Origin of the sequence: Tahibacter sp. (assembly GCF_032229445.1) — a bacterium.
Lineage (GTDB): Bacteria > Pseudomonadota > Gammaproteobacteria > Xanthomonadales > Rhodanobacteraceae > Tahibacter.
On the sequence record NZ_JAVTWC010000046.1, the window covers coordinates 1 to 57,671 of the forward strand.

The window sequence follows — 57,671 nt, forward strand, 5'->3', positions numbered from 1 at the left end:
GGACCGATCAGCAGACGCCTACGGTGGAGCTTCCTGGCGACGATCGCGACGGCAGCGTCGGCCGTGACGAGGAAGAATGATCGTCACCGCGTCGCTGTGAGCCGTCGGCGCTGGTTTGTCCTGGTTGTGGCTGTGGCTGCAGTCGCGGCGCTCGCGGTGAGCGGCGATGCGATGGCGATAGAGCGCTGCGTTGGCGAGCATGGCGAGGTGATGTTCACGCAGAGCTGTCCCGGTGCGGCAGCACAACCGCGCCAGCGTGCGTCGAACCAGGCCCATGCCATCACCGCGCCGGCACCCGGTGGCGGTTCTTGCGCGCGCTCGCCGGAGCAGCTCGAACAGCTAGTGCGCTCTGCGCTGGCAACGCGCAACGGTATACGGCTTTCGGGTCTGACCCTGTGGCGCGGCGTTCCGGCGCGCGCGGCGCGTGGCGAGGCGCGCGCAATGCTGAGGTTGCTCAAGGCCGGTTCGGCATCGGTTGCGCTGGAAGCGGCATCCACGTATCCGGCGCACGACCCGTACGACGTGGATGCGCCGACGTCAGCCCGCACGCCGGGCCCTGCACTCGTCGTGATGCCCGTGACCGAGCGTCAAGGGGTCACATACTCCGAACAGCTGCGCTTCGACATCGTGCGTGACCATGGCTGCTACTGGCTCGGTCCGCGGCCGCAGCGGGTCTTCGACGAGCCAATGCAGACCCTGCAAGTACGCGGATCCGACGATATCGAACCCGTTGCACTGCGCGGACGTTAGTTTCCATCGGTGTCACCCACCACAGATTCGTCATCAACCGTAGGGGAGTAGTGCTATGCGAACTCGTGCAACGACGGCGGCTCTGGCCGTTCTGGGTCTTCTGGTCACCGCGGGCCTCTTGCCTGCGCAGGCGGCGTCCAATCTCGTCACCGCACCGCAGGGCGGGGTGGCACGCTGGGCAGGGCTCGACGCTGCCGAATGCGGCATCTACGGCAAGCGTTATGCCGCCGTCGGTGAGGTCTGCTACTTCCCGGTGGATATCCGTGCGCGCCTCGGGCGGCACGAGATCGCCGTGTGGGACAAGGCTGGCAAGCAGCACCTCGGCGCGCTGGTCGTGGAAGATGCGAAATTTGCCGATGTGGACATGGAGCTGCCGCCGGCGCTCGACCGCTACATGGAGCTCTCGGCCGAGGACCAGGCGCGCGCCGTGCGCGAAACCGCCGAGGTCCGGAAAATCCTCGGAGGCACGCCGGACGCCCCGCGCTTCACGCTGCCGCTGAAAGATCCGGCCGCCAAGCTGCCGCGCAGCGAAGACGATTTCGGCAGCCTGCGCACCTTCAACCACAAGCGCAAAAGCCTGCACAGCGGCCGCGACTACCCGGTCGGCAACGGCAACAAGGTGGTGGCGGTGGCGGACGGAACGGTGGTCCTCGCCGCCGATCACTTCTTCACCGGCAACGCCGTCTACATCGATCACGGCGGCGGCCTCGTCAGCATGAACTTCCACCTGGGTTCGATCGCGGTCAAGGCCGGCGACGAGGTCAAGCGTGGCCAGGCGATCGGCAAGATCGGCGCCACCGGCCGCGCAACGGGTCCGCATCTGCACCTGGGCCTGCGCTGGCTTGGCAAGCGCATCGATCCGGCACTGCTGCTGGCCGCGCCGACCAAGCTTCCGAGCGTCAGCGACAGCAAGCAGGCGGCCGAAGCGAAGATCCGTGAGGCCGAGAGCAAGGAGCCCAACGAGACCGACGCGCCGCTGGACGAGGAAGGCTGACCTCAACAGCACCCGGATCACGGGGCCGCGCTTCCAGGCTTTCGGCGCGGCGTCGCGGCCTGCCGGATCGGACCGGTAGCCTGCAGCTCGAATCGGCCGTGACTGGCTGCTGGCCAGTCAGGTGCCGAATCTTCGGCTACGGGCCAGGGGCGCTGGCGCCGCTGGCGGATCGCTACGGGCGCTCACAGGGTACGACGGCGCTTTCCGATCCAGTGTCGATCTTGCCGCGCGTTGCGGAGTGCGCCGGCACGGATGGAGAGGCGCGTCAGACGGCGCTCTCCAGTTCGGCCGTGACCGAGCGGGCCTGCGCCCGCGGCGTGACGAGGCGGTCTCCGAACAACGCGCGCATGTCGTCGATCTCATAGGTGCAGTGCACCGTGTAGTCGTCGTCGCCGCGCGCATCGTGCAGCCATTGCATGGCGTCGCGCGCGGGATTGGGGAATCGCCCGCGGTCGCCGGAAACCACGTAGTGGTCGGCCGTGACGCGCTCGAAGAATTCCTTTTTTACATTGTTCTTGCTGCCGTGATGCGGCAGTTTCAGGAGGTCGACGTGAATGCGTCCGTCGTCGTCGAGCAGGCCGTTCGCCTCGAGGCCCGCCAGCACGTGGTCGCCACGCGCGTCGCCGGTGAGCAGCATGCGGCGTCCGTCAAAACTCGCCAGCACGACGATGCTCGACAGGTTGTACGGCGAGCGGTCGCTGTACGCGGCCAGCGTGCCGTCGTCGCGGCGCTTGGCTTTCCAGGCAATGCGCAGTGCCTCGACCTCGGCCGCGGCCGGAGCGACGACATCCATCGTCAGGCCTTCGATCCTGACGGGTTTGTCGCGGACCCCGCGCATCACCAGCGCCGGTTCGTCGAACGGCGCGTTCAGGCGCCAGCCCAGCTGCACCGCATAGCGGTGCAGCTCCTGCCCCTGCGGCACCGAGGCGAGCACCTTGCCGTGAAAGTGCGCGTCGGTGTCCGCTTCGGAGCCGCCGACAGGCAACTGCAGCGCCGCGCCGATGGAGGCGGTAACCGACGCCGTGGCGCGCTCGACGAGCGGATCGTCCAGCAGGCCTTCGAGGCTGTTGTGCCAGAGCCGGCGGACCTTGATCCGCAGCGGGTCGCGTCCGTGCAGGTCGTTGGTCCGGTTGTCGTCGAGTTCCTTGGCGAAATCGAGCAGGCCGTTGATATGGTCGTCGTCGATGTGGCTGAGCATCAGCAGGTCGATGACGAGTGGTTCGCCGTGCTCGTCGATGAGTTCGACCAGGCGCGGCCGCAGGCTATCGCGGTAGACGGTGGTGGGTCCGCCGTCGATCAGCATGAGGTGCGGCGCGTCGTCGGTTCCCCACTGCAGCAGCAGGCAGTCGCCGTGCAGGGCTTGCAGCGCTTCGAGCTTGAACATGGCCTGTTCCTCCATTCGCCGGATTGCGTTTTGGCTGACGACGTTCACACGGACTGCAGCGCGCGCAGCGCGTCGACGAGCCCGTGCCCCTGGAAATAGCGTTCGCGACCCAGATCCGTTGCGGTATCGCAGAGAATCTTCTTGATCCGCTCGGGCTGTCCGATCAGCTCGGCGTTGCGCGCCAGCAGCAGGGCCGCCGCGCCGCTGACGTGCGGTGCGGCCATGCTGGTGCCGTCGAGCGTGACCGCGTCGCCGTGCGGCGCCGGTGCGTAGATCTTCTCGCCCGGCGCGACCAGGTCGGGCTTGATGCGGCCGTCGCCGGTCGGGCCGCGGCTGGAAAAATAACTGACGCCGAAATTGTGCGGCTCGCGCCGATGCGTGGAGCCGACGGTGATGACGCCTTCGGCATTGCCCGGGTCGGTGATGCTGACGGCGCAGAACTGATAGAACGTGGACTCGTCGGCGGCCTTGATGTGCCGGTAGCCGCGATTGCCGGCGGCCGCCACGACGACGATGCCCGAATGCACCGTGCGCTCGGCTTCCAGGCAGACCGGCGTGCGTCCACAGGCATAGCTGGCGACATCGTGCTCGAAGGAAAGGCTCATGTTGACGCCGTGCACGACCATCATGTCCGCATGCGCATTGAGGTAGCGAAGAAACTGCAGTGCGGCGGTGACGATGAATTCGTCGCTGTCGCCGTTGTCCTTGCAGATGCGCACGTCGATGAGGTCGATGTCGGGACACACGCCGCTCATGGGGCCGCGTGGGCCGTCGGGCCAGTCCGCGCCGAGGATGCCGGCGACATGGGTGCCGTGACGGTTCTTCGGTACGTAGTAGGCGGCCGGCTCCACTTCGAGCAGTTCGCGCAGAAGGCCCCAGTCGTTCGGCTTGAACGCGTCGGCGCGCTCGCGCACCTGCTGCAGCGGTGTTGCGTAGCGTTCTGTCTGCAGGTGTGGCGGCAGTCTTTCCGTATTGCCGAGCAGCAGATCGCGCAGGTAGCTGAAGTCGAACGTGTGCCTGACGCGGGACGCCTTGACGTTTTCCGCGGCGGTCCGCGTGCCGGAGGGCTCGACTCGCCGGGCGAACGCCGGATGGGTCGCGTCGATGCCTGAGTCGACCACCGCCCAGGTAATGCCGCTGCACGACAGGTCGAACAGTCGCCGCGCCGCATCGGCCTTGACCGTCTTGCGCGACTCGGCGACGGCGAGGTTCGCCTTGCGGTCACAGGTGATCGAGTAGATCGCATCGTCAGCGGTGTTGCAGTACCACTCCGGACCGGGCGCGTGCTCGAGCAGTTCGATCCAGCCTTCGCGCGCCATCTGCGCGATTCGCGCCCGCACCGTCTCCGGCGGCAGCGCGACGAGGACCTTCACTTCCTTCGCGGCGCGCTCGATGCCGCTGCTTGGCGTCTTCGTCGTGCGCGCACCGCGTCGAAGGATCAGGTAAGCAGCGACCCCCGCGATGCGGACAAACGAAAGCAGCTCTTTGGCGGGATCCGCTGCCGCAACGTCTTCACGCGCATCGTCGTGCAGCGGCACATCGGCCCAGAGCGTGGCATCGGGCAGCGTGGCGACGAGTTCCGGATCCAGTCCCACGGTGCCTGAGCGCCGGCTGGCGGCGCTGTAGGCGCGGCGGAACCAGCCGGTCAGCGGCACCAGGCCGAAGACGACCGTGGCGAGGTCGGCGGACAACGACACGAGGGTGTTGTTGTAGACGGCCTCGTGCGGCGCGGCTCGCCCGATCCCGCGTCGATGCAGCGCTGCAGCCAGTTCCGATGGCGGCAGCTGCAGATAGGGCTGCAGCAACAGCGGCACCCGCTGGCTGGCCGCTTCGATCAGCTCGATCCAGACCTCGAGAAATACCGCGCCATCCTGCACGTAGCGGCGCTGATCGCCGGTTCCGTACAAGGTCATCTCAACCAGCCGCCGCGTCGTATGCATGCAGGATTTTCTCCCGACCGTCGGTGCGCCGTGCCGATGATGCGGCACACATTCCCGCGGGGTTTCGTGCGCTGGCCAGGCGTCGACCAGGGACGCCAATGGCGCGGTGCACCATCACCGCGGATCGAAAAGTGCCAGGGTCACTTAATGCAAATTGTCCCGCAGGATACCGCGGAGTGGTGCAGGCGGGTGATACCTCTCAGGCCGCAGCGAGGCGGGTTGCGCATCTCGAGCGGCAAGGGCGCGCGATCGCGCCCTTGCCGGGGTTGCATCGCGATAATCCTGTCGGCCGCCTTGCTTCTGGCATTGGCGGTCGCTGGGGCAGCGCATCGCGACTCGCGCTTCCGACCCGAGGTCGTGCCGAAGATGCCGAGTTGCGCGGAGCCGGCAACCGCGCGAATGGCGTTGCGCGCGCCGTGCAGATCCCGCGGAACCGTTGTGCGCTCAGCGCAACGCTTCGAGGCTCGCGACGATCTGTGCGAAGCCGGTGCTGTCCTGCGACATCTGTTCCACATGGCGCCGCAGGTCCTGCAGGGTCGATTCCAGTTGCCACGCGATGGCACCTTCGCGTTCGACGCGCGGCGCCAGTTCGCGCGCGGCGTCGAGATTGCGTTCGGCGAAGGCCATGCCGAGCAGGGTCGATCGCGTCCATTCGTTGTCGGTCTTGCGCACGATCGCACGCTCGCAGCCCAGGCGCGCCACCGTCGCGGCAACCACGGCACGCGCCTCGTCGCCGGCGTCGCCGCGCTCGCGGTACAGCGCGGGCAGGTTGCAGATCGGGTAGTAGTCGTTGAGATCCAGATGCATGCCGTGCTCGTAGTGCCGGATCGAATCCTGCAGATGCCGGCGATTCGGTTGCGCGGAACCGCTGGCGTCGTTGCGCGCGACCTTGACCGATTCGTTGTAGAGACGCTTGTAGCGACCGCCGAGCAGGCCCTGGCGCTCGGCGCTGTCGCCGCGCAGGCGGATCAGCGTCTTCAGCGCGCGTATCGCGGCGAAATGATCGCCGTGTTTCGACTGTGCGAGCGCGAATTGCTCCTGCAGGTAGGGCACGTCCTGCAGGGCCTGCGGCAAGGCCTGGATATAGGTCACGACCTCGTCGTGCCGTTCGAGCACATCGCGCAGCAGGCGGACGATTTCGGTCGCGACGGAAAGGCTGGTGGTGGTGTTGGCCGCGTGCGCGTCGAGAATGTCGCGTGCCGCAGCGGCTCGCGCCGGCCTGGGCATCTCGCCGACGACATCGATGTCGGCGCGCAGCGCCTCGAACGCTTCGAGCTGTCCGGCGAGTTCGCGTGCGCGCACACCGTCGTGTTGCGCGTTCGGATAGCCGAGGACCGCGTCCATCATCGGTGCCCGGCCGCGCGCCCGCGGCGGAATGCTCTCGACGAGCACATCGATGATCTGTTGTGCGCGGTCCGCGTCGAGCTTCGTGACTTGATTCTGATACGGCACATGCCTCACCTGCGCCAGGTCGAATACCGGACGCGCCCAGTCCGCCGCGATCAGCACGCAGCCGTCCGGGCGTGCCGCGTGGCGGATGCCGACTTCGTAGTACGCATTCGCGTTGGCGATGCTGATGTCGGCGACGACCAGATCCGAGTAGTACAGCCGCTCCAGCATCTCCTGGATGATCAGGGGCCCCAGATCCTGGTCGGCGCGTACCACCCGATAGCCGAGGCGTTCCAGCGCGGGCTTGATCGCCTGTTGCCACAGTGCGTCGAAATCGACGCGCGCCGGCGCGGGTTCCGTGGCGCCCGTTTCGCGCAGGCCGAACGGCATGACCACGAAGCAGATCGGAAGAAAGGGCATTTCATTTCTCCGGGTGGAGCGGCAGTCGTACGCGTGTCAGAGCCGGTGCTGCAGGTTGGCCTGAGGAGGGTCGGACAGACGGCCGGCGAAGCTCCCGGATGCCGGGTCACGCGTCCTTCACCGGGGCGGCAGACGCGCGGGCGGAACGGCGTGACCTCGTCCACGCCTGCGCGATACGGAGCATCTGTACCGACAGGGCGGTTTCTCTCAGCAGCGCGATGCTGGCGTCGCACGCAGCCGACGCGGCTGGCGCCGCGGGCGCGAGGAGTTCTCTTGGGCGACGCGTGGGCGGCGGCGAAATTCAGGCGGCGCGACGCTGCGATGCGTGCGCGCGGCGTGGCGACTAGGCGTTCACGGCACTGCCTGCCCGCACCGGCGCCGCGCCGGTGCGGGCACTGCGATCACGGCGCGCAATCACCCATGCGCGTGAGCGCGAGCTGGCCCGACCGGTCCGCGAACGGGCCAGAGACCAGCGGATCGGTGAAACGATAGTCGAGCGTCGCGCGATCGCAGCCGAGCACGGTCAGCGTGGCGATGCCCACGACGTTCGCGTTGTAGGTCGGCAGCGAATCGAAGCCGCCGCCGGTGGTCTGGATGATGCGCAGGTCGACGCGGCCGTCGCGCGCCTGCGCGAGATCGCCCTGCAGCGTGAACCAGTGCTGGCGGCTCTGGCTGTACGCACCTTCCGGGTCGTAGGTGAACCACGGCGCGAAGAACACCCCGTCGGGCTGGATGTTGAGCTGCAGTCCCTGGCCCAGCGCGGCCGGGTCGTACCAGGCGCCCGACAGGCGCGCATCGAACCCCTTGGCCGGTGGTCGCGCGCCGGCGCCAGGCTGGCTGCTGCCGTCGGCAAGGCGGCAGTCGCGCGTCGCCGGCGTCAGCCGGGACAGCGTCAGCGTGCCTTCGCGCTTCGCGCCGGAGCCCGCTTCGGTCTGGTCGAACAACTGATAGCGCAAGGTCGCGTTGCTGCAGTCGCTGAAGCTCAGCCAAGCCTTGCCGACCGGCCGCGGATACGGCGACACGGCCGGACCCGCGGCGAAGTTGCCGCCGATCGTGCGCAGTACTGGCAGCTCGAGTTCGGTCGTGCCGGCGGGGACGCCGTTGACCTGCAGCGTGTACCAGCGCAACGACCGGCGCGAGGTGAACACTCCGCCCCAGTCGTGGGTGAACCAGGCCGCGAACAGCGTGTTCGAGCCTGGCAGCCAGTCGATCGCCAGGCCTTCGCCGTTGGCGTAGGGCGCGTGCCACAGGCCGGCGACGCCGGGCTGGCCGACGTCGATGCGCGGTGTGTCGGTGACCGCACGGTCGAGCCGCAAGATCGCCGCGGTGCTGCCGCCGACGCGATCGGTGATCTCGCCGACGACGCGGGCCGCGCCGGCCGCATCGTCGCGCAGCGCCAACGGCGCGTCGCAGGTGTCGCCGCAATACACATCGCGCCGATGCGTGCGAATGCCGACGTCGGCACGTAGGCGCTCCAGACGCAGGCGATTGCTGTGGGCCGAGGCGATCAGCAGCTGCGTGCCGTCGGCGCTCAGCGCGAGGCGGCCGGGTCCGGTCGCGCTGAATTCGAGATCGTAGGTCCACGCGGTGTGCCCGTCGGCGCGTTCGATGCGCGATACGCGCGCCGCGCCGGGCGTGCCGGTGCCCGCGCGCCGATATTCCAGCGCGAACACGGCCTGCGCACCGCCCACGAGCTGGATCTCGCTGTCCTTGAGCGACAGCGGTGCCAGCCAGCGCGTGGTACCACCGGGGCTGATCGACCAGAGCGTCGCCACGTCCCGCAACGCGACGCGGGGGCGGCCGGCGATGAACAGGCCGCCGTCCTCGTCCAGGGCGAAGTCGGACTGGTAGGAAACGAGTTCGCTCGGGCTCAGCAGAAAGTCGGGGCTCAGGTCGGCGTTGGCGCGGCCGACGGCCAGGCTGTTCGCCGTCGTGACGCGACCGATAGGGTCGATCGCGACGCGATCCGCGGTGGACGCGGTACGGCGCGAGTTCACCAGCTGGTCGTCGATGAACACCTGCGTTTCGACGAACTCAGGTGCGCGCCGCACCACGATCACGCGCCCGCCGGACAAGGGCCAGACCTGCATCTGGATGCCCTGGTCGGCCGGTGCGTCGTGCAGGCGGCCGACGAGGGCGCCGGTCGAGGCATCCAGGCATTGCGCCATCGGCTTCCTCGCGCTGCCGGGGATCAACGCGGCGTCGCTGACCACGGACACGCAGGCGAGGCCGTGTCCGGTTTCGATCTGCGCCGAATGCAGCGCGAGGCCTGGCAGTTCGCGGCGCCACAGCACGGTCGCGTCAGCGCCGATCTTGCTGACGGTATAGCGTTGCGGCGGTACCGCGACGTACGCGTTCTGGGTCACGAGGTAGCTGGACCCGTCGGCATTGATCTGCGCGGCCAGCAGCTGCAGCGGGTGGCTATCGGTCAGCTCGCCGATCACAGTCGGCCGGATCTGGTTCGCGGCATCGACTGCGATCAGGCGCGTCTGGAACGGCGCATCGACCCGTTCGCGACCGAGCACCAGCAGCGTGCCGTCCGGCGCGGACTGCAGTTCCAGCGTGCGAGCGAACGGCAGCACCGTTTCCGATGTCACGGCGCCGGCCGGATTGCGGCGCACGAGGCGCTGCTGTCCCGACGACTCACACACGTTCGCGACCGAACCGTCCGCGCCGACGATGATGTCGGGCAGCACCGGCGCGCCGGGCGCGGCACCCGGGCACAGCGTCTTCAGCCAGGCGACCTGCCCGTCGGCGCCGATGCGTACGAGCGTGCGCGCGCGGCCGAACTGCATGTTTTCGCCGGTGACGGAATACAGCGCGTTGTCCGGCGCAGCGGCCAGCGTGTACACGGCGATGTCTGCGTTCGCCTGGGCACGGCTGTATTGCAGCTGCCCTTGCGCATTGAGGCGTGTCGTCCACAGCGAGCCGGCGTGCAGGCCGACGCCCCAGACGCCGCCGTCGGCGGCGAGCTCGAACTTCTGCGCGATATCCGGTTCGCCTCGCCACTGCCACACGCGGTCGCCACCGCGGTAGCGCGCAAAGACGGTCTCCATTACGTTTGAACGCGACAGCACGACGAGATCGTCATCGGCCAGCGCCTTGAAGGCGACCAGCTGCTCTAACGCGATCAGCGCGCCGATGCCGCCGATGCGCACGCGCCAGCGCAGGCCGCCGTCGGGAGCGAGTTCATGGAAGTTGTCGCCGTCGCCCGGTGCCGGACCACCAATCCAGCTGATGCCCTGGGCGTTGGCATCCACGGCCTTGCAGGACAGGAACGGCACGGCTTTTGTCCAGGTTGCGCGCAGATCGCCAGTGACGCGCAGCAGGTTGCAGTGGCCGTCATAGGCGATCAGGCCACCGTCGTCGGTGGCGACGCCGGCAATGAACACCGGGTCGTCAGGGTCCGGCAGTGCCGGCCCGCGGTAGAGCGTGATCGTGCGGCCATTGGCGTCGGTATGCCGCACGCCGTCGAGGCTGAAGGTCCAGAAGCTGCCGTCGTGGCCCTGCACGAAACCTATGGGATCGATCGCGACGGAAGCCTGTGGCTCCACATAGCGCGCATCGGCGTGAGCGGTGCCCGCGCTGGCGAGCGCGACCAGCGCGAGCGACAGCGGGCGAAGCAGCGCGGAAAAAAGCGAACACGTCCGTTGCATCGGAAACCTCCTGGGGTTGTTCCGTCGTAGACGAAGAAGTTCGTGGTTCTCCCCCAACGGTGGTGCGGATGCCGTGGGAAGGTGCGCGCGCGCGTCCCGCGAGGCGCTGCGCGCAAGCGGTGTGCAGCGGCCGCGCGCGGTATCGGGTATGCGCTTCCCGGCGCTGCGCGAACCGGCTGGCGCGCACCAAAGCGGCACCAGGCCGACCCGGTGACGGAACCGCGGTTGAAGAAGAAGCAGGAATCGACAGTGAGTTTACCGATTGCCTGTCGGCGCAGGCCGACGCTCACGCATCGTCGGGTTCGGCCCGCACCGCCGCCATCAGCGACAAGCCCGCCAGCAGCAGCGCGAGCACGCCGTAGGCGGCAACGAACTGCAGGCTGATGATCTGCGCAAGTCCATCCAGCTGCCACGGCCCGTGCAGCCCGCCGCGCGGGTCGACCGAGTGGACGACACCGAACGCGGCGAGGCCGGCGGCGACGAGCAGCAGCGCCGCGGCGCGGCGCAGGTGGCCGTCGACCATCGCGGCGACGGTCGCGATCCAGATCATCGCCGTGATGATGAAACCGTTGCCGAGCGTCGTGATCACGGCCAGTTCGGGCAGGCCGTGGCCGTCGAGTGTGGTGGCGAGCCGATGGAATTTTTCCGGCGCGATCCAGGCCGGATTGCCGAGCTTGATGGCTAGCAGGTAGGCGACCGAAGGCAGGAAACCCAGCACCATCGCCGCGGTATGCCGCCGCGGCGTGGCATCGAAGGCTTGCGTGGTGATGTCGATCGCGACGTAGACCATGATCGGCGCGAGTACGGCGAGCGGCAGCCATTGCACGAGGCTGGACACCACGCCGAGCATGCCGCCGATGCCGATGAACAGGCCCGTCAGCAGCGTATAGCCGTGTCGCGCGCCCATGTGCTTGTACGCCGGCTGGCCGATGTACGGCGTGGTCTGCGCCACACCGCCGCAGAATCCCGCGACCAGGGTCGAGAACGCCTCGGCCAGCAGTATGTCGCGCGTGGAATAGTCGTCGCCAGCCGCGCGCGCACTTTCGCTGACGTTGATGCCACCGACGACCATCAGCAGTCCGAACGGCAGCAGCAGCGGCAGGTACGGCAGCGTCGCCGGTAATCCTTCCACAAATCCCCAATTCGGCAGCGGCAGCGCCAGATGCCATTGCCACGCGGCCGGCGGCGTGAAACCCGGCGCGCCGAGTCCGGCAAAACCCAGGCCGTAATACAGCAGCGTGCCGAACGCGAACACCAGCGGTACGCCGGGCAGATCCAGCGGCAGCCGGCCCTTGGCCACGAGCACGTACAGCAGCAGCCCCAGCGTGACGAAGCCGACGACCGGGACGCGCAGCGCCTCGATCAGCGGAAAAAATCCCATCAGCACGAGCGCGATGCCGGCGATCGAACCGAGCAGCGCCGCGCGCGGCAGCACGCGCGTGACCCAGGCGCCAGCGAACGACAGCACGAACTTGAGCACACCCATGACGACGAGCGAGGCCATGCCGAGTTTCCAGGTCGCGATCGCCGCGGCCTGCGCATCGAGTCCGCCGGCCTTGTACGCGACGAAGGCCGGCCCGAGCACCAGCAGCGCCATGCCGATGCTGGTCGGCGCATCCAGACCCAGCGGCATTGCCGTCACGTCCTCGCGTCCGCTGCGCGCGGCAAGACGCCGCGCCATCGCCGTGTAGATCAGATTGCCAACGAGCACGCCGAACGCCGTGCCCGGGAACATGCGCTGGAACACGACGTCCGCCGGAAACCCGAAGAGGCCGATCAGCGCGCCGGCGATGAAGGCCAGTATCGTCAGGTTGTCGACGACGAGGCCGAAGAAGCCATTCAGGTCGCCTGGTACGAACCAGCGCAGACGCGGCGAAGCGGTTGACGTCATGAGGGTCTCGATAACAGCGTCTGACAGAATGCCAGGTCAATCGGCAAAGGCCTCGAAAAGCCCTCCCCTTGAAGAGGAGGGCTAATGCTCTCGGCCTGAAGGCGAAGGCTAGCGCTCCTGGCTTGCGCTTGCGCCATTGCATTCTTGCGGGGCTCCAAGGACGGACGGCGCGGCAGCCCGTCGCCGGCCGCGCTACAGCAGATCACGCACCGCCGGCAGGTATTTCTCGACCGACCCGGTGTTGACGACCACGACGCGCTCGCCCGCGCGCAGCAGGCCACGCTGCAGCAGCTGGGGCAGGGCGGCGAAGCAGGCGGCGCCTTCGGTGCCGATCCAGTCGTGGCGCGCGCGCCAGAGGCGCTGCGTCTGCGCGGCGATGTCGGCTTCGCTGACCGCGACTGCCGCGCCGCCGCTCGCGCGCACGATCTCGAGCACGCGCGCATGGCCGACGCCGCCGGGTACGTTCAGTCCGGTCGCCAGCGTGTCGCCGCCGCTGGCCGGTGTTGTGTCCGCGGCGCCCTGCTCGAACGCGCTGACGAGCGGACACGTCGCCTCGCTCTGCACGCAGTACAGGCGCGGCCGGCGTGCGTCGAGCAGGCCGAGTTGCAGCAACTCGTCCCAGGCCTTCCACATGCCGAGCACGCCGGTGCCGCCGCCGGTGGGATAGATCACCGCGTCGGGCACCGACCAGCGCGTCTCGCCGGCGGCCGGTTCGGCGAGCTCCAGACCCAGCGTCTTCTTGCCCTCGATGCGCCAGCCGGGTTCCTGGAAGGTCGCGACAGAAAAGTATCCTTGTGCAAGATAGTGCTGCCTGAGAAACGCGCCGGCTTCGCGGATCGTCGGCCCGGCCAGCTCGAGCACGACGCGTTGCGGATACTGCAGCGCCGCGGCGGCGACGCTGCCGAGTATCGGCAACGGCGTGCTCGCCGGCATCGCCACCGCGACCGACAGGTCCGACGCCAGCGCGTAGCGCACCAGCGAATCGCCGGCGTTGCCCTGCGTAGGCACCGAGAGGCGGCGCAGACCGAGCCGCCGCGCCTGCGACGCGACCATGGACATGCCGCGATCCTTGAAGCTGCCGGTCGGATTCGCACCGTAGCCGGCGTGAGCGCGGCCTTCGTCCTTGAGCTGCAGGCGCAGCCCGCTGCCGCGCACGGATTCGTCGTCGGAATACTCGAGCAGCGCCGTGGCGCCCTCGCCGAGCGTGACGATGTGCGCCGCATCGGCCGGATCGTCGATATCGAGCGCGAGTAACGCGCCGAAGCGCCACATGTCGCGGCGCTGCGGCCGGTACCACGAGGCGCTGGGCCGTTCGCGCGCGAGTCGCGCCAGGTCCAGGACCATCTCCACCGGACGGCCATCGACCGGATCGAGATTCATCGGCACGTCGGCCGGATACTCGCGGCCCGAAGCGATGCCCCGCAGACACTGCACAAACGACATGAGGATTTCCTGGGGGACGCGGTGCCGCGCACACTAGCGAGTCCGGCCGCGGCGCGGCAAGGTGTGCGTACCTGCCGGTGAGGCATATCGGTATTCGTCGATGCCGGGTGTATCTGATTGCCGCGGTCGGCGTGCCGGTGCCGATCTCGGCCATCGTGCTGGTTGACCGTGCTGGCGTCGCCCTGCATTCCGACGCGCCGCCCGGGCGCAGCGGAAACCCATCGCCGCGTTGCGCCACCAATCGTCTGCACGGCTTCAATGACGCTACAGTCGATCAATGTGGGACATCGCCTGGCTGCACGGCAGGGACGGCGCCGCGGACCATCGAGGCCCGCGGCACCGTGCGCGCGGCAGCGCCGTGCCCGCCCTGGAACGAACCACTCCGAGAGTCCATGAAAACTTACAAAAACTTCCTCAAGCTCAACGCCGCGCTCGCGCCGCGCAAAATCGTGGTGTTCCCCTATGCCGGCGGTTCACCGTATGCGTTCCGCGACTGCCCGCGCTGGTCGCCGGCGCGGACTTCAGCTTCTTCGGCCACAGCAACGGCGCGCTCGTCGCCTACGCCTGCACGCAGCGACTGGAACGCCTGGGCGCGCGACTGCCGCGGCATGTGTTCCTGTCCGGCAAGAAACCGCCGAACGGCCCGCCGCGCCGCGACAGCGAGCTGTCCGACCCGGAATTCGTGCGCTTCCTGACTGATCTGGGCGGAATGCCACAGAAAGTCGTCGCGAACGACGAACTCATCGAACTGTGCCTGCCGATCATCCGCGCCGACATGAAAGTCGGCGAGAGCTTCCGCCCGCACGGCCGCCTGGGCCTTGCCACGCCGGTCAGCGTGCTCGGTGGTGCGCAGGACAACGACACCACGCGCGAAACCCTGGATGGCTGGCGCGAGTTCTGCCACAGCGTGCAGCGCGTGGAGCTGCTGCCCGGCGACCACTTCTTCCTGACCCAGCACCGCGACTACATCGCCGACCTGATGAAGGCGTCGCTGGCGGCGTGAGGGTGGCCGTGTGCGACCGGTGTGGATACCTCACCGGGTCGGCGTCGCGATGCCAAAACCTGAGCGCTGCAACAACGGTTCGCTCAGCTCGAGCAAGGCGCCGGAATCGGCTCGAAAGGCGGTCAGGAAACAACGATCGAAACCGGCTCCACTCGACATTGGGCAATCTCAGCCTGGAAGAGTTCGAGCTGTCAGATGAGAGATGCGTAGCGCTGCCGACACTGATCACATCGCACTAGCGGTGACAGGGAAGCCCGGGCAACCGCGTCGATGGGCGCCGCGCGGGTCACGGGGCGCTACGGAGACGACGATGATCTTCATCAGCTATTCGAGTGCGGACAAGAACCTCGGCGTCTTGCTGCAAACCTGGCTGGGACGACGCCGGTTTCCACAGGTGTTCTTCGACCGCGACGTGGTCGACGGCATCGCGCTCGGCGCCGAGTTTCCGCGCGCCCTGCGTGACGCGCACCAGCGCTCGTCCACATTCCTGCTGCTCGTGACCCGCTCGTGGCTGCAGTCGAGCTATTGCCAGGCCGAATGGAAAACCGCATTGCTCGCCGGCAAGCGGCTCGTGCCGCTGCTCTGCGAGCCCGGCCTGCAGTCGATGCTGCCGCCTGAGATTGCAGTGCTGCAAGGCTGCGACTTCACCGCGGCACTGCGCCCGACGGTCCGTCGGCTCGCCGGGTTCCTCGCGCACGACACGCTCGACCGGCTCGCTTCGCTCGACGCCTACCGGCGCGCGCTTGCCCGTCATGTCGATGCGCCGACTTACGACGTCGTGGGCAGCGACCAGCTGGGACTGCTCGACTGGTATGTCCCGCTCGGTGCACGCCTGCGGATTCCCGGCAGCAGCGACGGCCTGGCGATCGGCGAGCGGCTGTTCGAGGCCGTGGCCACGGAGCAGCGTGTGATCGTCGTCGAAGGGCCGGCCGGCAGCGGCAAATCGACGCTGCTCAAATTCCTCGCGCGTTGCGCGCTCGACGAACCGGGGCGTGTCGGCTTATCGGGTTCCACCTTGCCGCTGCTGCTGCGTCTGCGCGATCTCGCCGCGGTCGCCGAGGGTCGCCCGGAGACTCGCCTGCGCCGGGCGCTGGAGAACATGCCGCGATTCCATCTGATTGGCAGCGCCGTACCGGAAGATTTCCTCGCCAGCTGGGCCGCGGCGGCCGACAGTGAGTGGCTGTTCCTGTTCGACGCGTTCGACGAAGTACCCGATGCGCTGCGCAAGGACGTCGGTCTGCTCATCGATGCGCTGATCGAGGAATTGCCGCGTGCGCGCGTCGTCGTGGCGACGCGCCGCCGCGATCTCGTGCTGGCCGCGCTCGGCGGCCATGCTGCTGCCGACGTGCTACTCGATGCGCCGGATACGGCCGCGACGATGCGCATCGCGCGGCGCTGGATCGGCGAGTCCGCCGACAGCTTTCGCGTGCAGCTCGAGCACGGTGCCCTCGAGCAGCTCTGCGACACGGCGCTCGGTGTCACGATGCTGGCGGCGGTGTTTCCCCACGTCCGCAGCCTGCCGACGTCGCGCAGCCGGCTGTATCAGCACTACTTCGATCTGCTGTTGTCGACGGCGGCGAAGAGTGGCGGCAGCGGCCAGCCGCCGCTCGGCAACGCTGGCGTCATGACGGCGCTACTCGAGGCGATCGCGCTGCGCAGCATGAACGCCGGCGCGTCGCTCGACGAGCGCGGCTGCATCAGCTGCCTCGCCGAGACCTTGCGCCGTATCGATCCGGCCAAATCGGAAACGGGTGCCATGATCGAGGCAAAGGCGTGTCTGCATCCGCTGATGGAACGCAGCGGCGTGTTTGCGGGGCCATTCGAGTGGCGCCATCAGACCTTCTGCGACTTCCTCGCTGCCGGCGCGTTGAGTCGCGGCACGGAAGGGCCGGACACCGCCTTCGTCGAACGCGCGAAACGCGCGCCGGGGACGCGCTGGGAAGGCGTGATCGGCTTCGCGCTCGCGTCCTGGACGCAGGGCTTCGATGCGGACGACGACGCGCCCTGGGAGCGACTGCGGCCGGTATTCGAAGCCTTCATCGGCGCGCGCCCGCAGTATCGCTGGTGGCAGCGGCTGCGCTTCTGGAAGGCGCTGCCGCGCGACCGTGCTTCGCACTTGCTGCCGGTCGAACAGATCGTCGCCCTCGGCGATTGGCTGGTGGAAGCGGGTGGCGCGCCGCATGACGTCCAGGACCACTGCCTGGCGGGCCTGATGCGCGCGAAAGACGCGATGGGCGAGCAGACACTCATGCTCTGCGCTACGTTGTTCGACGACGATCCGCATGCCGGCGTCGCGCAACTGCGCAGCCTTTCGAAATGGCGCTGGCAGCCACGCCTGCGCCGGTCGCTGGCCAGTTGCATCGACACGCTGCTGGCCGAACTCGAGTCGACCGATGGCCTCGCCGCCGCGGCCGTTGCCGGACTGTTGCTGCGACTCGGTGCCGCCGAGCGCATCGCGACACTGGTCGGCTCGCCTACGCGCATGCTCGCCTGGGACTCGATCGCCCAGGCACTCGCGGAAAGCGGCAACCCGTCGCTCATCGATACGCTCGGTAGCGCGCTCGTCGCTGCCGCCGTGGCCGCGAAAGCCCGGCTGTTGAATGGCCTGTATCTGATGTCGGAAACGCTCACGCTGATCCGGGAAACCGGACAGCAAGGCTTCGCCAAATCATCGCTCGGCGCCTGGATCAGCGCGAATCGCCACGATCCTGTCGCGCTGTTCGCGCGGTACTGCGATGCATCGAGGAATGGTGACGTGGCCGCGGGGATCGCGGTGTTGCGCGACGCCAAGACCGACTACCGCGCGCGCATGCAGCGCGCCGTAGCGCGGGCACAGCGCCTCGGTGGCTCCGTGCATCAGATCGATCTGCTGTTCACGTTCTTCGATCGGTCGGAGCTGCAGCGCCGCGCCGCCGACGAATCGCTGCCGACGCCACTCAGAATACTCATCGCTCATCACCTCGGCGACGAAGCCGCCGACGCTGCGGAATCGACGACACAGCGTTTCATGACGGCGCTCCTCGCCATGGCGAGCGTCGCCAACGCGGCCGACGCAGCGCCGCATCGCGTGCTGTCGAACCTCTTGCGCCGCGAAGAACTGCCGCCGCGCTGGTTCCTCGAGCAACTGGCGCGCTGCGATCTCAAGACCGCGCGCGCCTTCATCGAAGAGCAGTCCGCGCAGTTCGACGCTTACGATGCCGCGGCAGCGGCCATGACGCTGCCGGCCCATGTCGAGATCGTGATTCTCGAAGCGCGCTATGCCCGTGCGCCCCTGCGCAGTGACGAGGACATCGAACGTCGCGGCAAGCTACGCGAACGGCTCATCGGAGTCTATGCGACCCATATTGCCGGGCAGGGTGGCCTGGCCGAACGCGTGCGCCGTGCCGAACTGCTGTTTTACGCCGACCACCTCGCCGAAGCCGAGGGCGAGTGCGATACGGTTCTCGTCGCCGAACCGGATCACGCCGACGCGCGCCTGGTCCGTGCGCGCATCCGCGAGGTTCGCGACTCGCCAAGTCACGCGCTCGTCGACATCGACCACGTGCTGCGCAAGGAGCCCGGCAACGGCTACGCATGGTACTTGCGCAGCTTTCCGCTGTTCGCGCTGCAACGCTATCGCGAGGCGGCGCTGGGTTGCGAGCGCGGTATCGCCGCGGGCAGCGGCGACCTGCGGCTGCGAGAACAATGCGCACGCAACCGCCACGCGCTCGGTGAGCTCGACGCGGCGATCGAACAGCTCACGCTGCGGCTCGACGAGGAGCCGTGGGATCTCGACCTGCGTTTCCTGCGTGCGCGTTACTGGTCGGACGCCGGCAAGGTCGCGGAGAGCCGCGACGATCTGCAGCTTTCCCGCGGTGCGCGTCACAGTCGCGATGACCGTCAGCTCATCGGCGTACAGAATCGGCTCGCTGCCGGTCAAGTCGCTGCCGCGGCGCGTTATCTGCGCCGCGCTCCGCCGTCGTGGGAACGTGGTTGGCTCAGCTGCGTCGCGCTGTTCGTGCTGCGCGCGGGCCGCACGGCGATAACCGATCGTCTCGCCGAGATCGAGAGGAAAGGCGCCGAACCAGAGCCGGCCGACTTCGGCGACGACGGCACGGTCGCGTTCTGGCTCGATGTGCTTCGCGACCAGGAATCCGCGGCGCGCGGCCACGTCGAACGGTGGAAGAACCGCGGTTTCGAGGGCAACCTGCGCTGGCTGTCGATTGATCTGGCGGGCCTGCCGGGCCCGTTTCCGGACTGGGTGTGGCCGCTGGTCCTCGAAGCGGCGGCAGCGGCCGAGTCGATACGCGAGCACTTCGACGCGCAACTGCCGGAGCCATCCCCTCCGGAACCAGAACCGATCGCGGCGCCCACTGACAGGACGCCGGTGTTGCGGCGCAAGGCGCTCTATGTCAACGGCATGCTCTGCCAACTGGCCGGAATTGCCGGCTACGACGAGGAACGCGAGCTCGCCGCCGGCATCCTCGTGTCGACGCCGCGGCGCGCACTCGTGATCATGCCGCTGCACGACACGGGCTTCGTATACATCCAGGCGAACGTGCGCTACGCACCCGAAGCCGACCACGATTTCAAGATCACCATGGATTTCCGTGACGCGCGCGCGCACGGCGTACTCCGCGACACCGTGCTGCGGACCGGCATCGAGAAAGTGTTCGTGACGTGCGCCATCCTCCAACGCGCGCTGGAGAAGTCGGCACACCTCAAGTCGCTGCGCGCGATGCTGGAACTCGTGCCGCGCTCGCTACCCTACTCGCCGTCCGAGGTGATTTTCGAGCGCGTTAGCTGAGGTCCCGCGGCAGCACCGAACCGCCGTCGACCATTGGCGTTCGCCGCATACGAGTGGGACGGATTGGTTGCGGCGCGCCGGATTTACGCCAACGGTCGCATCCGCGTGCGTGTGCAATGGGTGTCCTGTGATGACCTGCGAACCAGGCGCGAAAACCCGGCACGTAGCGCATCGGGCAGCGCCAGCAGCTCGTGGATGCCCGGCTTGAGTTCCTGGCCGCGCAGCTAGCGGAAAAGGCGGATCAGCATGGCACCGCGGCGCTGCGCTGTCCCGGTACCGCCGCGTCACCGGGCCGTTGACACCGCAGCGGTGGCAACGACAGAGGTTGGCGGGCACCGCCACCCGTCAAGGTGCGCCGCGGCTGACTGCACCAGCAAACGGCCACGCATTCGCTGGGCTTTTTGATCGACTGACTGCGCAAGGGCAGAGCTGGACCGTCCGTCAATCGGAGATCGCCCCGCGACATAGTCGGAGTTTTCCGCCACACGAGAGATCGATGGGCGTCCTGATGTGGGCCGGATCGCCGCGGTCGGCCTGCCGGTGCTGATTTTGCCGATCGTGTTGGCGGCGAACTACATTCCGGCGCAACCCTGGTCGCCGAGGCAACCGAGTACCGCGCTGCGCTACGAATCGCCTGCAAGGCTTCAATCAACGCTACATTCAATCAACGCGGGACACCGCTTGCCTGCACGGCAGGGACGGCGCTGAGGCCATGAGGCCAACGAGGCCCGCGACGCCGTGCCCACGGTGGCGCTGTGCCTGCCCGCAACGAATCACGCAGAGAGTCCATGAAACCTTGTAAGAATTTCGTCAAGCTCAACGCCGCGCTGGCGCCGCGCAAGATCGTGGTGTTCCCCTATGCCGGCGGTTCACCGTATGCGTTCCGCGACTGGGGCCCGCTGCTCGAACCGCAGCACGAACTGTGGTCGCTGCAGCTGCCGGGTCGTGCGGGCCGCTTCGGCGAACCCTGCCTCGACGACATGGACGCCGTGGTCGACGCCGTAATGACAGAACTGCCTGCGCTGGTCGCCGGCGCGCAATTCAGTTTCTTCGGCCACAGCAACGGCGCACTCGTCGCCTATGCCTGCACGCAGCGGCTCGAGCGCGTGGGCGCGCAACTGCCGCGGCACGTCTTCCTGTCTGGCCAGAAGGCACCGAACGGCCCGCCACGACGCGACAGCGAGCTGTCCGACCCGGAACTCGTGCGTTTCCTGACCGTCCTCGGCGGCATGCCGCAGGAAGTCGCCGCGAACGAAGAACTCCTCGGGCTGTACCTGCCGATCATCCGCGCCGACATGAAGATCGGCGAGAGCTTCCGCCCACACGACCGCCTGCGCCTCGCCACGCCGGTCAGCGTGCTCGGTGGCACGCAAGACAACGAAACCACGCGCGAAACCCTCGACGGCTGGCGCGAGTTCTGCTACAGCGTGCAGCGCGTGGAACTGCTACCCGGCGATCACTTCTTCTTGACCCCGCATCGCGACTACATCGTCGATCTGGTGAAGGGTTCGCTGGTGGGGTGAGGGGGGGCGTGTCCAGCCGGCGTGGATACCTCGCCCCTCGGCGTCGCGATGCTAAAACCTGAGCGCTGCAACAGCCTTTCGCTTGGTGGAAGAAGGCGCCGGTATCGGCTTGATGAGAGATAGGCATCGGGTGATGACTGCCTTGATGCGCCGGGCTGAGTGCAATCGCTTCGTGGTCTTTTGGAGATGCGGCCAGCCCAATTGTGCCGACAGCGTCGTCACAATCTCCACGCTGTCAGGCCATCGGTAGAGACTAGCTATGCATAGGTGTTCTTGCCCAGATTGTCGGCGAAGTTGCACAGCTGCTTTTCGCGGGGTCTTTCTCACTAAGTATTTTTTTCTTTGTTTGTCCATGGAATTGAGGTTGTTTTTTATACAAAGCCGAGGCGGCGGGCGTTGAGTCGTGGCTCACGTGGCAATGCGGACGACAGCGCCAATCGACGCGGGCCACTGCGCACGGGTCCGCGCTGTGTGACTGCGCTGCTGATCATCGTGACCTGCCTTGGAACACAGCGATTCTGAGGCGCAAGGAAAGTCACCCTTTCGGCCGGAGCTACGGACCGCTCCGTGGCTGCATGCGCGCTTGTGGTCTTTACCGCCTTCGGCATACTCGCCCGACGCACAGGGGAAGCGGCATGGCCAAGCGACTGCGGATTCTGCATCTGTCGGACCTGCACGTGGGTAAAGAAGCGGCGGCCGACCACTGGCGCGTCGAGCGGGTGATGGGAGATGCCTGGGCCGCGAACCTGCGTGAGATCGCTGCGGAGGGGGCGATTGATCTGGTCTGCTTCACCGGCGATCTTGCCCAGCGGGGCAAACCGGAGGAGTACCACCGCGTGCGCTACGTCATCGACGCGGTGCTGCAGTCAGTGAACTGCCCTCGTGAGCGTTTCTTCTGCGTGCCCGGCAACCACGACATCGACCGCGACATCGCGCCGGACGCATGGAGCGCGCTGCGCGCGCTGCAGTGGCAGGACCCGCAGGGTCTGAGTCGCTGGATGGTTGGCGGCCCACCGCCGTTCCGTTGCAACGCGGGATGGCGCGACGACATCGTTCGTCGCCAGCAGGCGTATCGCGATTTCCTGGTCGCGGCGGATCTGGCGCATCTGCTGCCGCAGCAAAGCCCGCATGGCCTATTGGGCTACCGCCGCACGCTGGACGTTGGCGCGGGCGCGCCGCTGCATATCGTCGGTTTCGACAGTGCCTGGCTGGCCGGCGACGACAACGACGCCCGCAAGTTGCGGCTCGGCGACGACCAGATCGGCCGCCTGCTGACGGGTGCCGACAGCAAGGCGCTCGCGGGCTGGCGCATCGGCCTGATTCACCATCCCCTGACCGACCTTGCCGATGAGCGCGATGCACAGCGCCTGCTGGGCGAGTGCGGACTGGACCTGCTGCTGCACGGCCACCAGCACGATCCGGTGATCGAACGCCGGAGCGATCCGCAGGCGGGCCTGTCTATCCTTGCTGCCGGCTGCCTCTACGAGCACCAGCGCTATCCCAATGGCCTGCTGGTCGTGGATGTGGACCTGCCGGTGGCACAGCCGCTGCGCCTGCACCAGGTATGGGCGCGACGCTGGTCGCATCGGCGCGCGGAATGGATAGACGATAACGAGCTGTATCGCGGCACCCGCAACGGCCGCCTGCGGCTGGCCGCCGACAATTCGGTCGCGTTCGCCGTCGCACCCGGCGAGTTGATCGGCCGTGACACCGAACTGGAAACGCTGCGCGCCGCGCTGCTACCCAAGCCGGCCACCGGCGTGGTGCCGCGGCCGACGGCGATCTGCTGTGCCATCGACGGCATGCCAGGCGTGGGCAAGACCCGGCTCGCGGAACAGTTCATCAGTGATCACTGGCTGCGGGTTTACCCACCGCCGCAGGACACGCTCAGGGGCGAGGCGGTCGTGCGCCTCGTGCTGCCGCCGGGCGCCGCCCCGTCCGACGTGCGCAACGCCGGCACGCTGCGGCGCGATCTGGCCGATCGCTTGCGGCTGCCGGGCACGGGCGACGAACTGCCTGCGGCGCTACGCCACGGTCCCGGCGGCCATCCGCGACTGCTGCTGATCGAGAACGTCGACAGCGTTGCCCAGGCCGAACAAGTGGCCGCGCTGGTGTTTGGCCTGCCCGGTTGCCCGGTGCTGGTGACGGCGCGCGTGCGCCAATGGAGCGGCGCGGGCTGGAAGCGGGTCGACGTGAAACCGCTGCGGCTGGACCATGCAGTAGCGTTGCTGCGCAGCGAGGCCGCCGCGGCCGGCGACGGCGCCTGTATTCCCTCCGTTGGCCAGGCGGAGCAGTTAGCTAACACACTAGGTTGCCTGCCGCTCGCCCTGCACATCGCCGCTAGCCACATGAGCCTGGGCATGACCCCAGACGAGTTCCTAAACGAACTACGCGCCACGGGCCTGGATCTGGCCCCGGCCCAGCCCGGCGACCACGGCCTGCAGGTGGACCGCGCGCGCGCGATTTTGCGCAGCTCGTTCGATCTGTCCTGGCAGGCATGGTGTGCCGGGGCGGGGGCACGCGCCGAATGGCAGCAGGCACTGGTGGCCTTGGCCCACGGCCCGGCCGACGGCGTAGGCGAGTCGCTGGGTGCGGCCATCACCGAGCTGTCGGCTGCGCAGTACGGTCTTTGCCTCGTCGCCGCCGGCCGCCTCAGCCTGCTGGAATGGGTCTGGACCGGCGACGCCGACACGCGCGAACGCCGGGTGCGCTTGCACCCGCTGATCGCCGAGTTCCTGCGCGCGCGGCCACAGCCGGCGGCGGAGACGGTGTGGGCGCGGATGGGGGCGTGGTTTGCGCCGCGCGTGTCTGAGGCAGACGCGGACGCGATGGGCAAGTCGCGTCGCGAGGTGCAGTCTGAGATCGGCAGTCTATCGCTGTGGCTTGGCCGCACACGACTGACCGAAGCCGCATTTAACATCGTTACTGCGGCCAATTACGCGGTTGCCAGCGGGCCATACGGCGCTTGGCTGGCGTGCTTCGCGGCCTGCGTTCTGCAAGCCGGCGAGACTCAGCGGGGTTTCGACTTGATGTGGGCGGTCACGCGCTTGGCTCAAGAGTCCGGTGATCCGCAACTCGCACTAGAAACGGCGGTGCTCAGTTCAGAACTCGCGAAGCGGCTCGAAAACGAACATCTCTACGCCGTAGCACAAGGCCAGATTGCTGACATCCTGGAGGCGCGGGGAGAGCTGGAGGCAGCCTTGCGCATCCGGTGGGAGGAGCAAATGCCGGTGTACGAGCGTCTGGGCGACGTGCGGTCGCGGGCGATCACGTACGGCCAGATCGCGGACATTCTGCGGCTGCGGGGCGAGCTGGAGGAGGCCTTGCGCATCCGGCGGGAGGAACAAATACCGGTGTTCGAGCGCCTGGGCGATGTGCGGTCGCGGGCGAGCGCGCAAGGTAAAATCGCGGACATCTTGTGGTCGCGAGGCGAACTGGAAGCGGCCTTGCGCATCCGGCGAGAGGAAGAGCTTCCCGTATACGAGCGTCTGGGCGATATGCGGGAACGGGCGACGACGCACGGCAAGATCGCGGACATCCTGCAGGTGCAGGGGAAGCTCGAGGAGGCCTTGCGTATCCGGTGGGAGGAGCAGATGCCTGTCTACGAGCTTCTCGGCGATGTGCGATCGCGGGCGAACACGCAGGGCAAAATCGCGGACATCCTGCAGTTGCGGGGAGAGCTGGAGGCGGCCTTGCGCATTCGGCGGGAGGAAGAGCTTCCGGTGTACGAGCGTCTGGGCGAAGTGTTGGCGCTGGCGATCACGAAGAGCAAGATCGCGGACATCCTGGAGGCGTGGGGCGAACTGGAGGAGGCCTTGCGCATTCGGAGGGAGGAAGCGCTTCCGGTATACGAGCGTCTGGGCGATGCGCGGTCGTGGGCGATCACGCAGGGCAAGATCGCGGACATCCTGTCGGCGCGGGGCGAGTTGGAGGAGGCCTTGCGCATCAGGCAGGAGGAACAGATGCCGGTCTTCGCGCGTGTGGGCGCTGTGCAGGAGCTGGCGGTCGCGCAGGGCAGGATCGCGGACATCTTGGAAGCGCGGGGCGAGCTAGAAGCGGGCTTGCGCATCCGGCGGGAGGAAGAGCTTCCGGTTTACGAGCGTCTGGGCGATGTGCGGTCGTGGGCGATCACGCAGGGCAAGATCGCGGAGATCCTGTCGGTGCGGGGCGAACTGGAGGAGGCCTTGCGAATCGTGCGAGAGGAAGAACTTCCGGTATATGAGCGTCTGGGCGATGTGCGTTCGCTGCTGGTCGGGCGCACCAATTTGGCGATGGCGCTGGCTAAACGCGGCCGCCCCGAGGATGGGCCTGAAATACTCACCTTGCTGCAGCAGGCGCTTACCGAGGCGGAGCGTCTGCGTTTACCGGAGGCGAATTCTATTCGCAGCCTGATTGCGCGAAATTCCCGCGACGGGGACGACGGCACTTCGGTCGCATAGTTATCAACGAATTTATGTTTATGTTGGAACAAAGTCGAGAGAGTTGAAGGCGGGCTCGCCACGTTTCGATGGATCGCTGGTGCGCTTCGCCAGTGATTGAGCGAATGATCCGGGCGGGACAAATCCACACCCTTGACGCCGGCCACAACGAGGTAAACAATCCAGGCCGTTGCCGCCCATTCGGCAACCGGGTTTAGCAGCCCGAACCTTAGGCGCACACAGCGCCGCATCGAAAGCCGGCGTTTTTTTATGCCCGGAATTTGTGCGGCGTCGTCTGCCGATTTCTGGCGGCGGTGTGCGGGGAGCCGCAAGGCTCGCCGGTCCTAAGCCGGTCTGCTAACCCGCATACCGTTCGCCACCCTTTTTTCACTATTCCGGGTGGCGACTCCACGCAAAGGGAGTTGTCCATGGATATTCGGTCTGTGTGCTTTGGCAATCGGCGTTCGCCGGGTTGCATCGTCGGTATCGGTCGCGTTGTTCCCGGGAATGGGAGGCGCGCGCCATGACTACTTATACCGGCTCGTTTCATCCGATGCGCCTCGACGCGCGCGGGGATCACCCGGTGATGTTCGCGTACGTCCTCGACTCGCGTGAGCACCGTGAGGCGCTGGATGTGGAGATCATGACGCGGCTCGCGGCGATCCAGGAGCTTAGCGAAACCATCGCGGACGCCGAGTTCGAGGCGCCGCATTCGCACTCGCCCAGCGGGATCTTCGAAGCCGTGGCCATCCTCTCGCGCGATGTGCGCGGGTTGCTGGAGGCGCGTGAGAGCAAGGGACCGTAGATTCTCGCGTTTGCCGGAGCGGCATTGCGCCGCTCCGGTGTTGCCCGACGGCCCGCCGTGGTGCCGCGACCTGCGTCGAAGGTACGGGCCTGCGGTCGAGGCGCTCGGTTGTTAAATGTGCCGAAATATACGTGTTGACTAGGCCAGGTGTTTCTTCAGGAGCTCAATGCTGCGATCCCAGGCTAGCGTGGTCGCGTCCTTGTCGTAGCGTGGTGTCGTGTCGTTCTACCACTAACCCTGGATCCACTTTGCGCAAGTGTCGTGCTCAAACGCTTTGCTGCCAGGGTAGGCAGACTCGCGGTTCTTGCAGAAGCCGAAATCTCCGTCAACAGACTTGCAGTGTTAGCCCCCACCGCGGCGTGCCAGTTTTGACGAGTCGCGGCGATGGTGGAACACCGCAATGACCAGAAACTCATCAGCGAGAACACGATACACCATCGAAAACGGAAACCTGCGAAGTAACACCCGACGGCAGTCGCCAGTAACGAATGTAAACATGTCAGGGTTACGCACGGCGGCGGCTATAGCAGCGTCCAAAGCCCGTGCAAATTCAAGGCCTAGACCTGCAGCGCGAGACTCATACCAAGCTTGTGCCTCAAGCGCCTCATCTCTGGCCTGGGGCCGAAAGAGGATATGCATTTAGTGATTGCGCTGGAACAGTTCAGTGCGCACCTGATCCCATGGCACGGCGCTCGCCGGGTCCTGCTCATGCTGTTCCAGCCTAGCTTGGACTATCTGCACTTGGTCAGGTGTCAAAGCGATGGATTCGGGGCTTTCGGCAGCGATGCTGTCCCAAATGTCTTCCGCGAGCTGGATTCGTTCCGCAACGGAGAGGTTGAGAAAATCGGGTCTGGGCTGGCTCATGGCCGAAGTATAGACCGATGGCTGTGTGGAGTGGCTGACGTTCGAGCTAAGCTGCCCGTGCAGGCAGGTACTGTAAGCCCGACTGAGACAATGTGCGGAGTACCTCAGGTCGTGCTCACTGCGCCTGCCGTAGCGGATCAGCTTGAGCGAGGGGTTGGCGGCGCGCGATCTATCCCTTTTCGTTAGGCCTCATCGAGCGTCGGCTATGCCTTTGCCGTCGCTCAGCCCGCGGCGCGCATCAGGACGGCGTCCCGATGGCCTCGCCACGAATGGGTGTGAGCGATGCGGACTAAATATACGTGTTGACTAGGCCAGGTGTTTCTTCAGGAACGCAATGCTGCGATCCCAGGCGAGCTTGGCCGCGTCCTTGTCGTAGCGTGGTGTCGTGTCGTTGTTGAAGCCGTGCTGGGTGCCGGGATAGGTGTGCGCGGTGTAGGGCTTGCCGGCGGCCTTGAGCGCTTCCTCGTACGGCGGCCAGCTCGCGTTGACGCGATCGTCCTTTTCGGCGAAGTGGATCAGCAGCGGGGCTTTGATGTTCGGCACGTCCTTGAGGTCGGGCGCCGGTCCGTAGAACGGCACGGCGGCGCCGAGGTCGGGCACCTGCGTGGCGAGGTAGTTCGACAGGCCGCCGCCGTAGCAGAAGCCGATTGCGCCGACCTTGCCGTTGCCGTTTTTCACGCTCTTGAGCGCGCCGGCCGCGGCGATGAAATCGGCGCGTGTCTTGGCCTGGTCGAGTGTGCCGAACAGCTCGCGCGCCTTGTCCTCGTTGCCGGGATAGCCGCCGAGCGGTGCGAGCGCATCGGGCGCGAACGCGATGAAGCCTTCGAGTGCGATGCGGCGCGTGATGTCTTCGATATGTGGATTCAGGCCGCGGTTCTCGTGCACGACGAGTACGACCGGCAGCTTGCCCTTGATAGTGGCCGGCTGCACCTGATAGCCCTTGACGGTGCCATTGCCGGCCGGTGACGGAAATTCCGTGCGCGTGATTGCGAGGCGCGCATCGGTTTCGGGGATCTGCTGCGCCGCGGCGAATTGCGGGCTGAGCTGTTCGAGGATGAGTTCGGCGGTCAGCGCCGCGGTCGCGTACTTGGCGACGGCGACGAGAAAGCCGCGGCGGCTCAGTGCGCCGTGGACATAGGCGTCGAAATGCTGCAGCACTTCGGGCGCGAAATCGGCACTGGTCTTGCGGGCCATGGCAGGTCTCCGGGGCGGGCAGGGGCCTTGAGCATCGCGCCGGCGACGGCATGAGCGCAATGCGTGCGCGCCGCAGCGTGCGGCGGCTGCGGTCGGTGCGTCCCGGACACGCTCGCCTGCGGTCGACTACGCGCGGCGCAACTCGATCGTCATCCAGGTGCGCCACGAGACATTGAGGCGCTCGCGCATCTCCCAGACGCCGCCGAATACCTGGCCGTCTTCGCCGAAGCCGCCGCGGAAGTGCACGTTGTTGCCGGTGAATGTCCACTGGTCGCCGTCGACGCTGGCCTGCATCGCGGTCGCGTTGCCCTGGTTGTCGTAGGACTGCATCGTGTAGAGCTTGCGGCTCGCGTCGTAGCCGATGACCTCGATGCCTTCGACGGTGCCGTCGGGCATGTGCGACACGAATCGGTGCAACAGGAAGTGGCCGCCCGGCAGCCACTCGTAGCTGTCGGTGGCGCGAAACGGTGCGCCGCGTCCGGACGGCCCGAGCAGCTTCACTTCGCCCTGCGTGGTCCACTGTCCGACGAAGGCGGCGAGCGGGGCGAGCGCGGCGGTGGCCGCGACGGTGTCGGTCATGGAGTGCTCCCGGCGTTGCGCGGTCTATGACGCACAAGCCTAGCCCCATCCCCCAGCCTCGCCAAACGCGCACGCCGATCTGCAAGCTCGGCGTTACGGCGCGGTTAGCTGCGCATTAAGCGCGCCGGTTTCGTGGTTCAGATCGCCGGCAAATCATGCCGATGAAGTGCCGATGTTGCGTGGATCCGCTCGATGATTCGCGGTGTGCGCGGCGTCAGAACCAGCCGTCGCGCATGACGTAGGCGCTGTCGTCAGCCTGCGCGACGAGGCGTGCGGCAAGCTCGACCTGGGGCAGTTCGGTCGCGAAGAAGAAGCGGCAGGCCTGCAGCTTGCCGTCGTGGAAATCCGTATCGGCGCTGCCGGCGGCGCGTGCGCGCTGCGCGGCGAGTGCCATGCGCAGCCAGCCCCACGCCACCACGGTATGGCCGAGCAGATGCAGATAGTGCCCCGCGTTGGCGAGCACTTCGCGCACGTTGCCGGCGGCCATGCGCTGGCCGGCGGCCATGGTCGTGTCGCGTACGAGCAGGGCTATCTTGCCCAGTTGCGCCGCGAGCGGCGCGAGTGATTCCTGCGCGGCGGCCTCGTTGCAGGTCGCGGCGATGCGTCCGAGCAGGATCCGCAGCGCCGCGCCGTCCTTCATGAGCGCCTTGCGCCCGAGCAGGTCGAGTGCCTGGATGCCGTTGGTGCCTTCGTGGATCGGGTTGATGCGGTTGTCGCGGTAGCACTGTTCGACCGGATAGTCGCGCGTGTAGCCGTAGCCGCCGAGCACCTGGATCGCGAGGTCGTTCGCGCGCAGCGCGTAGTCGGAGTTCCAGGCTTTGACGATGGGCGTGAGCAGTTCCAGCAGCAGATGGCTCTGTTCGCGTACGGTCGCGTCGGGATCGTGCTGGCGGTCGACCAGCATGGCCGCATCGAACGCGAGCATCTGGCCGCCTTCGACATAGCATTTCTGCTGCAGCAGCATGCGCCGCACGTCGGCGTGTTCGATCAGCGGCACGGCGGGGGTTGCCGGATCCTTCTGGTCCGGATGGCGGCCCTGGCGGCGTTCGCGCGCATAGGCCAGCGCGTACTGGTAGCTTGCCGCGGCCTGCTGGATCGCGCTCAGGCCCACGCCGATGCGTTCCTCGTTCATCATGTGGAACATCTGCGCGAGGCCCTGGTGCGCGGTGCCGACCAGATAGCCGACGCAGTCGCCGCTCTCGCCGAACTTGAGGAAGGTGTTGACGCTCGCGCGCTGGCCCATCTTGTGGTTGAGGCCGGCCAGGCGCACGTCGTTGCGTTCGCCGCGGCTGCCGTCGGCGTTGACGCGCCAGCGCGGCACGATGAACAGGCTGATGCCGCGCACGCCGGCAGGCGCGCCCTCGATGCGCGCGAGCACGAGGTGCACGATGTTCTCGCCGAGTTCGTGGTCGCCGGCGGAAATCCACATCTTCGCGCCGCTGATGCGGTAGCTGCCGTCGGCCTGCGCCGCCGCGCTGGTCTTGAGATCGGCCAGCGACGAGCCGGCCTGCGGTTCGGACAGGCACATGGTGCCGAAATAGCGGCCTTCGAGAATCGGCTGCATGTACAGCTGTTTCTGCTCCGGCGTGGCGTAGACCTCGAGCAGGTTGGCCGCGGCGCGCGCGAGCGTGGGGTAGGCGATGGTGCCGGCGTTGGCGCTGCAGAACAGGCCGTCGCAGGCCGCGCCGACGGCGAACGGCAGCTGCATGCCGCCGCGTTCGTAGTCGGCGAGCACCGCCGGGAAGCCGGCCTCGCAGAACGCCGCGACGGCATCGCCGATCTCGGGGATCAGCTCGACCTTGCCGTCGACCAGGTGCGGCTCGTTGAGGTCGGCCTTGCGGTTGTGCGGCAGGAATTTCTCCAGCGCGATCTGCTGGGCCAGGCTGATGGCCGCGCCGAAGGTCTCACGGCTGTGTTCGGCGAAGCGCGGATAGCGGCACAGGTCATCGACCGCGAGTACGTCGTGCAGCAGGAAATCGAGATGGCGGCGGTCGATGAGCTGGCGGGAGTCCATGGCGCGGATCCGGAAGGTTGAGTGAGTCATTGATACTGCAATGACTCATTTGGCGTCAACAGGGCCGAATGACTATGATCCGGCCATGCCCCGATCGCGCCCGCCCGCATCCACCCGACTGACCCGTGCCCTGCGCGACGGCGCGCCCGTGCGCGCCACGCCGCTGGACCTGTTCGAGCGCGCCAGCCGGCGCTGGCAGCAGGGCGAGCGTGTCGACGTCGGCGCGCTCGCGGCGGAACTGGGCATAGGTCGCGCGACCGCGTTCCGCTGGGTCGGCAGCCGCGATGCACTGCTCGGCGAAATCCTCTGGGCCGAATGCGACACGGCCATGCGCCGCGCGGCGACGGCGCACGCCGAGCAGGCGCCCGGCCCGGCGCGTGTCGCGGCCGTCTGCGCCAAGGCCGTGCGCTCCATCGTGCGCTCGGTCCCGCTGCGCCGTTTCCTGCGCGACGACGCCGAGCACGCGCTGCGCCTGCTGACGTCCAAACAAGGCCCGGTGCAGGCGCGCGCGATCGAGCGCGTGCGCACGCTGCTCGAGGCCGAGGCGCGCAGCGGCGCGCTGTCCCTGCCGATCGAGGTCGGTACGCTGGCCTACCTCGTCGTGCGCCTGTGCGAATCCTTCATCTACGCCGATGCGATCAGCGACCGCCGCGTCGACGCCAACGATGCGGCGATCGCGGTCGAGTTGCTGCTGTCCGGCCGCGTGGCGGCGAGCCCGGCTACCGCGAAAATGGCCCGCGGGCGCAGCGCTGCGACGGCGCCGCGCCGCTGAGATTGGACGCCTGAGAGCGTCTGACAGAATGCCATGGCGCTGCGTCAAGCCGAGAGCAACGAGCCCTCCGGCCCGTTGGGCGTTCAAGACAGCCAGAACCTTGCGGTTCTGAGCGGCTGCCTTTCACCCCCTTGAGGGGAGGGCTTACAGTTCTCAGTTCGCCGCGGCGTCAGCGGGCCTTGTCCGGCTTGCTCGCACGCGCCGTGACGGTGCGCCGCCGCTCGCTCCAGCCGCCGCGGCCGTCGGCGATTCGCTCGGTGATTTCCACTGCCGCATCGTCGATGCGGGTGACCTTGCCCCAGTGCAGCGCGATGTAGTCGCCGACGACGACGCGGCGCTGTTCGCCGTGGGCGTCGCGCAGCAGGGCGTAGCGCTGGCGGTTGCTGCGGCCGGTGTGCAGCAGGGTGAGGCTGGCGGCATCGCCACGCAGGCGCAGGCTGGAGGCGATGCGGCAGGCGTCGCTGCGGCGCGATGCATCCGCGTAGTTGATGGTCACGCTGGCTTCGATGCGCGGGCCGCCGAGTTCGGCCCAGGTGATGGCGATGCGGCCCGCGCCGTCGGCATGCGCTTCGCTGACGATGTAGGCCGGAGCGCCGCCGAGCAGGCGGCTGACCATGCCTTGCTCGGGCTCACGCGGCGAGTCGGTCGGGCCGTAGTCGACGAGGACATCAAGGCCGTCGCCGACATAGCGGTCGCTGCCACCGTCGTCGGCGGCGCTGCGTTTCGTGTAGGCATCGCGCGGCAGGCGCAGTGTGGCCACCGCGGTATCCAGGCGTTGCCAGTTGGCCGGCACGGCGGCGGCGAAGCTGCACTGCTGGGCCGATGCGATGGCTGGCGCCAGCAGCGCAGTGAGCAGGATCGCGGTGGAGAAGGCTCGCCGCGTCGAGTGGGTAAGGCGCACGTCCGCGCGGGGCACGGCAGGCATCGGGCGTTGCGAGGGTCGTTGCACGCGAAGGTCCCTTGCCGCGGGCCGCGGCGTTTCAGCGCGTGCCTATGCTATTCGATGGAGCCGCGGAATTTCTTCGCTTGGCGTCGACGCCGGGCTGCGCGAGAAATGTATGCGGGCGCCGGACGTTGCCGACGTGTTGCGGTCTCGTGGCTACCGGCGCGCACTGTTCAGGGACACTTGATGCCACCACACGGGTTTACGTACCACCTCGTATTCCCGGTCAGCTTGCGGTGGCAGCACAGTTTGTCCAGCACAGTCTTGGCATAGGTGACTTTCACCGTCGTAATGCCGATGCGGGTGTGGTGGCTGAGTGTGCGTATGTCCGCGCTGTTGCCTACATGTACGCAAGCATGCGAACCCGTGTTCAGGAAGCCATCGTGGATGGCCTGGGTGTCGGTGAAGAAGATCGCATAGTTCATGGTGCCGCTCTTGTTCTTGGCATACTTGCGACCGGCACCGGTCGCGCTGACGGCGTCGGCGACCGGAAGGCTGCCCGCCTTGATCGAGGCCGAGTCGGTATAGCCGGCACCTTCCAGCCGCTGCACCTCGACCGGTTTGCTGATCTTGTCGGTCAGCCCCAGGCCCAGGGCAGTGGAGCCGCCGACGATGTTCAGCACTACGTTCCCCGGCTGATTGCTGGACTTGGAACTGTATTTGGCGGTCAGCGTGCCGGTGGGCATCAGTGGTTCGGGTTCGCCGTTGGCGATTGCGGCGGCCTTGTTGCCGGTATCGACGGCGTGTCCGGTGAAATCGATCTCGAAGCTCTCCACCCACGGCTGGGTCTTGGAATCGGTCAGCAACTCATCGGCACCTTCGTGGTGGATGCTGCCTTTCTTGCGGCGATAGCGCGAGACCCGCTGCGCGGCACCGCCGGCCTGCTGTACCACATGAGTGAGTTCGTGCGCGATCAGGTGCTGGCCGGCGGACGACTGCGGCGCGTACTGGCCGGCGGCGAACACGATGTTCGCGCCGGCGGTATAGGCCTGCGCGTCGATCGCTTCGGCCGATCGCGCCGCTTGCGCGTCGGCGTGCACACGCACGTTGCCGAAGTCCTGGCCGAAGCGTTGTTCCATCTGTTCACGCACGCCGCTGTCGAGCGCGCTGCCGCTGCGGCCCAGGGTCTGCTGCACGCTGGCGGGTGCGGCGCTGCCGGCCGCATCGGCGCCGCCCGCGGGCAGGCGCTGGATCGTTTGTGCGGCTGGCGAGACGCGGTCGCTGCCGGACGCTGCGGTCACCGCCGCGGCTACGCGGTCCGCCTCGCGTTCGAGCGCATCGTCGGAAGCGCCGATGCGCAGCTGGCGCTGGACGCGGCCTTCCTCGCTGTCGAGATTGCCGGTGCAGCGCGGACAGCTGCCGCCACAGGAGCAGGAGCCGGCCTTGCGCTGCAGGCGCAACGGTTCGTGGCTGGCCGTGGGCGCTGGGGCTGCTTGCGGTGGCGCGGGCGTGGCGGAAGAGGCGAGTGGGGTGAGCTGTCGCGGCATCATGATCGTTCTCCCGGCGGCCGGCCGAGCCACTGTAGCGCCGATGCGCGAAGGTCGCGCTGTCCGCTACGCGCAGGCCTGGTCGGCATCTGCCTGATCGAAGCGTGCTTCATTGGAACTGTATACCGATGCTGAGTCCGGTCTGGAACCAGTCGAGGTGCTTGTCGCCGGCCCTGCCGACATCGAAGCCGCGGCCGGCCTCGAGCATCAGCTGCAAGGCCTGATGGTCCGGTAGCGGAACCGTCAGGCCGGTGCTGCCGCCGGCGAGGCCATAGGCCTGCTGGTTGCCGCCGCCGCGTTCGTTGCCGGGCAGGCCGATGCTGCCGGCCTCGAGGTGGCCGCCGGCCTGGAAGCCGAAGCGCCACGGTCGGAAACGGTAGTTGATGCCGGTGCGCACGCCGAGCAGGTAGGCCTTCTGCTTGTCCGCATCCACCGGCAGGAATTGCTGGAAACGCGCGCCGAGCGTGAGTTCCCATTCGTGCATGCGGGTCAGCGGCAGGCCCAGCTCCAGGCCCAGTCCCCAGGTCGCGGCCGGGCCGACGCCGGGCAGTCCGTTGGCGTAGCCGCCGCCGATGCTCAAGGTCGGAAACACATTGCTGGGGCACGGTGCGGCGAGACGCTTGGCATCGCGCGCTGGCAACGGGTCCGGATTCGGCGGGCAGTTGGCATTCTCGGTCGGACCGAGGGTCAGGCCGGCCAGTTCGAGCGCGAACGCCGGATAGCATTCGGCTGTGTCGAAGCCGCCGGCGCTGCCGTCGGCGATGCCGCGTGTGCCGAAGTACAGATGCATGCATTCGTGCATCAGCGTCAGCGCCTGTTCCTGCGGCGAGGTCGACCAGTACGGTGAGCACAGGTTGATGGTGCTCGACAATATCGGCCAGGCCACGGCGATGGAACCGTTGCAGAGGAACGTCGGTTCGCCGGTGATGCTGCAGTCGTAGCGGATGATGTCGTCGCGCAGGGCCTTGGCGATGCGCTCGAAGCGATCGGCCAGGGTCGGGATCATGCGGCAGCGTACGCGCGGATCGTTCGCGTCGCGGCGGATGCGTCGCCACAGCAGTTTGCGTGCGGTTTCGCTGATGGGGGTTGCGCGTAACGCGGTCGCGGCGGCCGTGGCCCAGGCCGCGCCCTGCTGTTCGCGCGCGCGCAGCGTGGCGGCATCGCGTCCGGGTGCGGCACGGCACGGCAGCATGTAGTCGCTGTCGACGACGCGGCGCTGCAGTCGCGGTGGGCCTGCCGCGGACTGCTGCACGACGTGCGTGAGCTCGTGCGCGAGCAGCTCGCGTCCGCTGCCGCTGTGCGGGTCGTAGCGGCCTTCGCCGAAGACGAGATCGCGGCCGACGGTATAGGCCTGCGCGCGCACCGCGGCGGCCGAGGCGGCCGCGCGGGCACCGGCATGCACGCGTACGTCGCTCAGGTCGTGCTGCAGGCGTGGTTCGAAGAAAGCGCGTGTTGCCATATCGAGCGGTTGCGCCGGTGAATCCAGACCTTCGCCGACGGCCTGCGGCAGGGCGCCGCGACCAGCGTGCGTGCTGCCGACAGCCTTGCGCTGCACGCGACCGGTGCAGGCGGGGCAGGTACCCCCGCAACTGCAGCGCCCCTGCACGCTCGACCGAAACGCGCTGCCCCTGACGAGGTCTCGCGCGTTGCGGTCCGCTTCGCGTTCCTGCGCGTCGTCGTTGGTGAGATGCAATGGCTGCGCATTCGCCGTTGCAGGGCGGCGCGTTTCTGGCAGGGGCGAAGTTTCGCGCATCGTCTTGAGCCCTAACGAAAGCGCAGCCGCGTGCTGCGATCGGGATTGCCGCCGTTGCGCGTGGCGGCAACGTAGTTTTCCAGGGCCTTCTGCAGCTGGTCGAACAGGTCGCCCGACAGCAGTTCGTAGTGGTTAGGCGTCTTCTTCGCCTTGCCGACGAGTACGCGGCCGCCGGCTTGCCGGCGGAACACGTCGTAGCCGCCGTCGGCGTTGGCCGCGACCTCGAGCTGCCCGTTCGGGTTGGCGGTCGAATGCAGCAGCGAGTAGGTGCTGTTCGGGTCGACAGACGGATCGGGGAAGACGAGCCAGCCGGCCTTGAGGTCGCTGGACGAGAATTCCTCGAAGATGATCGGATAGCTGCTGCCGCAACTCGTGCCGTCGAGGCAGACCTTGCTCGTGCCGCCGCCCGCTTGCGGCTTCGGCCTGGGCTTTTTCGCCTGTGGCGGGCAACCGCCGTCGGCCAGCCGGACGTTGGCGACGGTCTGCGGCGTCGGCACGGTGACCGGATTGCTGCCCATGTCGGTCAGGCTCGCACCGGTGATTTCGATCTTCGCGAAATCGCCGAAGCACTCGATGAAGCGCCCGTCCACGCGGCCGCTGGCATGCTGGTGCGTCGACAGCAGCCAGGCACGCACACTGCGGCGCGTGAACGCGCCCTGGGCGTAGGCACCATAGATCACCCAGGTGTCGCTGTTCTGGCGCTGCCCCGGCTTGCCTCGACCGCCGCCGTTGCTGCCGCCGCTGCCGCCCGTGCTGCCCTGACCGCCGCCGGGTTTCGCGCCGCCGCCCGGCTTCTTGTCGCCGCCAGGAGCCGGCGAGTCGCCGGCTTCCGGCGCGACGTCGGGCGGTGTCGGTTGCGGTGTCGGTTCCGGCTCGGTACCGCCGTGCTGCTGCGTGCTGTCGCTGGCGTCGGGTTCGGGTTCGGGCGGAACATGGCCGCTGCCCGAGGCATCGCTGTCGCCGGCGTCGGTCTTGCCCTTGCCGTCTCCGGGGCAGGCCTTGCTGTCGAGCTGTCCGTCGGGAATATGGATCGGCGTGTCGATCGGCATCGGCTTGCCGTCCTTGTCGACGATGTCGGCCCGCGTGAAATCGACCGGGATCTTGCCGTCCTCGAAGCACTCGCCCATGGATCCGTCGGTGACGCCGGCGCCGGACTGCGTCGGCGTCCACACCAGCACCGGATAATTCTTGAAAGTTCCCTTTTTGTAAGGTTTCAGTATGCGCCAGTGTCGGCCGGCCTGGGCCATGTCCTTGTGTTTGGCGTCGAACTTGCCGTCCTTGAGATCCTTGAGCAGCTGGTCCTTGATCGCGTCGCTGGCCTGCTTGTCGAGATAGTCCTGCAGCGGCTGGAGCTTGTCCTTGACGTCCTGTCCGGCCTGGCCGTTGGCCATGTCGCTGAAGTCCTGTGCGCCCATGCCTTTCGAAGGGCCGAGCAGTTCCTTCATCTTGCGCACCTGCTCGGGTGTCAGTGGCGCGTCCTGCGGCATGCCGGCGGCTTCGGCCATCTCCGCCGCGCCGGCGATCTGCTCGGGCGTATGTTCCTTGCGCAGGTCGAGCAGGTCGTCGTAAACCGGGTCGGTGGGTTCGGCCGGCGTATCCCCACCGCTGCCGCTGCCGCCGCTGCCACCGAGGCTGGGGCAGCCCGAATCCGGCGGCGAGTCCTCGCATTCGATCTCGTCGTTGCCTGCCGAGGTGGCACGCGGCACGGGTTCGTCGAATACGTCTTCGAGTTCCTTGGGCGCCAGTTTCTTGAGTTGCTTGAGCGCAAGCTCGGCGACGTCGGTGGGAATGTTGGCGACCGCGTTGATTTCCTCGACCGCGCCGGCAATCCGCTTCTGCACCCAGCAGATGTTCAGCGCCGCGTCGATGGCGCAGTCGGTGAGCTTGCGCGCGAGCAGCTTGAGGCAGCCCCAGCCCGGCGGCGAGGCGCACTGCGCCGCGATCGAGGCGACTTCGACGATCGGGCCAATGGTGCTGCTGAGGTCCTTGATGTCCGCGATCCAGTCGAGTTTGGCGCTGTATTCGGCGACCGCCGCGTCGAGCTTCGCTTCCGCATCGGTCTTGATCTTCTGCAGCGGAGCGGCGAGCGCGTCGAAATCCTTGCCGAAGGTGTCCTCGAGCAGTTTTTCCGGCTCGATGTCGAACAGCTTGTCGAGCTTCTTGCGGATGCCGTTCTCGAGCGCGGTGACGATCAGGCCGACCGTGCGGTGCAGCAGCACCTTGCCCATCTGCAGCAGCGCCTTGCCGAGCGCCTTGAGGATCATGCGCGCCTTGCCGCCGCCGCCCCCCTTGCTGCCGGACTTGAACTTGTCGGCCAGGGTCTTGCGTACTTTCTCGCGCAGCGTCGCGACCTTGTCGGCGACCCAGACGAAGGCGCCGCCGAAGCGCTCGCGGAAACGCCCGAGCACCTGTTCCACTGGCCGCCCGGTCCAGGCGCGAAGCCAGCCGGACACGTCGCCGAGATCCTTGCTGTGCGAACGGTCCTTCGCACCCTTGGTCTTGCCGCTGTGGGAAACGATGTTGACCTTGTCGCTGCTCTTGTCCGGCAGCACGCGCCTGGTGCCGGCCGCGGCGAGGCTGTCGTCGGCGGCGTAGGCGTGCTGCAGCAGCTCCAGCGAAGCCATTTCCTTCTGCCGCGTCGCGTCCTTGGAGCCGGTGACTTCGGTGCGCAGCGCGGTGACGTGGGATTGCCAGGTCTTGAAGACGAACTTGTCCTCGAGTTTGGGCGGCGGCTTCTTGCCCTTGCGCCGTAGCGTCGCGGATTCCTGCGTCGGCGGCGTCGCGGCCTGCTGCGCGTGTGTCGGTGTACCGGCGGCCGCCGGCCGGCGCAGCGGCGCGACTTGCTTGGGCGCTTCGAACAGCGGATCGAGCACCTGATCCTGCACCTGGTTGGCGAGTTGCATCTCGCCCTTCGTGTTGCGCGATGCGCGCGAGGTTTTCAGTATGGCGTCGAGGTTCTGCGGGCGCGCGAAGTACATCCACAGGCCGGTGTTGGGCTTGAACGACTGCGCGTACAAGCCGCCCATGATCGGCGCGTGGCCGTGCCTGGCCGGGTCGTAGATGACCTTGACCGTGTACTTGGCGCCGACGTCGTTGGATTCCTCGATCTTGCCGAGGACCAGCGATGTGTCGTTGCGCGGACTGGCCGGATCGAATTTCATGTCCCGGCCGTTGTCGACGAACTTCACGGCGCTGTCCGGCAGCAGCGTCGGCTCCTTGAGCTTCCATTCGACCGCGGGTTTGCGCGCGGCGCCCAGGGTGTTGGTCAGGCGCGCGGCGTCCTTGAAGCCTTCGATGTAGTTCTGCAACTGGCCCGGCGCGCGCGCGAGCATCGGTGCGCTGGCCGGCTTGAGTTCGCCGAGCTGGATCTCCTGCGGCCCGTCGGCGATGTTCTCGACCTTGCCGTCCCTGCTGACCGACGGCGCATAGGTCGCGCCGACCGCGGTGGCGCGCACGCGCGGATGCTTCTTCGGCGTGGTCGCCTGCACGTCGGCGTTCTTCGCGCCGACCGGTCCCGCGAAGTAGAGCCCGGCCATATGGTGGAAACTGGAACCTTTGGCGCCGGTATACAAATCAATGCTGCCGCGCAGGTCCAGGCCGTGGTCGCCGAGGTTCGCGTTCGGCGCCGGCGCCTCGGTATCGAGGTTGGCGCCGGTCGCGTTGGCGAGCAGTTGCTTGTGCAGGTCGGTGCCGGTGAGCTTTCCTTTCGCGCCCAGCGGGATCCAGTAGGTTTCCAGCGCGAGCCGGCGCAGGGTAGTGCGGTCGCTGCGCAGGCCGGTCGCCGGATGTGCGTCGGGCTTCGCTCCGCCGCCGTCGGCTTGGCCTTGCATCGCGGCCGGCAGCGGTCGCGCGCCGCCCTGCTGCACGACATGGGCCAGTTCGTGCGCAAGCACGAAGTCCACCGCGGGGCGCTGCCCGGCACCGAGCCAGACATGGTTGCCGTAGGTGAACGCGTAGGCGTTGACGTGGCGGTTGTACGCGGCGGATTCGGCGCCGCTGTGGATGCGCACGTCGGACAGGTCGCGCCCCAGGCGCGGTTCGAAATAGCCGCGCAGCGCCGGCGCCAGCGGCTCGCCGCCGGCGCTGAGCCGTTCGGGTTGCAGCGCATCGGCAGCCGCGCCGGGTGGCGCAAGAGCATCGGTGCCGCTGCCAGGCGCATCGGCGCCGCCGCTGGTGCCAGGCGGCGGCGCCTGTTCGACGAGGCGTCCGGCGATGCGGTCGGCTTCGCGTTCGTAGACGTCGTCCACGGCGCCTACGCGCAGTCGTGGCTGCAGCAGTGGTTCGTCGTTGCTGCAGCGGGGGCAGGAGCCACCGCAGGCGCAGCGTCGCTGCAGCATCGGTGGCGCCTGCAACGGCGCCGCGGTCTCCGCCATGCCGGCAGGCGCCGCGGCCACGCTGACCGGCGCGGCCTTGCGGCGCGCCGGGGCAGGGGCAGCGATCGCGCGCGTGGCGCTCATGCGGTATCAGCGTCCTTTCTTCGGCTTGCGCGGATCCGGCGCCTTCCTGGATCGCGTGTTCTGCGGTGCGCCGCCGGGTTTGACGGACGTGGGCGCGGAGGCGTCCTTTTTGGCCGGCGCAGGCGGTGGGACGCCCGCTGCGGACTTGCCGCCGCGCACTTCGGCAGCCGGCGTGACTTTCGTCGCGACCGCTGCTGATTCCGGCGCAAACGGCGGTGCCGCTCCGGTGGGACCGGTCGCGCCCGTGGCCCCGCCACCCAGCAGGCGGCGCGCGCGCGTTTGCAGGTCCTTGACCGTCGCCTCGTCGTCGATGATGCGCAGCAGCGCGGCCGGCTTGGCCTCGATGATCGCCTCGACGTCGTTGATACCGCCAGCGCGCAGGCGCGCACGTACGGCGGTGTCCATGTCGAGCCGCTCCAGCGGCGTGCGCGGGCGGGGTGGCGCTACGCCGCCGGTACCACCCGTGCTTCCGGTGCTTCCGGTACCGCCGGTGCTGCCGGTGCTGCCGGTACTGCCGGTACTGCCGGTGGCGCCGGTGCTGCCGGTACTGCCCGTGCTGCCGGTGGCGCCGGTGCTGCCGGTTGGCGGACCCACGACGATCGCACGCGGCACGAGGCGCAGCGGCACGACGAGCGCGGCTCGTAGCTGCGCGCCGGCGAGGAAGCGCAGCGCCCGCGTATCGCGCAGCACTTCGCTGCCGCGCACGCTGGAGACGCGCAGGAACAGCTCGCCTTCGTGCGCGAGGCGCTGGGTTTCCTGCGCGTCGAAGCTCGCGCTGAAATAGCCGCTGGCGTCGGTCAGCGCGACTGCCTCGAGCAGGTCGCCGTTGCGTCGCGTCAGTTCAACGCGCAGGCGTGACAGGCCCTGGCCGCGATCGTTGCCGACGCGGCCGCTCAGCGTCGATCCACCGTCGCTGGCCTGCGGCGTCACGACGCCGAAGGTTTCCGCCGCCTGCGCGACCAGGTGCACGTTGACCGCATCGGCATCGGCCTCTTTTTTCATCGCCACGGCGGCCGGATAGTCCGTGCCGTACTGCGCGGCCAGCGTGGTCGCTTCCTGCTGGTGGCGTCGCATCAGCGCGGTCTTGTTGTACTGGATTTTCTGCAGCGCATAGCCGGCGTACTGCGCCGGCATCTGCGCGCGTTCGATGGTCGTGAACGCGTCGGCGCTCAGCTCGCCGCCGAGCAGGTCGGCCTGCGCCGAGAGCACCCAGACGAGGAACTCCCAGATCGCCGCGGGCTCGCTGAGGCGGTTGCAAATCTCGTAGTCGAGCACCTGGTTGGGCTTGTCGACCGTCGGCAGCACGGTGCTGCCGGCCTGCGGCAAGGCGACGATGCAGTGGTCGCCCTGGTTCAGCACGGTCATGTTCATGCGGATGCCCCAGCTCAGCAGCGACAGCGCGCGCATCGCGTCTTCGCGCAGGCGCGAGGCGGTCGCGCGCACGCTGTCGCCGAGCAGCAGCGCATTGCCGAAGAAGCGGTCGCCGCGATAGACCGCGCTGGTGTTGGAGGCATAGCCGAGATCGTCGAGCGAGGCGATGGCCTGCGCGACGATGCCGCGATTGTTGACGCCGACGCGGATGTAGTTGTCGTTGAACAGGGTTTCCCCACCGGGCAGGCCGGCTTCGGCGAGCGCGCGAAAATGTGCCTTGCCGGTGCTGACGCTGATGTCGCCGCCCACGAGCTGGCCCGCTGCGGGCGCGGCGAAGAGATCGCCGGACAGGCGCAGCAGCAGCCGGTGCATGCCGCCGAAATTGAACAGCAGCACGCCGCCGACGAACGCGTCGGCGATGCCCGCCAGGCCCGAGTATTCGCTGTTGAAATGGTTGTTGGCGACGGATACCGGGCCGAACGCGTAGGCGGTCAGCGCGCGGCCCGCCGGCTGGTCGACGCGGTTGTCGTGCACGCGCAGCGCCGGCTTGCGGCCGCTGCTGCCGGACAGGGTGGCCGACTGCGCCGCCGCGAAGGCGACATGGATACCGCCGCGCAGGCCGGATTTGCGGTCGCGCTCGTAGCCTGCCTCGACGACGCCGTTGTCGGTGATGCTGTTGTCGACGATCTCCAGATCGTTGCCCCAGCCCACGTAGATGCCGCAGACCGGATCCAGTGCGGATACGCCGTTGGCATAGATCTGGTTGCCGCGGATCACGGCCGATTCGGCCAGCGCCAGCGAGATGCCGCCACGGCCGATGCGCTGGGCCTGGTCGAGCAGGTCCCGGTCGAACACGTTGCGCAGGTTGTCGTGCAGGCGGTTGTCGCTGATGACGAGATCGCGCACCGGATGCGTGGCGTTGAGCAGCGGCGTCAGGGCGAGATTCGCCAGCTCCGCGTCGAGCAGCGCGAGCAGCGCGCCGCGCGGATCGTTCGGCGGAATCTGCGGCACCTGCGGCGTGAACGGCACGCCGCGGCGCAGGCCGAAGCCGATGCCGGACAGACCCATCCAGGCGATGTCGTTCGCGCCTATCGTGACCTCGTGCAGCCAGCGCGAGCCGCTGACGACGATGGCGCCGGCCGCGAGCGTGATCGCATGCAGGCGGCGTTCTTCCTGTTGCGTTTCGACGATGCGCAGGATCTGGTAGCCGGCCGGCGCCGCGACGCGGTAGCGGCCGGCGCGCGTCTTCACGCTGGCCATGCCGTTGGCGTCGCTGCGATCGGTCGCGGTGCTGGCGTCGTCTTCGAGATAGATGTCGATACCCGACAGCGGCTGCTCGCGCTCGTCCTGCAGCAAGGCGATGAATTCGCCTTCGGTGACCACGCCGGCGGCGTTTTGCGTCGATGCGGCCACGACGACGGCGGGCGCGGGCGGCGTGTCGACCACGGCGACGGGCGGCGCCGGATCGATGTCGCCGCCGAGCACGATGCCGTTGCCGGCGCCACCGACGAGACGGTTTTCCAGTACACGCACGCGTGCGCAGCCCGCGCGCAGATGGATGCCGCCGAGCGCGCGGTACGGTTGCTTCGGCAGCACCGCCGCGGGAGCCACGGCCCACACTGCTATCACGTACTGCAGCACCAGCAGCGGGAAGCCGTAGATGATCTCGGGCCGCGCGCACGGGTCGGCCGGATCCAGCGTCGGATCGTCGCTGGGTTCGTCCGGGTCGTCCGGCGTTTCGTCGATGAAGGGCAGCAGCACCAGCGTATTGCGTTCGATCAGCGCGTCGGACGCGAGCACGGAAATCGTCGCGAGTCCGGCCGCCGTGTCGAGCAGGTGCAGGCGGTTGTCCGCAATGGCCAGCTCCTCGGCCTGGTTCGCGCGGATCGCGTTGTGGCGCGCGATGATGCGGCAGTCGTGCACGCTGATGTCGCGGCAGCGGCCGGTCCGCACGCTGCCGCGCTCGATCAGCACGGCGGTCGCGTCGAAGGTGACCAGGTCGAGGTCGCAGATCTCCACGCCGTTGCAGTCGACGATATGCAGGATCGGCTGCGTGCGGGTTTCGGTGCGCGGCAGCAGCAGGCTGCGCCAGCGGCAACCGTGGATGCGCACCCGGCTGCGGTTGCGCAGTACGAGATTCGCGCGATGCACGCCGGGCAGCAGGCACAGTTCACCGCCGGCCAGGGGCAGGTGCGCGGCGGCCTGCTCCAGCGAATTGAAATCGCCGAAGCTCGTCACGCCATCGCCGACCAGGAAGGTGCAGCAGATCTTCTGGTTGGTCAGCGGCCGGAAGCGCTTGCGGCAGTCTTCGATGCTGCCGGAGATTTCCGTGTTGCCGCGTGCGGTCCAGTTGATCTCGGCGAGCGCGACACGGTGGTAGACGATGCCCAGCGGCGGCGCGTCGTCGACGAGCACCAGCGGGTTGGACACGTCGCCGGCGCGTACGGTGAAGGTCCAGTAGTCGCCGGCGCGGTAGTTGTTCGCGGCCGGCGCGTCGAAGGCCAGGCAGATACCGTCGCGCAGTTCGTCCGGGCTCACGATATCGGTGAAATCGGCAATGTCGGCGATGCCGTTCCAGAGCCGGAAGAACACCGGATCGGCGGTCGACGGCAGGGTGCCGAAACTGGCCGGTGCGGCCAGTTCGAGATCGTGGTCGGCGTTGAGCGTGGCCATGGTGCCGTAGACGACTTTCCAGCCACCGCGCAGCGCGTCGTACTGCAGCGCCTCGAGATAGAACTCGAGCAGTCCCGAATGCACGATGGCGGCGCGGCCGGCGTCGATGATGACGCGGTCCGGATTCGTGCTCGTGTCGAAGCGGCCGCGCCCGACCAGGCCGCCGTTCCACTGGCTCCAGGTGAAACGCGCCGGCGCGCCCGCGTTCTGCTCGGCGATCTCGATGCGGTAGAGATGATGCTCGAAGCCGGTATAGCCGCCACCGCCGACGACGGGGCAGTCGCCGGCGACCGAGACCGGTGGCGACAGGGTCACGCTGAGGTGGCCCTTGGCCGCCGGATCGTCGCGCAGTTTCGTGGCGACCGTGCTGCAGTCCTCGCCGTCGCCCAGGCGCAGCAGGCGCAGGCGGCAGTTGACGTAGGCGCGTTCAGCCGTGTCGACACCGCCGAGCGCGGGTTCGAGCAGCGCCTGCGGATACTGGAACGCGTGCAGCGATTCCTCGGAGACTTCGAGCACGACGGCGTCCCGAGTGCCATCGGCGATGCTCGCGGTCGTCGGCAGCGGCGTGCTCCAGGGCGGGCCGAAATACGCCGCCTCGCGCTCGACCGGCAGCGCCGCGTCAGGCTGCACGCCGGGCAGTCGCGCGAGGATCCCGTCGACCCAGGCGCGCCCGGGCCTGACCTGCACGATCACCTGCGTGCCGTCGATCGCAGCCGAGACGATCTCGAAGCCGTCCGGTTCGGCCGCCGGCACGGCGCAGACGCCGGCGCCGATGATGTCGCGGCCGGCCTGGTCCTGCCAGGCGAGGTCGAGCAGCTCGCCTTCTGCCAGATCGGCATCAGTGATGACGCGGCCCTGCTGCTGCAGCACGCCGGCGACATTGCGTAGCGGCCCCAGTACCGGTTCCGCCACGCCGCGCGTGTGCAGTGCCGGATCGAACTTCAGCTGGGAGAAATCGCCTTGCATGGTGGGGCTCCTAGGGAAACTCTGAATAAAGTAAAAATGAGCTTCTGCTTTCGTAGCCCCCTTGGGTGAAGGGGGCGGCCGGACGCTTGCGTCCGGCCGGGGTTGTGGAGATCTGGTGTCGACTACAAGAGCGTCGGCGCCAGGACTTGTATAGGAATTCCTAAGCCACCGGGATGACCAGCGGGCGCACCCCGACCGGCATGAACTCGCGCAGGCGCACCTGTAGAGTTATCCATTTATGCGCATCGCGCAGGAAGCCGGACGCGCCCATCGCATCGTCGTCGGGTCCCAGCTCGCGCACGCGCCGGTCGGTTTCGTCGGCCAGCCGGGCATAGGCCGGGTCGTTGAAGCATTCGCTGCCGAAGACGATGCGTGCCGTACGCGCGTCGACGCAGAAGTGGTTCGGCGGCAGGCGGTCGTTGCGGCCGCTGAACGCGCTCCACTTGATGCAGCCGTGCTGGTTGTCGAGCACGGCGAAGCGCTGGGTGAAGAGGCCGCCGAGGCCGCCGGTCGCGGCGACACGCACGCCGCCGAAACAGGTCAGGCCGTCGAAATCCAGGCGTGCACCCCAGTCTGTGGCCGGGTTCGTCGCGGCACCGATCGCCAGCGGCGTGCCGGCCGGATCGCCAAAACCGCGGCCGGCGTCGACGATGCAATGCTGCAGCTCGAGGCGATAGCGCCGGTCGACCGCGAGACTGCCGCAGACGCAGTGCTGCAGCACGATGTCGGGTGTGGGCTGGAATGCATCGATGTCGGCCTGCGCGGCAAAACCGTAGCCGTCGGCCAGACGCAGTGCGGGCCGCAGCGCGGCGCGGTCCTCGCCGTTGCGCAGGCGCTCGCCGCCCGGCGCGAGCGTGCAGCCGAGCAGTTCGAGCCGCGCAACCGCGGCACGCTGGATCAGCGCGGCGCCGGCCGGAAATCCGGCTGCGGTGTCGGCGGCCAGATACAGGCCTTCGAGACGCACGCCGGGCGGGTCAATCGCGGCGGCATCGCGCAGGCGCAGGTTGAACGGTTGCCGTAGCAGCAGGATGGGCCGCTGGCCGCTGGCGGCGCGGATCGTCAGCGGTCGCGCCAGGCGCAGCGACACACCGCCGTCGACCGCGGTGCCCGGCAGGGCGGCGAGATCGATGCGGTGGACCAGGCTGTCGTGTATCTCGATGACGACCGGATCGCCGTTGCCGGCCAGCCCGTTGAGCGCGGCCTGCAAGCTGATGCCGCCGGCGACGTCGCCGACGACGCGCAGGTCGCTCGCGCCGGCCGCGCGGACGCGGCGGCTGACCGGATGCGCGCCGACCGGGCCGATGGCGGCATAGGTGAAGCTCGCAAATAATTTTGCATCGAAGCCGCTGCCATTCGCGCTCGCGAGTTCGGCGGCCTGGGCCGCGCTGTCGAGACCGATGACGAGGCGGCCGAGCTGCGGATCGACGACGACCTCGCCGTTGCCGACCGGGCGGCGCAGCCCGTCTTCCCAGGCGCAGAGATTGTCGCCGCGGTAGCGCCACGACCATTGCGTCTGCGGCGCCGGCGGGACCAGCAGCGGCAGCAGGGTCTGCGGCAGGAACAGGTGGAGACCGACGTCACCGAGATCCAGGCCCGTCGGCGGCGACGCGGCGGCGTTGAAATAATCCACGTTTATATAAGCCTGCGGATGACCGGCGACCGCGCCGCTGTCCAGGCGCGCGCGCAGCAGAGGGCCAGGCACCGCGTCGGCCTGCGTCAGCGGCGAGACGATGCCGCCCGAGGTGCCCGGTTCGAGAAAGCCGGGCCGGCTCGTATTGAACAGCCGCACCGGCAGGTCGAGCGGATGCAGGTCGATGCGCACGACGAAGCGCGCGAGGCCGGCGAGCTGCGGACCGAGGTCGCTGACGCCCTTGACCAGCGGCCGCACGCGCGGCAGCCGGTACGCGGCCAGGCGCCAGAGGAAGATCGCGAGGTTGGGCAGGTTGACGTGGCGCTGGCGGTCGATGCCTGGCTTGACGTCGGCGGTGTACATCAACGGATCGAACGGCGTGCCGCGCAGTGCGAGCAGGGCAGGGTCGCGCAGCGGCGCCGTGCCGCCGCGCGGCACATGGAAGCGCGTCAACGCCGGGTCGGCGTAGGGCGGCGTGCCGCCCGCATCGGCGCGCTGGTGATTGAGGTGCTGGGTCCAGCCGAGGTTTTGGTACAGCTCCACCGCGCGGCAGGCCCAACCCGTGAGATTCACCGCGAGGCGCTCGATCGCACCGAGCGTGCCCTTGCGCCGGCGCAGCGCGATGGTGTCGGCGACATCAGCGCGCCGGTGGCGCGCGTCGCCGTTCAGATGGGTCGTGCCGAGCAGGTCGGCGATGTAGGGAATGGCCCAGTCGTCGCAGGTCTCGATGAACAGGTCTTCGTAGAGCTGGCCGATGTTGGTGTGGATCGGATCGAACGCCGCCTCGACCGCGGCGAGATAGGCGCGCAGCTGGTCGGCCGGCTGCTGCTCCGCATCGTAGGTGCGGTAGACCTCAGGCAGGCGCGCGAACAGCGGGACGGCGGGCTCGCTCATGCGCATTCTCCGGCGGTGGGGGCGGCGACGGCGGTCAGGCTCAGGTGCCGGGCGTCCAGTTGCAGCAGTTCGTGCGCGGCGCAGGGCAGCACCGCGGCGTTCGGCCGCGGCGCCGCCGGCAGCGGCAGCGTCGAGGGGTCGATCGCGCTGGCGCTGAAGCGGCCCAGCGCAACGACCTTGCACCAGAGCACGCCGGCCACGTTCTGCACGCTGCCTTCGATGCGGCTGGCGTACTCGCGCTCGCCGAGGCGGCGCGCGTGCAGGCCGAACAGGCCGCCGCGTTCGTTCGCGCTGTCGCCGGCCAGGCCGAGGCGGGCGCGCACCGCGGCGTCGACGTCCTCGGCGCGCCGCTGCGGATCGCGCGCATAGTGCAGATCGAGATAGGTATACCGAGGCATCGCCTGCTGCACGATCACCGGGAACCGGTCCGGTCCGCGACAGCGCTGCAGATGCGCCAGCGTGCCGCGCAATGCGGCGAATTCGGCCTCGCGCCCGGCCGTGAGCATCACGCGCAGGATCACCGCCGGGATGCCCTGGTGCAGATCCCAGGCCGCGCTCGCGGCGACGACGCCGGGCAGGCTCAGGGTTTCGCTTTCAAAGTCGCCCAGGCTCACGAGCCGGCCCAGGCTCTGCACCTTGCCCGGTGCGGCGTCGCGCGCCTTGTCGCCGGATTCCGGCGCGGCACCGCCGGTGACGATGCCGGCGAGGCTGACCTTGTCGAAGCCGGCCGGACGCTCGGCCGCACTCGGTGTCGCGCCGGGCTTGAGTGGCCCGAACGCGCCGTTGCCGCTGCGCCAGCGCGCGCTGACGTTCTTGAGTCCCGAGGGCAGGCGCGAACCGTTCACGTTGTCGCCGAACTGTATGAAGCTGCGGTTCTGCGCGTCCTCGCGCACGATGTAGACCGGTTCGGCCGGACCACAGCCGAAGAAGCTGTCGACGCGCTGCCAGCGGCGCCCGTCGACGTAGACCTCGAGTTCCGGCGCCTGCGGCGGCATGCCGCCGGCCGTGACGAAATAGGTCAGCGGTGATTTGGGCAGCGCGAAGGTCTGCCAGCTCTGCCGCGCATCGCCGTTGCCGAGCACGGCCTCGCGTTCGGCCTTGCCCTGCGACGCATCGACGAGGTTGCCGTAGACCTCGACGCTCGGCGCTTCCTCGTCGAAATCGGCGCGCTTGAACGGTGCCGGCGCGCGGTCGAACGACAGAGCCCAGACGCGCGCCTGTCCGTCGTCGTCGGCGAAGTCGGACGCATCGCTGGTGCAGGTCAGCGCGACGCTGCGGCCGTCGGCGTGCGAAAGGAACAGGCGACGCCTGGCCAGTGGCCGCGCCTGCGCCGCCGTGCCGTAGAAGTACAGCGCGTTGCTGCCGTTGGCGTAGGCGCCGGCCGCGGGCTTGGATACGGGCTTGATGGTCAGCGCCGGACTCGTGATCTCGAGGATCCGGTAGTCGCGCGCGTCGCTGAGCAGGTTCTTCTTGCTCGAATGGCGGGTCAGCGCCTGATCGAGCAGCACGAGCGAGCTGGCGCCGGTCAGGTTGCCGAAGCCGAGGCTTGCACTGCGGACGCGCTCGATGCGGCGCACGAGACTGAGCGCGACCGTGGTGCTGCCGTCGATGACGCGCGTCTGTACGGCCACAGTGCGGCCGGCGCGCAGGTCGGCGATTTCCGCGTCGAGCGCGAGCAGTTCGGCCGGCAGTTCGATCGACAGGCTCGTGTTGACGCAGTCGTGGTTCTCGTTGACGTGGCGCCTGAACAAGGTTTCGGTGTCGATCGCGCCGGTGATCTTGCCGGCGTTGTCCTTGAGCGTGCCGACGGTGCGCGGCGGCGCGTTGTGGCCGAAATGGCGGAAGCTGCGGTTGATGCGGTAGGCGACCGACGCGCTGCCCCAGCTGTGCACGAGCGGTGCGTCGAGTTCGACGATGAAGCGGCCGACGGTGCGCGTGATGCTCTTGACCTTGACGATCTGCGGCTCGTCCTGGGCGCTGACCGGCTGCGCGCCCGTGGTCCACGCCGGCGGCGCCGGTTGCAGCAGCAACTGCTCGCCGGGCTTGAGGCCGATCGCATCGAGACTGGCGAGGTCGGTTGCGCCCGCGGCGGCGGTGATCTCGATGCGCGTCGTGCCGGCGGCGATCGTTAATCCATATTTGCGCGGACGATATAAATGGAAACGTCCCAGATGCGGCCAGGCGGTGAGTTCTGCATCGGTACGGAAGTCCGCCGGCGGCGACTGGCCGGCGAGTTCGGCCTTGATGCCGAACCCGGCCGGCAGCACCAGCGCGTGGCTGCCGCGCGCCTGCACCGCGAACGTGGCGTGGCCGCCGAGTCCCGGCGCGAGGCGGTAGCCGGTGAGGCGCACGAGCTCGGCGATGCTGTCGCGCCAGGCGGCCGTGCGCAGGAAAGCCTCGTTGGCGTAGTGCTCCTGGTAGAAGGTCAGGATATCGCCGAGCACGGCGGCGCCTTCGAGCAGGGCGATGCCGGGATCGTCGGCACCGCGGTGGGTCCACGCCGCCAGCTCGGGCGCGAGGTCGATGGAACGCCGCATGGCCTCGACGAAATCGGCGTAACGGCCGATGCGATAGCCGATGCGCGGCTGCGCCGGCCGGTTCGCGGCGCGGCGCGGGAAGTCGAACGGATCGAAGATCAGTGGCGTGCAGGTCATGGTCGGTCTCCGTCAGCGGCGCCCGCCGCTCAGGTTCAGGCGCAGGCGGCCGCGTTCGAGGTGATCGGCGTCGTTGGCCAGCAGCACGACTTCGTCGGCGGCCATCTCGAGCACGGCGTTGCCGGCCGCGCCCGGCGTCGGCGCATTGAAGCGCTGCAGCACGATCGCGATGACGTGCTTCACGCCGGGGATCCGGTGCAGGCGACCCTCGATCGCGCTGCGGTGCAACGCCTGGCCGAAGGTCCATTCGTCGGCGTGGAAGAAGCCGCGGCGTCCGTCGGAGGTCCAGCGATTCGACAGTTCCTGTTCGATCAGGTCGCGCAGGTCTTCGAGCCAGTAGCGCTCGTCGATGCAGACGCTGATCTGGATATCCAGCGGCACGTAGCGCGGCGCGCGCAGCTCCAGGTCCTCGCCGATCAGGCGCACGGCTTCAAGATGTGCCGCGACGCGCGGGCGCAGTTCATCCCAGCGCTGCCGCGCCCGTGTATCGCCGGTCGCCGCGAACCCGCTCGGATCGATCGCGATGCGCACCGTGCGCCAGCTGCCGGTCCAGGCGTAGCGCGCGACCGCACGCTGCACGCCGGGCACTTCCTCGGCGCGGCGCACATAGTCGGCCAGCGTGATTGCGCGCAACTGGCGCGCGCGGAACGCGACCGGCGCCTGGCGGCGCACGCGTTCGGCCGATTCGGGGTCGCGGCCGTCGGTCACGTCGAACGGATTGGTCGCCGCGCTCAGCGCGCCGGCCAGCGCACCCGTCAGCGGCAGCAGGCGCGTGATGCGGTCGGCGCCGACATTGCCGCTGACGTCGCCGCCGACCTGGTAGTGAGCATGTACCACCGCACCCAGCGGCAGCAGGCGTCCGTTGCGACCGTTGCCGAAACGCAGGCGGGTCCGGCGGCGTTCGTCGGTCTCGACCTGTAAGTGATCGCCGTTCTCGGCCGAGTCGTCGCTGTGCACGAGGCTGGGCTGTTCGTCCCAGGGCTCGGCCGGCCCGCCGTGCGCGACCGTGACGACCAGCGTGGAGCGCGCGGGTTCTTCGCCCTCCGCCGCGAGTGCGGCGCGTGGCGGCAGGTAGGCGAGCGGTCCTTCTTCCGCGGGCAGTTCGGCGAAGATCCAGTCGAGTCCATCGCCGTAGCGGTTCCAGCGCTGGAAATGGCGGTGGCGGTCGATGCCCGCGTCGGGCGGCAGGATCGTGCCCGGTTCGCGGAAGTGCACGCGCAGCGGCCGGCCTTCGTAGACCGGCACGAGATTGCCGTGGAAGATCGAGACGTTCTCGACCAGCGCCGGGCAGAACGTGGTGAAGCTGTAGTCGAAGCGCAGCGCGTCGGATTCCTGCCAGTGCACGCGCACGAGCCAGGTGTTCGTGACCGGATCGAACAGGCTGGTCGCGCCGCCGTCATCGGCATCGTCTCCGGCACGCAGGCGCAGCAACTGCCGCTTGGCCGGATTGCGTCCGGGCACGAGACCGGTCAGCGGGTTGAGGCGCTCGACGATCAGCAGCTCGCGCCAATGCCCGTCGCGCACGAGATTGCGCAGTGTGTCGGCGGCCGCCTGGCTGGCGAGTCCTGCGGCGGGCACCAGGTCGGCGCTCGTGCTGCCGGCGGCGAGCGCCGGCTGCGTGTTGCGCCAGGTATGCAGGTGCAGCGTATTGAGCAACGGATCCAGGTATTGGCGCTGCTCCGGCAGCAACGGCTGCTGCCGGCTCGCAAAATGCACCGCGCTCGCGGCCTTCGGATCGCTGCCGGTGTGAGCGACGATTTCCTGATCGGCCAGCGTAAATGGCGCCTGGCCCGCAGTGACGTCGAGCCTGAGCCAGGTACTGGCCTGGTTGCCTTCGTGCATGTGGTAGTCGACGAGGCGCGCATGCCGCGCCAGCGACACGCGCTTGCGCGTGGTGGCGAGATAGGCCTCGCCCATGACGCGGTCCTGGTAGTCGCTGAGTTCATCCGCGGCGGCCGCGAACAGGTCGATCAGTACCTGGTCGAGATCCGCTTCGCTGCTGCTGCGCCAGCCGGGCACGCGCGCGGCCATTGCTGTCATCAGGGTGTGGCGGAATGAATCGTAGTCCTTGGCCAGATAGTCGATCGCCGGGCCGGGCTGCGCCGGACGGCCGGGCCCGGGCGGCGCGCAGTCGTTGCTGAAGCAGCCCGGACGGAACTTGAAGCCCAGCGCGCTGAAATACGGGTCGATCTTCGTCGGATCCCAGATCAGTTCCAGCGTATACGTCGAGTAGTCGCCGACCGGCGCGACGCGCAGCTTCAGGCGCGTCGCATCGATCGCGCTGACGGCGCTGACCTGTACCTGGCCGGCGGCGCTGCCCGCGGCGATGCGCGTGCCGCCGCGGATCCGGAACACCTGGCGCGCGCGCACCGGGTCGCCGGCGATGTCGGCCAGGATCGCGGCCAGATGATGCGAAGTAAAAAAGTGCAATTCAATGTCGGCATGCGTAGGCGACGCGCCGGCGGCCAGTTCGACCAGCGCAAGGCGCAGGCCGTTGAGGTTGTTCGCGGCCAGCGCATCGGCGCGGTCGTCGACGAGATCAGGATTGACGATGGGGGTGACGATGGCGTTCATGCGCGGCGCCTATTGCGAGCGACGCTGGAACTTGACCACGCGCGAATCCGGGCTGCCGGCGGGGCGGTAGCGCACGGTGACTTCGAGCACGGCCGTGGACGGATCGAAGGTGACATCGATGAACTCCACGGTGAGACGGTGGCCGAGCCAGCGCGACAGCCCGCTGGTGATGCGCGCCTTGACCACGCCGCGCAGGGTTTCGGAGGCCGGTTCGAATACGAGCCGGCGCACGCCGCCGCCGAACTCGGGCAGCAGCAGGCGCTCGCCCGGTCCGGTCAGCAGCAGTTGCAGCAGTTCGTCGCGCACATGCGCGGCGTCGTCCGCATGGGTGCCGGTGCGGCCGTCGCTGCCGATGTGGAAGGGGAATGCGAGATGCCGGCCGGACGTGGATGTCATGTCGTCGATGCCATGTCAGAGCCCCTTGCCGTTGGGCTGAACCTGCACGATCACCGCAGGACCCTGCGGCACCTTGGCCGCGTTTTCGCAGATGCCGACGCTGCTCTGCAGCAGCACGGGCGTGCCGCCGACCTGGGTCTGCGTGCCACCGGTCTGCCAGCGGACCAGCACGCAGGGCGAGGGTGCCGACGGCGCGAAGGTGCAGCCGACGATCGCGTGCTGATCGCTGAGCAGCAGCACCGGCGCGCCGTCGACCTTCGCGTCGGTGTTGGTGGTCAGCAGCAGCACCTGGCCGCCGTGCGGGCATTGCACCGTGCTCGCCGTGGTCAGCAGCGGGATCATGGCGGCACCCCGAACGCCATCGCGCCCATGGCCAGGCTGACGCCGGCCTTGCCGAGCTTGATCACGCCGTCGTTCATCGAGATCGCTTCCGGACCGATCGAGATCGTGCACAGGCCGCAGCTCAGCAGGATCTCGTTCGCGCTTAGCGTGATCTTCGGTCCGCCGTCGTGGAGCACTTCGATGGTGCCGGCGTCGTCGTCGAAGACGATGCGATGGTTTTTCTCCGACACGATCATGCGTGTCTCCGGCGCGTCCGGCGTCGGCCGCTGGCCGCCGGACCAGAAGCCGCCGGACCAGATCGGCGCGTCGAGGCGGCCGGCCTCGAACTCGATCCAGACATTGGCACCGATCGTCGGCAGCATGACCTGCCCATGGCCGTCGCCGGCGAACGGCGCGCAGGGCAGGGCCCAGGCGCACGGGTGCTCGCCGAGCAGTGCCGGCACTTTCGCGCGGATGCGGCACAGGCCTTCGTCGTCCTGGTTGTCGGTGACCACGCCGCGGTATTTGCCGTAGTAGGTGCTGGCCGCACGCTGCGCCAGGCGTTCGACGGCCTTGTCCGTCACGTCACTCATCAGAAGATCCCCACGCTGGCGGAAAACGACAGGCTCAGGCCACCGCCGAGCGCTTCGGCCACGTCCTCGCTGCTCGCGGCGCTGACCGAATCGGCCTTGGCCTCGAGTTCCTGGCTGTACTGCGATGGCGTGATGCGATGGGTCACGCGTTCGATCAGGTAATCGCCGCTGTAAGGTGTGGCGCCCGCATCGACACGCACCTTCTGGTAGGGCGTGAGCACGGCCGCATAGCAGCCGGGCACGACCTGGCTGGTCAGGCGATAGACGTAGCCGTCGCGGCGCGCCTGCGCCTCGAGCGCCGCGCTCGCGTCGGCGCGCGTGTTGTCGGCCGGGTGCAGCAGCCGGCGCGGGCGCAGATCCAGCGGCACGGCCGGCAGGTCGCGCAGCAGGCCCAGTTCGCTTGCGCCGTTTTGCAGGCTCGCTACGCCCTGATCATCGATGCTCAGGGTCTGCGCGAAATATTCGCCGCCCGCATCGGGGTCCTGCACGATGCTGGCGTTGACGAGGTTGCGCGCGGAACCCAGCAGCACGAGCGCCGGCAGTGCGCCCGCTTCGGTCGGATCGGGCAGGAAGCAGCCGATGCTCTGGCCAGGCTCGGCGCCGGGCAGCACGTAGACGTGGCGGTCATTGAGCGCCGCCAGTTCGTAGAGGAAATCCATGACCGTGCCGCGCCGCGTCGTATACGCCGGGGTCGCTTCGGTGGGTTCGATATCGGTCTGCGCGATCTGTGCGAAGCGGCCGAAAAGTTCCTCGACGATCGCGCTGTCCCTGGTGAATTCCCACGGCGGCTCGGTTTCCTCGTCGCGGTTGAGGAACGCGCTGTCGTCACGCACGAGCAGCGTCGCGCCGCTGCGGCCGGGCTGCGAATCCAGTGACGCATCGATGCCGACGAGCGGGCCGTCGATCAGCGCGACGAAGTCGCCGTCGCCGACATCGATCTCGACGCGCACGCGCGAGAACGGCTCAGCTGTGTCACCGGGCCAGTGCAGCCAGGCGCCGTTGGCGTCGACGCAGAGCACGACGTTGAGGCGCGCCTCCCAGGGCTGGTCCATGGCCTGGACGACTTCGATGTCCTCGATGCGGCGCAGTTCGTCCTCGCTCGCCGCGCGTTCGCCGAACCAGACGCGGAAGCGGGCCTCGCCCATCTCAACGCTCCGGCATCAGCAGGGAGTCGCCGGGCGTGGCGGTCAGCGTGCGGCTGTCCAGCGCCGTGTTGGCGTCGGCGATATGCCAGTAGCGCGTCGCATCGCCGTTGAGTTCGTGTGCGTAGAGATCAAGCCGTTCACCGGACTGCACCTGGCGCGGCGTGCCCGCGACCGGCGTGAGCCGGCGCAGCTTCAGCGCGCGCACGGACTCGCCGGTCGCGAGTGTGGTCTCGACGGTTTCCACGTGGGCGTAGCGCGAATTGGGCAGGAACACGGGAATCTCCTGAGAGCGTTGGGAGCGCCTTACAAAACGAGCGAATAGCGTGGGGCCGCGCACTGGCTCCTTCCCCTTCAAGGGGAGGGCTCAAACCGACGCCAGTGAACCCGCCAGCCCGTTGGTTTTTTTGAGTCAACGCGGCGGTGACTGTGTGGTGCTGTTCGATGCTTCATAGAGGAATCAATTCGACGATCTGTTCCGCGGTATTGGCAAGGTTAGCCATCGCCTGGGCCTCCTTGGCGATGGTCGAATATTCGAGCGCGCCCTTGGCCAGCGTGTCGTCGGAACAGTCGTCGGCGGCGATCACGCTGAGCGACAGGTCGACCTCGGCGCGCAGCGGGTTGAGCAGGGAGTCGTAGTCGAGTTCGGTGATGCTCATCGAGTCGATGGTCACCGGCAGGATGCGCGTGAGGCCCCAGATAAAAAGTATCTTCGGATACTTTTCGCGCGGGATCGGCTGCGCCGGTGCGTCGTCGCCGTCGCCGTCGCCGCCGAGCATGTCGCCGATCGCATCGAGGGCGGCGCCGAGAAGCCCGGCAAGCTTGCCCGCCGGCACCACCATCTTCTCCAGCGCGGCAAGCTGCGGGCCGATGCCGAACAGCTTGGCCAGCACCTTGTCCTCGTCGAGCATGTTCGCGGCGCTGAAATGCGCCTTGAACGAGACCTTCTCGATCGTCTTCTCGCCGGCCTGGCTGGTCTCGCGCTGCGTCGCCGAACTCGGCCGCGCCGGAATCTGCAGCGTGCGCGAGAGCGATTCCGGATTGAACTGGAAGATCACGACATTCGGGATCGGCCCGATGAGGCCCGCGCCGTATTCGATGAGCGCGCCGCGCAGCAAAGGCATCAGCGGTCTCCGGTGCTGCGCGCGACGATGCGGCGCGCGATGCGGCCGGCCAGCGCGGCCGGGTCGGGCGATGCCGCGCTCGACAGTCGTCCGGCGTCGAGGTGTTGCGCCGGTTGCGCGCTGCGCGGCGCCTGCGCGAGCTGCTGTGCGATGGCCGGGCCCAGCGCCTGCGCGATGGCCTGTGCGGACTCGGGCGCGATGCCGCGCAGGTCGAGGTCGAGACGTTCGATATGCAGGCGCTGGCGCGGCCGTTCGGTACTCATGAGCTGCTCCTTTGCGCCGCGATGAGCGGGGCATATGGTCCGAACTGGTCGAGGCTGTGGGCGCGTTCGAGCTTGTCGTACTCGCGCTGCACGGCGCGCACCACGGCGGGCATGTCGAGGCGGCGCGCGGCTCCGGCCTGGGCGCTCTGCAGGCAGGCCTGGAACACGATGGCGCGGATATGCCCGCCGGCCAGCGCGAAACGCTGTGCGAGGAACGCGAAATCTAGCGCGCTCGCGTCGACCTGCGGCGGAATCACGCTGCGCCATATGCGCTCGCGCTCGGCCACGCCCGGTAGCGGGAACTCGATCACGCTGCGCAGGCGGCGCAGGAACGCCTCGTCGAGATCCTTGCGCCGGTTCGTGGCGAGGATGGCCATGCCCTTGAAGCGTTCCATGCGTTCGAGCAGATAGCTGATTTCGAGGTTGGCGTAGCGGTCGTGCGCGTCCTTGACCTCGGTACGCTTGCCGAACATCGCGTCGGCTTCGTCGAAGAACAGGATCAGGTCGGCCGCATCGGCCGCGTCGAACAGGCGGCGCAGGTTCTTCTCGGTTTCGCCAATGTATTTGTTGACGACCTGGGACAGGTCGATGCGATACAGCGGCAG

General features: G+C 68.2%; 34 protein-coding genes (1 of these 34 running past the window's edge). 8 read left to right on the plus strand and 26 right to left on the minus strand.

The genetic code is table 11. From position 1 onward, the window contains the following. Together RUU78_RS08905 and RUU78_RS08910 are read left to right on the plus strand one after the other, a co-directional pair. On the plus strand, positions 1-750 hold a 750-nt coding region (locus RUU78_RS08905; protein WP_313915738.1), incomplete at its 5' end, for a hypothetical protein. 55 nt (positions 751-805) lie between these two features. Further along, positions 806-1,744: a M23 family metallopeptidase gene (locus tag RUU78_RS08910; RefSeq protein ID WP_313915740.1), complete on the plus strand. Its 939-nt coding sequence runs from the start codon at positions 806-808 to the stop codon at positions 1,742-1,744. A 265-nt stretch (positions 1,745-2,009) separates the two neighbouring features. On the opposite strand, the gene RUU78_RS08915 is transcribed toward RUU78_RS08910, so the two are convergent. The 6 genes from RUU78_RS08915 to RUU78_RS08940 all read right to left on the minus strand — a co-directional run bounded on the left by RUU78_RS08915 (position 2,010) and on the right by RUU78_RS08940 (position 13,867). Next, the gene (locus RUU78_RS08915; RefSeq protein WP_313915742.1) at positions 2,010-3,128 is read right to left on the minus strand and encodes a hypothetical protein; all 1,119 of its coding nucleotides are present in this window, start codon (positions 3,126-3,128) and stop codon (positions 2,010-2,012) included. A 44-nt stretch (positions 3,129-3,172) separates the two neighbouring features. Further along, positions 3,173-5,068 (minus strand): S8 family peptidase, encoded by a 1,896-nt coding sequence (locus tag RUU78_RS08920; protein ID WP_313915745.1) that lies wholly within the window; start codon positions 5,066-5,068, stop codon positions 3,173-3,175. Between the two features lie 444 nt (positions 5,069-5,512). Continuing rightward, positions 5,513-6,877 (minus strand): tetratricopeptide repeat-containing protein, encoded by a 1,365-nt coding sequence (locus RUU78_RS08925; protein WP_313915747.1) that lies wholly within the window; start codon positions 6,875-6,877, stop codon positions 5,513-5,515. A gap of 401 nt (positions 6,878-7,278) precedes the next feature. Beyond that, positions 7,279-10,533: a hypothetical protein gene (locus tag RUU78_RS08930; RefSeq protein WP_313915750.1), complete on the minus strand. Its 3,255-nt coding sequence runs from the start codon at positions 10,531-10,533 to the stop codon at positions 7,279-7,281. Between the two features lie 286 nt (positions 10,534-10,819). Next, a complete protein-coding gene (locus RUU78_RS08935) occupies positions 10,820-12,424 on the minus strand; it encodes a hypothetical protein (protein ID WP_313915752.1) in 1,605 nt (534 codons plus the stop codon). 192 nt (positions 12,425-12,616) lie between these two features. Beyond that, on the minus strand, positions 12,617-13,867 hold the full coding sequence (locus RUU78_RS08940) for a threonine synthase (protein WP_313915754.1): 1,251 nt from the start codon (positions 13,865-13,867) through the stop codon (positions 12,617-12,619). Between the two features lie 277 nt (positions 13,868-14,144). Here RUU78_RS08940 and RUU78_RS08945 point away from each other — a divergent pair, with 277 nt between their 5' ends. The 5 genes from RUU78_RS08945 (at position 14,145) to RUU78_RS08965 (ending at position 26,402) form a co-directional block, all read left to right on the plus strand. Beyond that, complete coding sequence (locus RUU78_RS08945) at positions 14,145-14,870, plus strand: thioesterase domain-containing protein (RefSeq protein WP_313915756.1); 726 nt, start codon at positions 14,145-14,147, stop codon at positions 14,868-14,870. Between the two features lie 310 nt (positions 14,871-15,180). Then, positions 15,181-19,656, plus strand: coding sequence for a TIR domain-containing protein (locus RUU78_RS08950; protein WP_313915758.1), 4,476 nt, complete (start codon positions 15,181-15,183; stop codon positions 19,654-19,656). Between the two features lie 788 nt (positions 19,657-20,444). Beyond that, complete coding sequence (locus tag RUU78_RS08955) at positions 20,445-21,179, plus strand: alpha/beta fold hydrolase (RefSeq protein ID WP_313915760.1); 735 nt, start codon at positions 20,445-20,447, stop codon at positions 21,177-21,179. A 635-nt stretch (positions 21,180-21,814) separates the two neighbouring features. Continuing rightward, positions 21,815-25,618, plus strand: coding sequence for a metallophosphoesterase (locus tag RUU78_RS08960; protein ID WP_313915762.1), 3,804 nt, complete (start codon positions 21,815-21,817; stop codon positions 25,616-25,618). A gap of 502 nt (positions 25,619-26,120) precedes the next feature. After that, complete coding sequence (locus RUU78_RS08965) at positions 26,121-26,402, plus strand: hypothetical protein (protein ID WP_313915764.1); 282 nt, start codon at positions 26,121-26,123, stop codon at positions 26,400-26,402. A gap of 639 nt (positions 26,403-27,041) precedes the next feature. Here RUU78_RS08965 and RUU78_RS08970 read toward each other — a convergent pair. From RUU78_RS08970 to RUU78_RS08985, 4 genes are all read right to left on the minus strand, one after another. Beyond that, positions 27,042-27,266: an addiction module protein gene (locus tag RUU78_RS08970; RefSeq protein WP_313915766.1), complete on the minus strand. Its 225-nt coding sequence runs from the start codon at positions 27,264-27,266 to the stop codon at positions 27,042-27,044. Between the two features lie 306 nt (positions 27,267-27,572). Further along, positions 27,573-28,460, minus strand: coding sequence for a dienelactone hydrolase family protein (locus RUU78_RS08975; RefSeq protein WP_313915768.1), 888 nt, complete (start codon positions 28,458-28,460; stop codon positions 27,573-27,575). 126 nt (positions 28,461-28,586) lie between these two features. Next, complete coding sequence (locus tag RUU78_RS08980) at positions 28,587-29,039, minus strand: DUF1579 family protein (protein ID WP_313915770.1); 453 nt, start codon at positions 29,037-29,039, stop codon at positions 28,587-28,589. A 214-nt stretch (positions 29,040-29,253) separates the two neighbouring features. Continuing rightward, positions 29,254-31,053 carry an acyl-CoA dehydrogenase gene (locus RUU78_RS08985; RefSeq protein WP_313915772.1) on the minus strand — a complete coding sequence of 600 codons (1,800 nt, stop codon included), beginning with the start codon at positions 31,051-31,053 and terminating at the stop codon, positions 29,254-29,256. Positions 31,054-31,138: 85 nt separating this feature from the next. On the opposite strand from RUU78_RS08985, the gene RUU78_RS08990 reads away from it, so the two are divergent. After that, a complete protein-coding gene (locus RUU78_RS08990; RefSeq protein ID WP_313915774.1) occupies positions 31,139-31,825 on the plus strand; it encodes a QsdR family transcriptional regulator in 687 nt (228 codons plus the stop codon). A 169-nt stretch (positions 31,826-31,994) separates the two neighbouring features. Here RUU78_RS08990 and RUU78_RS08995 read toward each other — a convergent pair whose 3' ends face one another. The 16 genes from RUU78_RS08995 to RUU78_RS09070 all read right to left on the minus strand — a co-directional run. Further along, positions 31,995-32,750, minus strand: a complete 756-nt coding sequence (locus RUU78_RS08995; RefSeq protein ID WP_313915776.1) for a pilus assembly protein PilP — start codon at positions 32,748-32,750, stop codon at positions 31,995-31,997. 191 nt (positions 32,751-32,941) lie between these two features. After that, on the minus strand, positions 32,942-34,258 hold the full coding sequence (locus tag RUU78_RS09000) for a DUF4157 domain-containing protein (protein ID WP_313915778.1): 1,317 nt from the start codon (positions 34,256-34,258) through the stop codon (positions 32,942-32,944). Between the two features lie 106 nt (positions 34,259-34,364). Continuing rightward, positions 34,365-35,810: a DUF4157 domain-containing protein gene (locus tag RUU78_RS09005; protein WP_313915780.1), complete on the minus strand. Its 1,446-nt coding sequence runs from the start codon at positions 35,808-35,810 to the stop codon at positions 34,365-34,367. Between the two features lie 209 nt (positions 35,811-36,019). Next, the gene (locus RUU78_RS09010) at positions 36,020-40,465 is read right to left on the minus strand and encodes a DUF4157 domain-containing protein (protein WP_313915782.1); all 4,446 of its coding nucleotides are present in this window, start codon (positions 40,463-40,465) and stop codon (positions 36,020-36,022) included. Positions 40,466-40,471: 6 nt separating this feature from the next. Then, positions 40,472-45,475, minus strand: a complete 5,004-nt coding sequence (locus RUU78_RS09015) for a DUF6519 domain-containing protein (protein ID WP_313915784.1) — start codon at positions 45,473-45,475, stop codon at positions 40,472-40,474. A 160-nt stretch (positions 45,476-45,635) separates the two neighbouring features. Then, the gene (locus RUU78_RS09020) at positions 45,636-47,999 is read right to left on the minus strand and encodes a phage tail protein (RefSeq protein WP_313915786.1); all 2,364 of its coding nucleotides are present in this window, start codon (positions 47,997-47,999) and stop codon (positions 45,636-45,638) included. Beyond that, complete coding sequence (locus RUU78_RS09025; RefSeq protein WP_313915787.1) at positions 47,996-50,653, minus strand: hypothetical protein; 2,658 nt, start codon at positions 50,651-50,653, stop codon at positions 47,996-47,998. The genes RUU78_RS09020 and RUU78_RS09025 overlap by 4 nt, the downstream gene beginning before the upstream one ends. 12 nt (positions 50,654-50,665) lie before the next feature. Beyond that, positions 50,666-53,227, minus strand: coding sequence for a baseplate J/gp47 family protein (locus RUU78_RS09030; protein ID WP_313915789.1), 2,562 nt, complete (start codon positions 53,225-53,227; stop codon positions 50,666-50,668). A gap of 9 nt (positions 53,228-53,236) precedes the next feature. Next, the gene (locus RUU78_RS09035; protein ID WP_313915792.1) at positions 53,237-53,623 is read right to left on the minus strand and encodes a GPW/gp25 family protein; all 387 of its coding nucleotides are present in this window, start codon (positions 53,621-53,623) and stop codon (positions 53,237-53,239) included. 15 nt (positions 53,624-53,638) lie between these two features. Beyond that, positions 53,639-53,965, minus strand: coding sequence for a hypothetical protein (locus tag RUU78_RS09040; protein ID WP_313915794.1), 327 nt, complete (start codon positions 53,963-53,965; stop codon positions 53,639-53,641). Continuing rightward, positions 53,962-54,537, minus strand: a complete 576-nt coding sequence (locus RUU78_RS09045; protein WP_313915796.1) for a phage baseplate assembly protein V — start codon at positions 54,535-54,537, stop codon at positions 53,962-53,964. Before RUU78_RS09045 ends, RUU78_RS09040 begins: the two co-directional genes overlap by 4 nt. Then, positions 54,537-55,682, minus strand: coding sequence for a hypothetical protein (locus RUU78_RS09050; protein WP_313915798.1), 1,146 nt, complete (start codon positions 55,680-55,682; stop codon positions 54,537-54,539). Before RUU78_RS09050 ends, RUU78_RS09045 begins: the two co-directional genes overlap by 1 nt. Before the next feature lies 1 nt (position 55,683). Then, entirely contained in the window at positions 55,684-55,956 is a 273-nt protein-coding gene (locus RUU78_RS09055; protein ID WP_313915800.1) for a hypothetical protein, read from the minus strand. A gap of 172 nt (positions 55,957-56,128) precedes the next feature. After that, the gene (locus RUU78_RS09060; protein WP_313915802.1) at positions 56,129-56,803 is read right to left on the minus strand and encodes a hypothetical protein; all 675 of its coding nucleotides are present in this window, start codon (positions 56,801-56,803) and stop codon (positions 56,129-56,131) included. Beyond that, positions 56,803-57,066, minus strand: coding sequence for a hypothetical protein (locus tag RUU78_RS09065; RefSeq protein WP_313915803.1), 264 nt, complete (start codon positions 57,064-57,066; stop codon positions 56,803-56,805). The genes RUU78_RS09060 and RUU78_RS09065 overlap by 1 nt, the downstream gene beginning before the upstream one ends. Beyond that, positions 57,063-57,671: the final stretch of an ATP-binding protein gene (locus tag RUU78_RS09070; RefSeq protein WP_313915805.1), read on the minus strand. The gene runs 1,506 nt beyond the window's last position; only the last 609 of its 2,115 coding nucleotides appear in the window; its start codon lies beyond the right edge, outside the window — the gene reads right to left on this strand; its stop codon occupies positions 57,063-57,065. Before RUU78_RS09070 ends, RUU78_RS09065 begins: the two co-directional genes overlap by 4 nt.

Excerpts from the sequence above, each read along its gene's own strand:
- RUU78_RS08910 (WP_313915740.1), top strand. The coding sequence starts at position 806 with ATGCGAACTCGTGCAACGACGGCGGCTCTGGCCGTTCTGGGTCTTCTG.
- RUU78_RS08915 (WP_313915742.1), bottom strand. The coding sequence starts at position 3,128 with ATGTTCAAGCTCGAAGCGCTGCAAGCCCTGCACGGCGACTGCCTGCTG.
- RUU78_RS08920 (WP_313915745.1), bottom strand. The coding sequence starts at position 5,068 with ATGCATACGACGCGGCGGCTGGTTGAGATGACCTTGTACGGAACCGGC.
- RUU78_RS08925 (WP_313915747.1), bottom strand. The coding sequence starts at position 6,877 with ATGCCCTTTCTTCCGATCTGCTTCGTGGTCATGCCGTTCGGCCTGCGC.
- RUU78_RS08930 (WP_313915750.1), bottom strand. The coding sequence starts at position 10,533 with ATGCAACGGACGTGTTCGCTTTTTTCCGCGCTGCTTCGCCCGCTGTCG.
- RUU78_RS08935 (WP_313915752.1), bottom strand. The coding sequence starts at position 12,424 with ATGACGTCAACCGCTTCGCCGCGTCTGCGCTGGTTCGTACCAGGCGAC.
- RUU78_RS08940 (WP_313915754.1), bottom strand. The coding sequence starts at position 13,867 with ATGTCGTTTGTGCAGTGTCTGCGGGGCATCGCTTCGGGCCGCGAGTAT.
- RUU78_RS08945 (WP_313915756.1), top strand. The coding sequence starts at position 14,145 with ATGTGGGACATCGCCTGGCTGCACGGCAGGGACGGCGCCGCGGACCAT.
- RUU78_RS08950 (WP_313915758.1), top strand. The coding sequence starts at position 15,181 with ATGATCTTCATCAGCTATTCGAGTGCGGACAAGAACCTCGGCGTCTTG.
- RUU78_RS08955 (WP_313915760.1), top strand. The coding sequence starts at position 20,445 with ATGAAACCTTGTAAGAATTTCGTCAAGCTCAACGCCGCGCTGGCGCCG.
- RUU78_RS08960 (WP_313915762.1), top strand. The coding sequence starts at position 21,815 with ATGGCCAAGCGACTGCGGATTCTGCATCTGTCGGACCTGCACGTGGGT.
- RUU78_RS08965 (WP_313915764.1), top strand. The coding sequence starts at position 26,121 with ATGACTACTTATACCGGCTCGTTTCATCCGATGCGCCTCGACGCGCGC.
- RUU78_RS08970 (WP_313915766.1), bottom strand. The coding sequence starts at position 27,266 with ATGAGCCAGCCCAGACCCGATTTTCTCAACCTCTCCGTTGCGGAACGA.
- RUU78_RS08975 (WP_313915768.1), bottom strand. The coding sequence starts at position 28,460 with ATGGCCCGCAAGACCAGTGCCGATTTCGCGCCCGAAGTGCTGCAGCAT.
- RUU78_RS08980 (WP_313915770.1), bottom strand. The coding sequence starts at position 29,039 with ATGACCGACACCGTCGCGGCCACCGCCGCGCTCGCCCCGCTCGCCGCC.
- RUU78_RS08985 (WP_313915772.1), bottom strand. The coding sequence starts at position 31,053 with ATGGACTCCCGCCAGCTCATCGACCGCCGCCATCTCGATTTCCTGCTG.
- RUU78_RS08990 (WP_313915774.1), top strand. The coding sequence starts at position 31,139 with ATGCCCCGATCGCGCCCGCCCGCATCCACCCGACTGACCCGTGCCCTG.
- RUU78_RS08995 (WP_313915776.1), bottom strand. The coding sequence starts at position 32,750 with ATGCCTGCCGTGCCCCGCGCGGACGTGCGCCTTACCCACTCGACGCGG.
- RUU78_RS09000 (WP_313915778.1), bottom strand. The coding sequence starts at position 34,258 with ATGATGCCGCGACAGCTCACCCCACTCGCCTCTTCCGCCACGCCCGCG.
- RUU78_RS09010 (WP_313915782.1), bottom strand. The coding sequence starts at position 40,465 with ATGAGCGCCACGCGCGCGATCGCTGCCCCTGCCCCGGCGCGCCGCAAG.
- RUU78_RS09015 (WP_313915784.1), bottom strand. The coding sequence starts at position 45,475 with ATGCAAGGCGATTTCTCCCAGCTGAAGTTCGATCCGGCACTGCACACG.
- RUU78_RS09020 (WP_313915786.1), bottom strand. The coding sequence starts at position 47,999 with ATGAGCGAGCCCGCCGTCCCGCTGTTCGCGCGCCTGCCTGAGGTCTAC.
- RUU78_RS09025 (WP_313915787.1), bottom strand. The coding sequence starts at position 50,653 with ATGACCTGCACGCCACTGATCTTCGATCCGTTCGACTTCCCGCGCCGC.
- RUU78_RS09030 (WP_313915789.1), bottom strand. The coding sequence starts at position 53,227 with ATGAACGCCATCGTCACCCCCATCGTCAATCCTGATCTCGTCGACGAC.
- RUU78_RS09035 (WP_313915792.1), bottom strand. The coding sequence starts at position 53,623 with ATGACATCCACGTCCGGCCGGCATCTCGCATTCCCCTTCCACATCGGC.
- RUU78_RS09040 (WP_313915794.1), bottom strand. The coding sequence starts at position 53,965 with ATGATCCCGCTGCTGACCACGGCGAGCACGGTGCAATGCCCGCACGGC.
- RUU78_RS09045 (WP_313915796.1), bottom strand. The coding sequence starts at position 54,537 with ATGAGTGACGTGACGGACAAGGCCGTCGAACGCCTGGCGCAGCGTGCG.
- RUU78_RS09050 (WP_313915798.1), bottom strand. The coding sequence starts at position 55,682 with ATGGGCGAGGCCCGCTTCCGCGTCTGGTTCGGCGAACGCGCGGCGAGC.
- RUU78_RS09060 (WP_313915802.1), bottom strand. The coding sequence starts at position 56,803 with ATGCCTTTGCTGCGCGGCGCGCTCATCGAATACGGCGCGGGCCTCATC.
- RUU78_RS09065 (WP_313915803.1), bottom strand. The coding sequence starts at position 57,066 with ATGAGTACCGAACGGCCGCGCCAGCGCCTGCATATCGAACGTCTCGAC.